Source organism: Streptomyces naganishii JCM 4654 (genome assembly GCF_014650575.1).
Classification (GTDB): Bacteria; Actinomycetota; Actinomycetes; order Streptomycetales; family Streptomycetaceae; genus Streptomyces; species Streptomyces naganishii.
The window spans coordinates 57,672-114,410 of sequence record NZ_BMVF01000014.1; the positions used below are offsets into that span (position 1 = coordinate 57,672).

The following is a 56,739-nucleotide window of genomic DNA, read 5'->3' on the forward strand; positions in this document are numbered from 1 at the left end:
GGCACTGAGCGCTCAGAGCGCAACCACTGGGGCGAATCCCCATCAGGCCCTCGGCCCGTGCCGCGTACAACGCCGCACGGGCCGCGGCACATTGCTGCCGTGGGCACTGTGTGCCACCGGGTTCTCCTTCCGCCGGGCGGGGGCGGGTCGGCAGTCTCGATGTCTCGACCACCGTGGATCGATTCCGTCCGCATTTCTCCGGGAGAGACCGATGGACATCCGGCAACTGAGGACCTTTCACCGTGTGGCCGCGCTGGGGAGTTTCACCCGGGCGGCCGCCGAACTCAACTACGCGCAGTCCAGCGTGACCGCGCAGATCAAGAGCCTCGAAGTGTCCCTGGGCAGCGAGCTGTTCGAGCGGGTCGCGGGCAAGGTCAAGCTCACTCCCGCGGGTACGCGGCTGCTGCCGTACGCCGGGCAGATGCTGTCGCTCGCGGACGAGGCGCGGGGGGTGGCGTCGCCGCACGCGCACCCCGAGGGCGTGCTGACGGTCGGCACGATGGAGAGCATCACCTCCTACCGCATGCCGGCCGTCCTGGAGTACTTCCACCACCGCTACCCGCGGCTTCAGATCGCGCTGCGGCCCAGCCTGTGCGCCGAGACCCTGCACTCGCTGCGGCAGGGCGTGTTCGACGCGGGCTTCCTGATGGAGGCCGAGACGCAGCACTCCGGTGTGCACAGCGAGGTGCTGGGCGTCGAGCCACTGGTCCTCGTCGCGCCGCCCGGCCACCGGCTCGCGGACGAGACCAAGGTGCCCACCGACGAGCTGCGCCAGGAGTCGGTGCTCGCGCCGGAGGCGGGGTGCGCCTACCGGGAGCTGCTGGAGGCGGAGCTGAACGACGGCTCGGGCGAGCCGGTGCCGTTCCTGGAGTTCGGCAACATCGAGGCGATCAAGCGCGGGGTCGGCGCCGGACTCGGGATCAGCCTGTTGCCGCGGATGACGGTCGCCGACGAACTGGGCGCCGGTTCGCTGGCGCCGCTGGCGTGGGAGCCGCCGTTCGAGCTGTTCACCCAGCTGGCGTGGCGCAAGGGGTCGCAGCTGTCGCGTGAGCGGCAGGTGTTCGTGGAGCAGGTCATCGAATTCCTCGGGCAGGAATACCGTAACGCCTGAATATCGACCTGATCGATAAGCCCCATCTGCAATGCCGAACAATTCTCCTGGACTCCGCGATGATCCGGCACGGACAATTCAGGAGTCACAGTAACAGCGGCAAGGAGAACTCCTCATGTCTCAGGTCATGCTCCCGGCGAAAAGGTTTGTCGTGTCGAGCGTGTCTTCCGATGCCCATATGTGGAACCTCGTCTTTCTTCAGCTGCTGCTCGAGGAGCAGGGCGCCGAGGTCACCAATCTGGGCGCCTGCGTGCCGGACGAGCTCATCGTCGAAGAGTGCCGCCGCACCCGCCCCGACGTGCTCGTCATCAGCACGGTGAACGGGCACGGGCACCTCGACGGGCTGCGGCTCATCCGCCGTATACGCAGCGAGCCGGATCTCGCCGACCTGCGGGTGGTCATCGGCGGAAAACTCGGTGTGCGCGGCGCGGAGAACATCGTGTACGCCGAGGAACTGGCGCTCAGCGGATTCGACGCGGTATTCGAGGCGGACGGCGGGATCGACGGTTTCCAGGAATTCCTGGCGACACTCGAGAACGCGGACCGGCCGGCGCTCGCCTCGGGGGCCGCCGCGTGAACACGGCCGTACGGACATCCGCCTTTCCCGTGGCCGGGGTCGCGCCGCGTGGACGCTTTTCCCGCCGGGTGCGCGAAGCGAGCCGGCAGGGCAGTCTCGTCGTGCAGCCGCGGATGGGCTTCGGGGATCTGGTGACGATGCGGGAGGGGCTGCTCGGCGTACGGGCCGCCGACGCCGCGGCGGTCGGCACGATCACCCTGGACAGCTACACCCGCGTCAACGACCACGACTCCGCGCGCCAGGCCCTGCGCACCGGCGCCGAGCTCAACGGCTTCCCGCTCGTCGCGCACGGGCCGGCGGCGACCCGGCGGCTGCTCGGCGAGGTGTCGGGGGACGGCTTCCCCGTCCAGGTCAGACACGGCTCGGCGCTGCCGTACCCGCTGTTCGAGGCGATGGTGGCGGCCGGTGTCGACGCCACCGAGGGCGGCCCGGTCTCGTACTGCCTGCCCTACAGCCGGGCGCCGATCAGCGAGGCGGTCAAGGCGTGGGCGCGCTGCTGCGAACTGATCGCGGCGCAGCCCGAGCCGATGCACCTGGAGAGCTTCGGCGGCTGCATGCTGGGGCAGTTGTGCCCGCCCTCGCTGCTCGTCGCGCTCAGCGTGCTGGAGGCGCTGTTCTTCCGTGAGCACGGCCTGAGCGACATCTCCCTGAGCTACGCGCAGCAGACGCACCCCGGGCAGGATCTGGAGGCGATCGCGGCGCTGCGCCGGCTCGCGGGAGAGCGCCTGGCGGGGGCCGACTGGCACGTCGTCCTCTACACGTTCATGGGGGTGTTCCCGCGCACCCTGGTGGGGTCGTTCCGGATCCTGGAGGAGAGCGTCCGCCTCGCGGTGCGCAGCGGCAGCGAGCGGCTGATCGTGAAGACCCCGGCGGAGGCGCACCGCATCCCGACGATCGCCGAGAACGTGGACGCGCTGGAGTTCGCCGACGCCATCGCGCGCGACGAGGCCGCTCGAGCGGCGCTGCCTTCCACGCCTCCGGTCGAGCCGGGAAACCGGACCGAGTCCGGGGCCCAGGTCCGCGCGACCGACTCGGGTGTCTACGAGGAGGCCAGGATGCTGGTCGACAGCACCCTGGAGCTCGCGCCGACCGTCGGCGAGGCGCTGATCCGCGCCTTCTCGCGGGGCCACCTGGACGTGCCGTACTGCCTGCACCAGGACAACGCCAACAGGTCGCGGGCGTACGTCGATCCGGGCGGCATGCTGCGCTGGGCGGAGGCCGGCCGGATGCCCCTGCGGGTGGACCGGGGCGGCACCGGGCGCCGGCCGGTCAGCGCCAAGGGGCTGCTCGGCATGCTCGGCTTCAACGAGCGCCGCTTCGACCGCGAGCAGCTGACCCACGGCCACTTCACGAGCCGTCCCTCCATCTCGGCGAGGAGCGCGTCATGAGCACACCCACCCTGGACGCCGTGCGCGGGCGCGGGGCGCTGCGGGCCGCGGTCAGCCGCGGCATCCGCGGGCTGTCCCTGCGCGGCGAGGACGGCCGGTGGAGCGGCCTCGACACCGATGTCGCGCGGGCCGTGGCCGCGGCCGCCCTCGGCAGCCCGGACGCGGTCGAGTGGGTGCCCACCGACCCGGCCGACCGGCTCGGCCGGCTGGCCTGGGGCGAGGCCGAACTGACCGTCTGCAACGTCAGCTGGACCCTGGGCCGCGAGGCCGGCTGGCCGGTGCTGTTCGCGGGGGTCACCTGCTACGACGGCGAGGGCTTCCTGGTGCGGGCCGACAGCGGCGTCACCCGCCCCGAGGAGCTGGCCGGGCGGCGCGTGGCCGTGCAGGCGGGCACGACGAGCGCGGCCAACCTGGCGTCCTGGTACGGCGGCCGGGGCCTCGCGGTCGAACCGGTCGCCTTCGCCACCCCGGGCGAGACGCTCGCCGCCTACGCCGCCGGCGAGTGCGCCGCCTACGTACTGGACCGGGTCGCGCTCGCCGGTGAGCGGGCCGCGCTGGCGGACCCGTCGGCGCACCGCATCCTCGATGCGGCCATCTCGCGCGAGCCGATGGCGGCCGCGGTGCGCGACGACGACGCGTCCTGGTTCCGGCTGTGCCGGTGGGTGCTGCAACTGCTGCTGTCCGCCGAGTACGAGGCGGTCGAGGCAGGCGACGCGGCCGAGCGGGACAAGGCTCTCGCCCGGGCCGCCGAGGCGGCAGGCGCGCACGGGCCCGCCGTGGGCCTCGACACGGACTGGGCCGCACGGGTCCTGGACGCGGTCGGCACCTACGCGGACGTCTACGAGCGCAACCTGGGCCCCGCCGCCGGCTTGGCCGTGCCGCGCGGACTCAACGAGTTGTGGACCAGGGGCGGGCTGCACTACGCAGTGCCACTGCACTGACCCACCGACACCACACCACCTATCCCTGACTTTCCGTCATTCTTTCGTCAAGAAAGGGCACTTCACATGAGTACCGACACTCGAGCGCCGAACCAGGAGACGAGGGGAGCGATCGAGCTGACGCTCGCCATGGTGCTCTCCGGCACCCTGGGCGTCTTCGTCATCGAATCCGGTGCGTCGCCCTTCAACGTGGTGTTCTTCCGCTGCCTGTTCGGCACCGTCACCCTGGGCCTCTACTGCCTGGTGCGCGGCTTCTTCAAGAACCACGGGTTCACCGCCAGGAAGCTCGGCCTGGCCGCGCTGGGCGGCGTGTTCATCGTCTTCAACTGGGCTTTCCTCTTCGAGTCGTACGAGCGCACGTCGATCTCGGTGGCGACGGTCGTGTACCACACGCAGCCGTTCTACGTGATGCTGCTGGGCGCCCTGATCTTCCGCGACCGGCTCACGGCCGCCAAGTTCGGCTGGCTCGGCGTGGCCTTCGTCGGGTTGGTCCTGGTCGCCGGCGTGTCCGCGTCCGACCTGACCGGCGGCGGGGACGGCGCCTACCTCGCGGGCCTCGGATACGCGCTGCTGGCCGCGGTGTTCTACGCCGTGTCCACGCTGATCACCAAGCGGGTCACCGGTGTGCGGCCGCACCTGGTGGCGCTGGTCCAGCTGGTCCTCGGCATCTTCCTGCTGCTGCCGTTCACCACGCTGAGCCAGACGCGGCACCTGGGCGCCGACTGGGGCTGGCTGATCGGCCTCGGGGTGATCCACACCTGCGTGATGTACGTGCTGATGTACTCCTCGTACCAGAAGCTGCCCACCCCGAAGATCGCGGTGCTGGCGTTCGTGTACCCGGCCGTGGCGATGCTCATGGACTGGGCCGTGTACGGGCACCGCGTGAGCCTGCTGCAGGCCCTCGGCATCCCGCTGATCGTGGCCGCCAGCCTCGGCATCAACCTGGGCTGGACCTTCCGCGGCCGGGCCGCCAAGCAGGCGGCGGCCTCCTCCGCGGCCACCACCTCGACCGCCACCGCCACCGCCGGTGCCACCACCGCGGCCGCGGCCGCCGGGGAGACGGCCGAGCCCAAGATCGAGATCAAGTCCGGAGGCACCCGATGACCCGCGTGAGCGACCCCAGCGCACCCCGCATCGCCATAGTCGGCGCCACCGGCGCCGTCGGCAACACGCTCATCGACCTGATCGAGAAGCGGGGCTTTCGCTACCGCGACATCCACCTGGTCGCCTCGGCCCGCTCGGCCGGCACCGAGCTGAACGTCGACGGCGAGTCCCATCCGGTGCGCGCCGTCGACGAGTTCGACTTCTCCACCGTCGATCTCGCCTTCTTCTCCGCGGGCACCGAGGCCAGCCGGCAGTGGGTGCCGAGGGCCACCGCGGCGGGCGCCGTCGTCATCGACAACACCATCGCCTACCGCATGGACCCCGACACCCCGCTGGTCGTGCCGCAGGTCAACGCCCACGAGCTGGACCGGCGTCCCAGGTCCGGGGTGATCGCCAACCCCAACTGCTCGACCATTCCGCTGGTGCGGCTGCTCAAGGGCGTCGAGCAGCGGTGGGGCGTACGGCAGGCCGTGGTCAGCACCTACCAGGCCGCCTCGGGCCTCGGCCACCCCGGCATCGACGAGCTGAAGGACGCCAGCCGCGCGGCCCTCGACCACCCGGACGAGACCTACCCCGCCAAGGAGTTCACCCCGTCCCTCGCCTTCAACGTCATCCCGAAGATCGACCGCTTCCTGGACTCCGGCTTCACGCTGGAGGAGCAGAAGATGCTCCAGGAGTCCCGCAAGATACTCGGCCTGCCCCACCTGGACGTCACCACCACGTGTGTGCGGGTGCCGGTCGTCAACGGCCACTCGGAGGCCGTGTGGATCGAGACCCACGGCGTGGTCGACCGCACGGAACTCGTCGAGGTGCTGGCGGGGCTGCCCGAAGTGACCGTGCACGACCGGGAGTCCCGGCACGCCTTCCCCACCCCGGCCACCGTCGACGACCCCGACCGGGTGCACGTCGGCCGGGTCCGCGTGAACCCGAACAACCCGCGCGCCTTCTGGCTCTGGCTCGTCGCCGACAACCTCACCATCGGCGCCGCGCTCAACGCCATCCAGATCGCCGAGGAGCTCGTGGAACGGAGGACCCTGTGACGGCCACGCCACCGGCCGGGGAGCGCCTGCCGCCGGCGGTCCTGAAGTTCGGCGGCTCCAGCTTCCGCACGCTGACGGCGTACCAGCAGCTGGCCGAGGCGCTCTCGCGGAGGATCGAGGAGGAGGGCACCCGTCTGGTCGTCGTGGTGAGCGGCCAGCCGGGCGAGACCGAGCAGTTCCGTGAGCGGCTCAGCCAGGTCAACCCGCACCCGGAGGACGAGACCGTCGCCGGTCTGCTGACCCTCGCCGACACGGTGGGCGCGCAGCTGCTGGCCACGGCCCTGCACCGGACCGGCCGCACGGCCACCGTGCTCGCCGGGCACCAGCTGGGCCTGACCACGGACTCCTCGTTCATGTGGGCCCGGCTGGAGCACACCGACCCCGAGCCGCTGCGCACGGCGGTCGACGAGCACGAGGTCGTGGTGGTGCCCGGCGGCCAGGCCGCCGACAGGGAAGGCCGGCCGACGTGGCTGGGCAAGAACAGCTCGGACCTGTCGGCGGTGGCGGTCGCGGCGGCGGTCGGCGCCCCCAGCTGCGAGATCCACTCGGACGTCGACGGCATCTACAGCTCCGACCCGCATCTGATCACCGGCGCCCGGCTGCTGAGCGAAGTGTCGTACAACACGGCGGCGTTGATGTCGCTGTACGGCGCGAAGGTGCTGCACCGAAGGGCGGTCCGGCTCGCCCAGCGCAACCGCATCGAGATCGTCTGCCGCTACAACCGGGCACCCTTCCCGGTGGGTTCGGTGATCGGAACCGCGGGCTCGTCGGTCGCGGCCGTGGTGCTGAACCAGCGTTCGGCCGCCCTGCGCTACGCGACCGAGGAACTCGCCGACCGCGCCTACACCGTGTTCCACGCCGCCAACATCGACGTCGTCCGCCTCACCTCGGGTCCGCTGGTCGCCGTCACCGGCGGATTCGTCGACCTGCCGGAGTTCCAGCGGCGGAACGGGCTGACTCCCGGAGAGTACGCGGGCGTTCCGGTGACCGCGGTACGCGGCAGCCAGGTGGTCACGCAACTGGCCGCCGACGAGGAGGACGCGCTGCACCTGACGCAGCGCCTGCACGACCACGTCAACCGTCCCGGCGCGGATCCGGCTCCCGACGCGCCGCTGCTCGAGATGCAAGGAGTGTGAACGTCATGACCGTGACCACCGAACGCACCGTCCCCACCGCCGGACCCGTCACCACGCGGACCCTCGGCGAGATCACCCTGCCCGACGAGATACGGGACGCGCTGGGCGCGCAGCTGAACCGCCTGGCGGACCCGAACGACGACATCGACCACTCGATGGCGCGGCTGCTGCAGATCTTCTCCACGCTGCCCACCGATCTGCTCCAGCAGATCCTGGACTTCGGCCGGCACATCGACACGCCCGGCGTGTGCCTGGTGAGCAACCTGCCGGTGGACGCCGAGCTGCCCGACACGCCGTCCGACGGCGGGCCGAGCCGCGGCAAGAAGTCCTTCGTCGCCGAGGGCGTGCTGCTCGGCCTGAGCGGTCTGCTCGGTGAGCCGATGGGCGTACTGACCGAGAAGGCGGGACAGTTGGTGCACGACGTCATCCCCGTCGAGGGAGGTGCGAGGACCCAGACCAACCAGGGGTCGGAAACCTTCCTCAACTTCCACAGCGACATCATGCACGACGTGATCGGCCGCTACGACGTGGCCAACCCCGACTTCCTGGTCCTCAGCTGCCTGCGCGCCGACCACGAGGGCGTGGCCGGGACCTTCTACGCCGACGCCCGCGACATCTCCGCCGCGCTGGCGCCCGAGGTGCTGGACACCCTGCGCAGCCCGCTGTTCCGGCTCAACGCGCCGGGCAGCTACGTGCGGGACGTCGCCGGCGGCCAGGACGTGCTGTCGGAGCCGGTGCCGATGATCAGCGGGCACCACGACTTCCCGGAGATCGCCATCTCCGCCAACGGCGTGCACGCGCTGACCAGCGGCGCCCGCCAGGCCCTGGACACTCTGCAGGAGGTCTGCCGGCAGGTCGCGCACAGCGTGCACCTGCGGCCCGGCCAGGCCCTGCTGATCAACAACCGGAAGGGCGTGCACGCCAGGTCCACCTTCACCGCCCGCTACGACGGCCGCGACCGCTGGCTCCAGCGCACCTACGTGCGGCGCAGCCTGTGGAACGTGCGCTACCGGGTGACCGAGGAGAACCGCCGCGTGCACTACTGAACCCACCGTACGGCACAAGGCCCCGCGGGCCGACCGGGCGCTGCCCGGCCCCGCGGGGCCTTCCGCCGTACGACGCAGTACGACACGTAGGACACGTAGGAGCCGAACGACGCCGTACGACGGCCTGTTCGGCTCCGGCGTCCGCCGGGTCAGCCCCACATGGCCGGGGCGGGGGCGGGCGGCGCGGCGACGGAGTGCGGGTGCCGGGGGTGCTGTGCGGGGCCGCCCTCGACGCTCAGGGCCGGCGGGACGCACAGCAGGTCCGCGTACGCGGCGGCGTGCAGCGTCGCCGTCCAGGAGCGTGCGGTCGCCGGCGGTGAGTCGAGCAGTACCAGCAGCCCGCGCTGCCCGGCCTCCTCCATCACCGCGAGGGCCGTGGTCAAACCGCCCACGGCGTCCAGGCCGAGGGCGACGCCGTCATAGCGGGCGGCCAGCCGGTCCAGGCCGGCGGCCCCGCCGTGGGCGAGGCCGGCGATGATCGGGAAGGGGCGGCGCAGGGTGACGAGGGCGCCCGACTCGGCCTCGGGAAGCGGCTGCCGCAGTACGCGCACTCCGTGCTCGGCGAGCCGGGGCAGCATCGTGTGCAGCCGGTCCGGGTCCCACGCCCCGTCCGCGTCGGCCATCAGCCAGGCGTCGGGCCGGTGGCGGCGCACCGCGTCGAGCAGGGCCAGGTCGTCCTCGACGGACCCGGCGCCGAGCCTCAGCCTCAGCCCCGGTGAGCCCGGGCCGGCACCGGGGCCACGACCGCCGCCGTCCCGGAGCTCCGCTTCCAGCTCGGCGGTCGGCAGCAGGGGCAGCGTGCGGATGCCCGGCAACGGACGCGGCCGCCGCAGACCGAGCAGTGCCCGGACGGGCAGCCCGCTCCGCTCGGCGAACAGGTCCCACAGGGCGGAGTCGACGGCGCTGCGCGCGGGCCCGGGCGGCAGCAGGCCGGGCAGCTCCAACGGGCTGACGCCGGGCGTCAAACCGGGTTCGGCGGCCGCGAGTTGCGCGCGAACGGCGTCGTGGCCGTGGGCCGCCGCGTACGGCAGCAGTGTGGCCTCCCCTGCTCCGGTGGCGCCGGCGCCGTGCAGGGTCACCCGCAGTACGGCCCACCCCCGCCCGGCCCCGGCGGGCGCGCCCTCGGGCCCGGGCACCCGCGCGGACACCGGAGCGGGCACGGGCAGTACTGCGTACTGGACCCGCAGCGGTGTCGCTGCCAGGGATCGGAGGAGTACCGGGTCGAACACGAGGGCTCCTGACTCACTGCCGCAGTTCCGGAGCACCATCCTGTCCGCCGGACCCGGCGGCGAACAGCCCGGCGCCCCGGCCGATGGCGGCGTGGCCGCAACCGGACACGGGTGTCCAGGCACCCCGCGGACGACCGGCAGACGCTAGTCGAGCAGGCCCATCTTCACCGCGGCCACGCCCGCCTGGAAGCGGCTGTCGACGCCGAGCCGCGTCATCAGGTCCGCCATCACCCGCCGCAAGGTACGCACGGACAGGCCGAGTTCGCGGGCGATCGCCTCGTCCTTGCGGCCGGTGGACATCAGCCGCAGCACCCACTGCTGCTGGGCGCTCAGTCCGGTCTCCCGGCCTGACGGGGTCGTCTCCAGCGGGGCGGCGGACGCCCAGCACATCTCGAACACCTTCACCAGCAGGGCGGTGACGGCCTCGCCCCGCAGCAGCATCATCGCCTCGCCGCAGTCCGTGTGCGGCGCGGGCACCAGGGCCTGCACCCGGTCGACCAGGACGAAGCGGAAGGGAAGGATGCTGGCGATCCGCAACTGCGCACCCGCGTCCCGCAGTTGCTGGAGGTGGGTCATCGCATGGGTGATGCGGGTCATCGGCCGCAGGTGGATGCTGCGCACCGCCACGCCCCGGCCGAGGACGCGCAGGTCCCGCTCCAGGCCCTCGGCGAGGGCCGTGGGCGGCAGGACGGCGCCGGGGTGGGTGCTCAGGATCTCGGAGGTCGCCACGTCGGCGAGGTCGCCGAGCACGCGGGCGATGTTGGCCCGGCCGGTCACCACCTCGCCGCCGGGGCCCGTGCTGCGGGCGGTGTGCAGGGGCAGGAAGACCTCCCGCACCGCGCCGATGCGCTCACGGGTGCGGCGTATCCGCTCGGTGAGTTCGGCGGCGGCCTCCTCCTCGGCGCTGAGCAGCCTGAGCAGGGCGGCCTCGGGCGCGGTCGCCCGGGCGGCGGTGTGCTCGCCGGCGGTCTCAGCCCCTTCGGCGGTCTCCGTCCCGTCGGCGGCACCGGTGCCAGGGGGCGTCTCGACCAGCAGGCCGAGTCCGAGGAGCTGGCGGCGGGCCTGCTCCACCTCCTCGACGCTGGTGGCGAGTTGCTCGCAGGCGCTGCGCACCGTCCAGTCGCCGCGCGCCGACGCGTACTCGAAGAGCCTGAGGGCCTGCGGCCCGATGGTCGGTGCACTCATGCCGTCTGCTGCCTTTCGCACAGCCTCGGTGGGGCGAGGCGGTGAGCGGGTCGCCCGTCAGGCGCCCGGACCGTTCGTACGGTGTCCGGCTCGTGGCAGGTGTCCTGTGACCGCATCCGCTCTGTCTCCCCTGGTTTCCGGAGCACGCGAATAACATACCCGCTCGAAGGTATTTTTTCCAGGAACGGTCGCGCCACCCGGATGCGGACCTCTGTGCGCGGGCAGCGAGCGCCAGCCGGACGCGGCCGCGCGCGCGGCCAGGACCGGGTCGTCGCCCACGACCACGGCGTGCCCCACCAGGGACAGCATCGGCAGGTCGCTGGCGTGGTCGCCGTAGGCGAAGCAGTCCTCGGCCCGCGCTCCCGCGCGTTCGGTCAGCTCGGCCACGGCCTCCTGCTTGGCCGCCCCGAGCATGGAGCGGCGCACCTCACCGGTGAGCGTCCCCTCGGCGTCGGTCAGTTGCTCGGTGGCCAGGACACGATGCACCCCGAGATCCTCGGCCACCGGTTCGACCAGGGCCGCGCCGGAGCCGGTGACGAGCACGACCTCGTGGCCCAGGGCGCGGTGCCGGGCGAGGGCGTCCAGCGGGCGGGCCACGTAGGCGTCAGGCCGGCGGCGGTAGTGCGCGTACCACTGCCGTGCGGCCGTACGGAAGCGTTCGAGCGGGACGCCCGCGAAGTGGGCGAAGTACGCCCGGTTCAGGGTCTCGCGGTCCGCGCCCGTAGTGCGCAGCGCGGGAGGCGTGCGGCCCTCGCGGGCGACGAGTGCCGACCAGTGCTGCCAGAAGCCGAGCATGCTCTTCTCGGCGAGCAGGGTTCCGTCGAGGTCGAAGAAGGCGTACCGCCCGGTCATGCGGCGGCTCCTCGCGGGCGGGCGGAGGTGAGGCGCACCGGGGCGGGCGCGTGTTCGCGCTGCATGCCGATCCCTTCTGGGGACGAGGTGGGGGCGCGGCAGGCCGCCGGGGCCGGGGTGGTGTCCGTCGGCCCCGGCGGCCTGGATGGGGGTGAGCGCGTGGAAGGCCTTGAGGGTTTGGGGAGTTCTACGCTCCGAGCAGGGCCTGCGCGTAGGAGCGCGCCGAGGGTTCGAAGCGGAGCATCGCGTGCGTCGACGCGGTGCGGATGTCCCGCAGGCGGCGCCGGACCGGGCCCTCGGTGGACCCGGAGGGGCACGGGCAGCCGTCCGCGTGCGCGAGCCGGTCCACGGCGGTCCCGCACAACTCCACGGCGGCCACCACGTCCCGCACCGTCTCGGCCACCGTCAGCGGTTCCACGGGTGCCGTGTCGGCGCGTCCCGCGGCACCGCGCAGCAGCAGTTCGGCGGCGCGCAGTTCGGCCGACGACCGGGCAAGCACGGCGTCCAGGGCGGGCGTTGACGCCCTCGACGTACGGACCCAGTCAGCCAGTGCGCCCCGGGCCGCGCCGAGCACCGGTGCCGCGAACATGAGCGCCGCCACGAAGGGATAGGGAACGCTGTGGCAGCGCGCCGCGCCCGGTTCGCGCGGCAGCAACAGCCGGTCGCGCGGCACCGCGCGGTGCCCGGGTACGAAGACGTCCTCGACGCGGACGGTGCTGCTGCCGGTGCCGCGCATGCCGGCCGGGTGCCAGGTGTCGAGCACCGCGCAGTCCGCGATCGGGACGAGGAAGAGGGTGGGCACGGCCTCGCCGCCACCGCCACCGCCGGCCCGGGCCGCCAGCAGCACCCAGTCGGCGAAGTCGGCGCCGCTGACGTTCGGCCACTCGCCGGTGAGCCGCCGGCCGCCGGGCACCTCGGTGGCGTCGAGCCGGGGCGGTGCGATGCCGGCCGCGATCCTGGTGTCGGGGGTGGCGTCCCACAGCTCGCGCCGGGCGCGGCCGGGCAGGTAGGAGGCGATGCGGCCGTGGGCGGCGAAGAGCGTGCCGACCCAGGCGGCCGACGCGCAGCCCTCCCCCACGTGCGCGGCCGCGTCGACCAGGGAGGTGAACGTCCCCTCCGTGCCGCCGTGTTCGGCCGGCACGAAGTGCCTGCTGAATCCGGCCCGGGTCAGCTCGCCGACCACGTCCGGGTCCAGGTGCCGTACGCGGTCGGCCTCTGCGGCGTGCCGGGCCGCGGTCCGGGCCGCGCGGCGCGGCGAGAGGCCGGGGGCGGTGCGGGCGGCATGGGCGGCTTCCTGTTCCGCGTCGCGGTCGCCGGACACCGCGACGGCGGGCGCGCTCACGCGGCGGTCTCTTCGGCGCCGGCGACACCGTTGACACCGGACGCGCCGCTCACACCCGCGACTCCGCCGACACCGGACGCACCGCTCACACCCGCGGCACCGCTGTCACTGGACGCGCCGCGCGCCGGGGCCGCGCTCCAGCGGGCCGTGCCCGACGCCACGCTCCTGCCGTTCTGCACCGCGTCCACGCGGAGCGTGACCTCGTCCGCCGCCTCACCTCCGGGCGAGGTGCGCACGAGGAGCCAGGTGGGCGCGGTCAGTTCGCAGTACGCGTCGAACTCGACGCCGCCCCCGGACATCGTCCACTCGTACAGCGGGGCCGGGGCCGGCCCCAGCGCGGCCCGGGACGCCTGCCGGACGGCCTCCAGGAGCAGCATGCCGGGAACGTGGTCGCTGGGGTGGTCGAAGAAGACGGGGTGCGACTGGTCGACGTGCAGCGCCCACACCTCCCCCGGCTCCAGGCCAGCCACGGCGTCCTGCCCCGGCTCCTCCCCCGCCGTCGCGCCGTCCGGTGACGTCAGTTCGGCGACGACCACGTCCAACTCGTCTTCCCGGCCCACCAGTTCGGGCCGCATCACCCTCGCGCCGGGCGGTGCCACGGTCACCGCGGTGCCGGCGGCGGGCGGCGGGGTGCCGCCGGCGCCGCGGGTGCGCAGAGCCGAGTAGCGCGCGGAATCGACGGCCTGCCAGGTGACGCTTCCGGTGGCGCGTACGCCTCCGGAGGACAGAAGTCGCGCCCGCAGACTCATCGCCGCCCGCTTCGGTGTGCGTTCCTTGGTCTCCCGGCAGTGGACCTCGAGGACCACGGCGTCGTCGTGGATGTCGTCCGGGGCGGGTGGCGGCACGTCGAAGTCGAGGCCGCAGAAGACGAAGGGGTGGTCCAGGGGCACCCCGTAGAAGCGGTGCGAGAGGTAGATGGCCGCTTGCCGCAGCATCTCCACGAAGAGGGTGGGGTCGGTGCGCCCGGCCGCGTCGGGGCCGTACAGCCCGTGCCCGCCGGGCGTGCGCACCGCGAGGTAGAAGTGGCCGGGGCGCACGCGCACCGCGTCGGTCAGCAGCACCTCCCCCGCCGCCGTCTTGTGAACCAGTTCCTGCGGCACGGTGCGCTCGAAGCCCGCGCCGCGCGACTCGTCCCGCGCCCCTGCCCGCGTGTCTGCCGGTATGTCCGCCGGTACGTCCGCCGCCAACACGTCACCACTCATTACTTGCCCCCCAGAGCAGATGGATGATTCAGACGCAGTGCACACACGTAGCCCGCCGAGGCGTTCCGCTCCCTCGCCGACGCCGAAAAAATATACCTCCGCGAAGGTATATTGCAACGGGATTCCACGAGCCCCGCACGGCCCGGTCGGGCACCGCGGCCAAGAATCAAGCGCCCGGGCGGGCAAAACATACCTGTGCGATGGTATTTTCTTGACGATGCGGCGCACCGGACGAAGGAGGTGGCACGGACATGGTCAAGCAGGAACGCGCACGACGGACGTACGAGGCGATCCTGGACGCCGCCGCCGAGGAGTTCGTCTCCCTCGGCTACGCACGCACGACACTCGGCGGCGTCATCGCCCACACCGACCTCACCAAGGGCGCGCTCTACGGGCACTTCTCCTCCAAGGAGGACCTGGCCCGCACCCTCGTACGGCACGGGGCCGCCGTATGGGCCCGGCTGCTGGCCGACATCGAGTCCTCGCGGCCGGCGCCGCTGACGGCACTGCGCACCCTCACGGTGTCGCTGGCGCTGGAGGTCTGGGCCGACGTACGGGTGCGGGCGGCCTTCCGCCTGGCCTCGGAGATGCCCGGCGACAGCCCGGCGGGCGGCCCGTTGCTGAGCGAGGTCTGGTGCTTCCTGGTCCACCACACCCGCCGCGCCCAGGAAGCCGGCGAGATACGGATGCGATGCTCGGCCGAGGCCGTGGCGCAGATCCTGCTGTCGCTGGTCCTCGGGTTCCAGCACGTGCCCCGCGCGCAGCGCGAGGTGCCGGTCAAGGACCGCATCGAGGAGCTCTGGGTGGTCGTGGCCACCGCGTTGCGCTCGCCCGGTCCGTCCACGGGCCCCTCCCCCGGCGCTCGAGCCACGCTCGAGCGATAAAATATACCGTCGCGAAGGTATATCGCCATGCGGATCTTTGAGACCCTTGGTCAAGGAACCAGAAGCACGGCGTCCGCTTCACCCGCCGTGCCGCCCGCCGGAAAGGCCGAATACTCATGACCCCCTCGCCCACCGCCGCCCGTGCCACGGCGGGTCGCGAACCCAAGCAGGAACGCGCCGTCCGCACCCGCGCCCAAGTGCTGGAGACCGCGGCCGAGTTGTTCGCCGAACGCGGCTACGACGCCACGTCCATCGTCGACATCGCCGAGCGCGTGGGCATGACCAAGGGCGCGGTCTACTTCCACTTCAAGAACAAGGAGGCCATGGCCATCGCGGTCGTGGAGAGCAACTACGACCGCTGGCCGGCGCTGCTGCGAGAGGTCCGCACCGAGAACCTGGACCCGCGCTCGACCGTCCTCGCCCTGCTGGACCGCACCGCGCGGGCCTTCCACACCGACCGCACCATCCAGGCCGGCGCGCGCCTGCAGTCCGAGCGGTCGCTGATCGGCACGCCGCTGCCCGAGCCCTACGTCGGCTGGATCGACCTCCTCGCCGGCCTCTTCGAGGAGGCCGAGCGCGCGGGCCAGCTGAAGAAGGGCCTCAACCCGCGCACCGCCGCCCGGGTCGTCGTCTCCTCCTTCTACGGCATGCAGCACATCTCGGACGTCCTGCACCACCGTGCCGACCTGATGGAGCGCTGGCGCGAACTGCGCGACATCACCCTGGAGGCCGTGCTCCCGTCGGACCAGGCACCGGCCTGACGCCTGTCCGGCGCACCCCCTGTCCGGCGCGTCCCCTGTTTCGGCGCGTCCCCGGCGCACGCCTCGCCGGCGCTCCGGGGCGTGCGCCGGGCGCGTTCGGCTCCTGCTGCGAGAGGTGCGGTTCGGACACTTCCGAAGGGCGGGTCCGAGGCGTGGGAGCGCCATGTCCGGAAGCCGGCACGACTGGCTGGACGACCGGCTGAACGACCGGCCGGCCGACCGCGCCGGACGGCGATCGGCGGCCTGCGCGCGAGGAAGGTCAGGCCGCGCGGACCACCGGTGCCAGGCGGCGCGGGGCGGCCAGGGTGCGGGGAGCCTTGCGGACGGCGCGGACCCGGTACGTCGTCCGCGCGGGATCCACGAGGGGTTCGCCGAGGGTGATGCGCCCGGCGGAGTGCAGCGCGTCGCAGGCGGCGGTGGGCAGGGCGACGTAGCAGCCGGTGCGGCCGGTGCCCGGCTCGGGCGGCTGCCAGTAGCAGTATCTGCGGCGGCCGTCCGGGCGCACGGTGAGGAAGACGGCGGTGCCGGGGTCACCGATGACGCGCAGCAGGTCGGCGCTCGCACGCGTGTCGCCGGCGCGTGCCGGGTCGGGAACGGGCTGCATCAGCGGGGGCCTTCCTCGATGGAGCGGCTGGGGGCAAAGATCGCTTACCCCGCACGGAGGATGTCGATCTCGCTTTCGGCGGCATTGTGCAGCACGGCACCGACAACGGCGGTGCGCCGCGGGCTCTCAGCCGCTCCCGCCGCCCTGCCAGCCGTCGCGGTGCAGGACGTCCTCCAGGGGCAGGCGCGGGCCGGGGCGGAAAGTGGCGCGCAGCGGGTAGGCGGTCGGCAGGAGCGCGCCCTGGCGGACGGTGGGCGGCAGGCCGAGCAGGTCGGCGGCCTCCTGCTCGCGGTCGAGGTGGACGGCGGTCCAGGCGGTGACCAGGCCGCGGCTGCGGGCGGCCAGGGCGTAGCTCCAGGCGGCCGGCAGCAGGGACGCCCACAGGCCGGCCTGGTTGCCCTCGGGCAGCCGCTCGGCGGCGAGTTGGAGGCAGGGGATCACGAAGACCGGTACCCGGTGCAGGCGTTCGGCCAGCGAACGCGCGGAGGCGAGCATCGAGCGGGCCCCTGGGGGCAGTTGGTCGAGCCGCGCCAGGCCGGCGGCGTTGCGGTCGTGGAAAGCCGCCCGGTAGACGTCGGCGAGCGCGGCGCGCAGGTCCGGGTCGGTGACCAGGATCCAGCGCCAGTTCTGGCGGTTGTTGCCGTTGGGCGCCTGGAGGGCGATGCGCAGACAGTCCTCCACGAGGGCCGGGTCCACCCTCCGCTCCAGGTCCAATCCGTTGCGCACGGTCCGCGTGGTGGTGAGCAACTCCTCGCACGACAAGGGGCGTTCGAGGGTCATGGCAGCACCGCCGCGCGGACGGTCAGGGCGAGATGGGTGCCCGCCACGAAGCCCGCCGCGGCCGGCATCGGCCAGCAGCCGCGCCGGGCCGCGCTGAACCGCCGCAGACCCCAGGCCGGCAGCGCGGCGATCAGGCAGGGCAGCAGCCCGGCCGGCCCGTACGGCAGGAACAGCACGATCTGGCAGACGACCGCGCCCGCCGCGAACGCCGCGGTGACCGCCGCGCTGCGCCGGGGGCCGAGGACCACCGAGTACAGGCGCTCTCCGGGCGGCGCCTGCCAGGCGGTCTTGCGGGCGAACTCGAAGTGCAGGAACACGCACGCGGACAGGGCGAGCAGCACCGCACCGCGCCAGTCGGCGGTGACGGTCCCGGCGGCGGCCAGGGAGCCGTACACATAGCAGCCGAGCAGCACCTGCACCGGGCAGGCGGCCGCAAGGCCGAGCAGTTGCCGGTCGCGCACGGGCGCGGACAGGCGTTCCACGGCGGCCAGGAGCAGCCCGTAGCCGAGCGCGGCGAGGACCAGCAGGACGGCGGCCGGGGACAGCGCGGCGTTCAGGCAGATGACCACGGCGGTCGACACGGCCATTCCCGCGCGCAGTTCGCCCGCGGTGATGGCGCCGGTGACCAGGGGCCGGTCCGGGTGGTGGACGCGGTCGTACTCGAGGTCCTTCTGCTCGTCCAGCATGCGCAGGAACAGCAGCGCGAGGACGACGCTCGTCACCCGCGCCCAGGTGGCTCCGGACGGCCGCCAGGGCGTGCCGGTCAGGCTCACGGCCGAGGACTCCAGGGACAGGGTCCACAGCAGCCCGTAGGTGACGTAGACGTGGGGGCGGAACATGCGCAGCACGAAGCGGGCGAGCCTCGCGGGCACACGGGAGACGGGGACGGTACTCGCGGACGTCACAGCAGCGGCCGTCCTCCGGTGCCGGCCCGCGGGCCCGCGCCCTCACCGGCACCGGCCACCGCGCCCGCCCCCGCACCCGCCGCGCCGACCAGGCCGGCCTCGGCCGTGTCGCGTCCGGCGAAGCCGATACGGGCCTCGGCCACCGGGGTGCCCAGCTGGAGCAGGGAGCACTCGGCGTCCTCGCCGGGCACGGGCACGGCGGCGAGGCAGAGCAGGGGCAGGTCCATCTCGGCGAAGCGGCGAAAGCGCGCGGACAGGCTCACCGGCAGGGCGGTGGACGTGGGCGTGTCCGTGGCGTCCTCGGTCGCGGCGGCGAGGGCCAGTTGCCGGCAGGCCTCCAACTCCAGCATGCCGGGCACGTGGTCGACCCAGTGGTCGTACATCGTCGGGTGGCTGGTCCCGGCGACCAGGCGGGCCGCGCGGCCGCCGTCGCCGGTGGTGCGCGGCGGCGAGACGACCACGTTGGCGGGGTCGCGGCGGCCCACGAGAGCGGGTTCGGCGCGCGGTCCGCGCAGCGCGGCCGGCGGCTTGAACAGGCCGTACGCGCCGCGCTGCTTGGCGCGCAACCGGGTCCAGTCCGGCGGTGCCATCCAGGAGTAGTCGATGCGCGCGGTCATGGCCCGGCGCGCGCCGACGACGGCGGTGAACGCCAGCCGCAGTCCCGTAGTGCCCGACCGGCACCGGAACCGGCGCTGGACACGCGCGCTGATCACGGCCTCCGTCGGGGTGTCCCCCGGTGTCAGCGCGGCCGGGTCGAGCACCTCGAAGCCGGCCGTGCGGAGCAGGAACCGGTGCCCGAGCGGTACGGCGAAGCAGCGGTGCGCCACCACGAAGATGCCCTGGCGGCAGGCCTCCAGCAGCATGAAGGGGTCGTGGTGGGTGCGCGGGGCGAGGGTGTCGTCGTAGAAGGGGTGGCGGCGGGGAAGCTGTGCGGCGAGCAGGACCTCGTCCTCGCTCCGGCGCTCCGCGTCGGTCAGGAAGACCTCGGCGATCGCGGCCCGGTGCACCAGCTCCCTGGGGAGTGTCCGGGCGAACTGCATGGGGGTGCGCCTCCTTTCAGGGGGTCGAGGAGTTGTGCGGGAGCGCGGCCAGGTGGCGGCGCCATGTCCCGGGGCCGGCGCCGTCGAGCACGGGGACCCGGCCGGGCTGGCGCATGGGGAGCACCGCTGAGCCGACGACGACGGTGTCCCAGCGGTCGATGTCCGCCCCGCCGAAGTCGGCGCCATCAACCTTGAGCCGGTGCCGCAGGGCCGCTTCCGCCACGCCGTACGGGTCGGTGGGCGTGCCGGGGCCGAGGGCGCGGGCCAGGTCCCGGCGCAGCCGGTCGAGGGCGGGTTCGAAGTCCAGGTCGCGCGGCTTGGTGGCGGCGTGGAGCCGGTCGGCGAGCTCCAGGGCGTGCGTGGTGCGGTCCTCGCCGGCCAGCGCGTGGGTGAGGAGGCGGTGGCGTTCGGTCTCGTCGAAGTGCACGGCCAACTCCCGCAGCAGGTCGGCGGGTTCGTCCGGGGTGTGCACGAGGTTGAGCAGGTAGCTGTAGCGGCCGAGGCGGTGGCGCAGTTGGCCGGGCACGCGTGCGTCGGGGTCGGTGGGCCCTTTGAGCCGGGTGAGTTCCACGGTGGCGGGGACGTCGGGGGCGCGTTCGGGCCGGACGATCAGGACCAGGGCGTCGGCGTCCTCCAGGAAGAGCGCGGCGAGCCGCCTGCGGTGGGGCGTGGCGAGGTTCCACTGGAAGTACCACAGGGCGCGGATCATCGTCCGGGTCAGGTGGGTGACGGCGGCGCCGACGATCCGGAAGCGCCGCTCGCCGAGCCACTGGACGGCCGCCTCCAGCCTGCGCGCCACCACGGCGTCCGGCTTCAGCAGCAGCGCCGCGTGACGGTGGGCGAAGCCGGTGATGTCGCCGGTGAGTCCGGCGAGTTGGCCGTGTGCCTCCTGGTAGTAGGTGTCCGCTCCGTAGAGGCACTGCTTGGCGGGGTGGCAGGTGAGCTCGGGCGGGACGGCGATGCCGTGCGTCGCTCCGCGGTGCGCGCGGTCGGGGTCGTACGTCACTGGGGGCTCCCGTGGGCAGGGCGGGCGGCCGGTGTCTTCGGCGGGGGCGTGCCGAGGTAGCCGGTCGCGAGACAGTGGTCGAGGAGGCGGCGCAGGTAGGCGCGTCCGCGTCCGGGCCGCCAGGGGGAGAAGGCGGCGGCGTGGGTGTCGTCGAAGTGGACGCGGCGCCGGAAGTAGGTGTCGTAGTGGGCGATGACACGCTCGTAGTACGAGCGTTCGCGTCCGGGCAGGGCGGCCGCGGAGAACGCGGACGGCGGGACGAACCTCGGCACGCGGAACGACGGGTACTCGGCGAGGACGTCGGAGAAGTCCCGCAGGGTGAGTTCGTGGCCGGCCGCGTGGAGGGTGCGGCCCTCGGCGGCGTCGAAGCGGACGCAGGCCGCGGTCACCAGGCCGGCGACGCGGTCGACGGGGACCAGGTCCAGTACGGCGTCGTAGTGGCCGGGTGCGGTGCTCACCAGGCCCCTGGTGAAGACCTTGAGCACGGGATAGACGGTCTTGAAGTCGCGGACGCGGCCGGTGCGGGCGGCGCCGGTGACGATGCTCGGGCGCACGACCGTCACGGGCAGTCCCTCGGCGGCGGCCTTGCGGACCATGGTCTCCGCGGTGAGCTTGCTGCGCTCGTAGCCGTTGCCGGGGGTCTGGCCGACGTCGAGTTCGTCCTCGTACGCGGTGCCGTCGCGTTCCCCGCACACGTAGGCGGTGCTGAGGTGGACGAGCGGGGTGCGGCCGGCGAGGGCCACGCCGAGGACGTGCCGGGTGCCGCGCACGTTGACGTCGTCGTAGCGCTCGTCGGGCAGTCCGAAGTCGGTGACGGCGGCGCAGTGCACGATGCGGTCGGCCGTCCGGGCCAGGCGCCGGTCGTCGCGGCCCAGTCCGAGGCCGGGGCGGGTGATGTCGCCGGTGAGCGGGGTGAGGGCGCCGGGGGCCGGGCGCAGTCGCCGGCCGTCGTTGCGGACGATGCCGGTGCGGTGGTGCAGCAGGGCGAGCACGGTGTGTCCGGCGGCGGTGAGCCGTGCGGTCACTTCGGCGCCCACGAATCCGCCGGCGCCGGTGACCAGCACCGTCAACGCGTCGGCCATGAGTCGGCCCTCCAGGGGGTGGGGAAGCCTGCGGGTGGTTTCGACACGGGGTCAGCCGCCGTGGTGGGGCTGGGTGGCGCCGTGGGGTTGGGAGTCGCCAGGTGGCTGGGCGGCGGTGTCGTACGGCTGGGGGCGGCCGTCGTACGGCCGGGCACCGCCGTCGTACGGCTGGGCGCCGCGGCCGGCGAGCAGGTCGCGGGCCTCGTCGATGGGCAGTTCCACGTCGAGGTGGGTGCCGATGCGCAGCCAGTCGTAGCCGAGCTCCAGGGTGGCCCGCCAGGCGTCGGCGGAGTCGAAGCAGGAGGGGAAGCCGGCGCTGCCGGTGGCGTCCCGCACCAGGGCGACGAAGGCGCACAGGTCCGCGTGGAGGCTCTCGCCCCGCGCGGCCGATCCGGCGGTGCGGCGCAGGAGTTGGCGGGCGCGGGTGCGGATCGGCCCGGTGGCGCGGGGCAGCAGGTCCATGCGGTGGACGAGGTCGCAGTCGGCGGGCAGCGGGTGGACTCCGTACGCGCTGAACAGGCCGCGCAGCGCCGCGTGCACGGCCCGCCGGGCGGTGAGTTCGGCGACCCGCCACTGGCCGCGCGCCAGGGCGCCGGTGAGGTCCTCGATCGCGTTCTCGACGACCACGTTGGACCACACCAGGTTCATGGCGGCCGCGGCGAAGCGCTCGGCGGGCAGCGGGACCAGTTCCACGGCGTCGGGTCCGCCGACGGCGGCGCCGTGTATGGACAGCAGGGGCCGGGCACGGGAGGGCGGCGGGGTGACCGGGCCGGGCGGCGCGGCCAGCGGCAGGGAGGCGCTGATCGTACCTCCGCCCTTCCACGCCAGCCGGACCAGCCCGTAGCGCCAGAACGCGGCCAGCAACGGGCCGGGGGCGGGGGCGCCGGGGTCCTCGGCCACGGCGATCGCCCGGGGCAGGGACCGGCCGGGGACGAGCGAGCGCCAGACGGCTCCGCTGCGGTCGCCGAGCGCGAACACCTCGCGGCGCCGCCGGACGACATGCGTGGTCCCGCCGGTCTGCCAGGTCGTCACTCCCGGCGCCCGCCGTACGGTGATCCGGCCCGGGCCGCCGCGCACACCGGTCAGGCCGAGGCCGGTGGCGAAGCCGACGCAGTCGCTCAGGTGGTCGCGGGCGGCGTCCAGGTCGCCGGGCGCGGGATGGGCGGACTGGAGCTCCCAGTACCGGTCGCGCACGTCGGCGCGGCCGATGCGATCCAACTGGAGGGAGAGCCACTTGGGTTCGAGGTAGGTCTCGCCCCGGCCGGCCGCCCACGCCTTGACCGTCTGGACGAGTGCGGCGCGGCTCCAGTCGACCGCCTCCTCGCCCGCGCCGAGGCAGAGCAGCGCCTCCGCGTGCCGCAGCGACTGACGGGCGCGGTGGGCCCACCAGTCGGCGGCGATACGGCGGAACCGCTCGGCCGGCATGAGGGCCTTGACCTCGTCGGCCAGGGCGCGGCCGCGCAGCGGATGGCTGTGCAGGAACCGCTGGCAGCGGTTGAGGAGGTCCTCGTCGAGGGTGCCGGGGCGCCTGGCACGGTCCTCCAGCCTGGCGAACTGGTCGGCGAGCTGGCCCGCGGAGCGGGTGCGGACCTCGACGCGGCGGCCGTCGACGAAGAGCAGCGAGGGCATGGTCGGCAGGTCTTCGCCGCCCCGGCCGACGAGCAGGAAGTCGATGTCGGAGGAGGGGTTGCCGAAACCTTCGGCGACGGAGCCTTCGAGCACCACGGCGAAGCGGTCGGTCCCGGGCAGTTCGGCGAGGGACTTGTCGAGCAGGTCACGCAGTTGGTCCTCGGTGAGGATCACGGAAGGTTCTCCGTCCTTCGGCTGTCCTGGGAGGGCGCTCCGGCGTGGGCGGACGGGCCGGCCTCGGCAGGCGGGCCGGCCTCGGCAGGCGGGCCGGCCCCGGCGGACGATCCGGCATCGGCGGACGGGCCGGCGGCGGCTGTCGGACCGTCGTGGGCGGGCGGACCGTCGTGGGCGGGCGGGTCGTCGAGTACGGTGACCGTCCCCGCGGCGCCGTCCACGCGCAGCCGGGCGCCGGTACGGATCTCGGTGGTGGCGTCGCGGACCTGGACGACCGTGGGCACGCCCAGCTCGCGGGCGACGACGGCCACATGGGTGAGCGGGCTGCCGCGCTCGACGACCACGGCGGCGGCCGAGGCCAGCGCGGGCACCCAGCCGGGATCGGTGCGGTAGGCGACGAGGACGGCCCCCCGGGTCTCGCGCGGGCTGTCGGTGACGACGGCCGGCCCCTCGGCGACGCCCGGGCAGCAGGGCGTTCCGCGCAGTTCACGGATCCCGCTGCGGGCGGCGGGGCCCTCGGTCCAGCCGGCGCGTTCCAGATTGCCCGACCAGTAGGGGGCGCCGTGGGTGGTGAAACGGGACGGCGCGTGCAGGGCGGCGTCGGCGGCGAGCCGGCGGCGGCGCAGTGCGACGAGCTCCTTCAGCTCGTTGTGGGCGAGGGAACCCTCGTAGGCCCCGGCCACCTCGGCCAGATTTAACATGAACACGTCAACCCAGCATTCGATCGCGCCGGCCCGGGCCAGGTCGCGGCCCATGGCCCGCAGCATGCGCTTGGCCGCCCCGAAGGCCCGGGTACGGCAGAACCTCAGCCGCTCCCGGTCGGTGAGCGCGGCCCGCGCCTTGCGCCGCACCCGCTCGTACACCCAGCGGCGGGGGCCGCGCAGGTGCGCGTCCAGATGAGCGTCGACCTCGGCGTGGCGACCGCCGGTGCCGCCCCGACCGTCCGCACCGCCGGCACCGCCCGCACCGCCCGCACCGCCGGCACCGGCCGCCGGATCCTCCCCCAGCGCCTCGCGCAGCAGCGCGAACAGTCCCGCGGGGTTCTCCCGCAGATCGGGCACCTCAAGCTTGAGTTCGTCGGGACTGCGGTAGCCGTAGGCGGCGACGTACGCGTCGACGGCGGTCAGGAGCCGGGTGTGGCCGCCCTCGCGCAGCGCGTCGCGGGCTTCGGCGTCGCCGGTGCGCTCCAGCAGGCGCCGCGCCTCGTCGTCGGCGCGGACCAGTTCCGCCAACTCGGCCAGCGCGCGTGCCGGCTCGGCGGACTCCACCGGTCCGGCGGGCGCGGCCGCCGCCCAGGTGAACCAGTCCGGGGCGTCCGGCAGCCACCTGCGGGTCAGCAGCGCCAGTACGCCCACGGAAAGGAGGATCGTCGCGTCCAGCACCTGCATCGGGCCCCATTTTTCGATGAGTTCCCGTTGGAGACGGCGAAAGCGCCGGTATGTCTCATCGCCGGGCAGTGCGTCGTAGTCGACGTCGTTGAATTTCTCATACACCCGATAGAAATCCCGGTGGAAGGCGTCGACGGATTTTCCTGCGGCCAGAAACCTGCGGGCGAAGACGGCCGTACGGATCAGCTGTGAAAACCGGGCGCGCGGCCCGGTCCGGGGCGTGAAGGGATGCAGCGCGTCGGCGCACTCGTCGGAAATGCTCTCCTCGACTCCCAGGGATTTCTCCAGCACACGGCGGCCGAGCGGGTACAGCGGCGCGAGGCGCACCATGCGGTACCAGTGGTACAGGTTGTAGTAGACCCGGCCGTGGAAGTGGCCGAGCAGGTGCGGGGTCCACTCCTGGACCTCGCGCAGTCGTTCGCCGCGCACTCCGAGGGCGCGGGCGTAGCTCTCGTAGACCTTGGCATAGGTGTCGGCGGCGAAGCTGTAGGTCAGGGGGGACACCACGCCGCCGAAGCTCTCGATGATGTTGGAGTTGTCCCACAGCCGGATCTCGCCCGGGGGCTCGGGCCGGGAGCCCGCTGCCGCGGGGCCGAGGGCGGTGACGGGCCTGGTCTGGAGGATCCACAGGGTGCCGTCCGCGATCGCCCACTCGATGTCCTGCGGGGCGCCTTGGAGCCGCGCGATCCGCACTCCGGTCCGGTGCAGCAGGGCCAGGTCGCCTGCGGTCAGCACCTGTTCGCCGTCGCCGGGTTCGCTGCTCGCCGGCTCGCGGATCAGGGGTTCGCCGGTGGTGGCGTCCATGACCACGGTCTCGGCGTCGACCGCGCCGGAGACCAGCCCCTCCCCCGGTCCGTGGACCGCGCCGGCCACATGGCGGTCGGTGCGGCCGGTCGCCGGGTCGGCCGTGAAGAGCACGCCACTGCGCTCGGCGGGCACCATCCGCTGCACGACGACGGCCACGCCGCCGGCGTTCAGCGGCAGTCCGCGGCTCGCGCGGTAGCGCAGGGACCGTTCGGAGAACCCCGAGGCCCAGCAGCGGCGGACATGGGCGGCGACCTCATCAGGGCCGCAGATGTCGAGGAAGGTGTCGAACTGGCCGGCGAAGGAGTGCAGGGTGCTGTCCTCCTGCGCTCCCGAGGAGCGGACGGCGACCGCTCCTCCGCCCGCCTCCTGGTAGGCCAGGGCGATGGCGGCGGCGACCGGCTCGCCCAGGGGCGCCTTCTCGATCAGCGCGGCGATCTCGCCGGCGACCTCCCGCGCCCTGCCATCCCCGGCGTGCCGGTCCTCACTGGCGTGCCGGTCCTCCACGGCCTCCCGGGCGTCCCAGCCGTCGGCGGTCAGTCGCTCCAGATGAGCGTCCAGTCCGCTGCCGCGCGCGAATTCCGCGAACACGTCCAGCCCGAGCACAGACCAGCGCGGTACTTGAAATCCGGACACTGTGAGGGTGTAAAGGTTTCTTCCCTTTCCACCGGCCCATTCGCTGATGTCGGACTCATCGCTCGCGGGGGTGAGGACGCGAAGACGCTGTGGAGCGGATCCGGCGGTGAGCGGCAACTCGATTCCCTCCGAAGGACGCTTCTCGGCTTCCCAGAGAGGTATCACGGCCGCGTCGGTGAAAACCCGCGCATGGACCGTTCCAGGTGTTCCCCTGAACATTTCCGGCCATGGTTCGGATTCGTACCACCTGCGCCGGCAGGTCAGTCGCCGGCTCGGTTCTCCGCCCGGTCCCGCAGCACCGCGATGACGTGTTCGCACCACTCGCGGTTGCCCTCTTCGAAGGCCAGCCCGCGCCGGCACGTCAGATACGGGCCGACATGGGCGCCGTGGCGCAGGAACTCCTCCTCCGTGCACTCGCCCCGCATGGTGCGCAGCAGTTTGGCGAAGAGCCCCGCCTTCTCGCGGGCGATGGCGGCCCGCTCGGTGAGCCGCTCGATCAGGGCCCCGGTGTCCACGTGGCCGGCGGCCTGGACCTGGACGAGCAGGTCGTCGCGGATGAAGGAGGGTTTCGCCGCGACGGCGGTGAAGCTCTGCAACTGCGCGAGACCGGCGTCGGTGACGCGGAACAGCCGCTTGTTGGGCCGGTTCTCCTGGACGACCTCGCGGCCCGCGACGAACCCGTCCTCCTCGAGCCGGGTCAGCTCGGCGTAGACCTGCTGGGGCCGGGCGTGCCAGAAGTTGGCCACACCGAGGTCGAACGCCTTCGCCAGTTCGTAACCGCTGAGCTCCCCGTCGAGCAGTGCCGCGAGCACGGCGTGCCGCAGCGCCATGGGATCTCCGCCTCTCCTGTGCCTACCGCCGGTGACGCGCCCCATGATAGTCATGAAAATGACTAGTCAGGATTCTGACTGCTCCCGCCGCCCCCCGCACACCCTTGGAGAGTGCGCATGACCGCCGCAGACCGCTTCCGCGCCGCCGTCGACAGCCGCGACCTCGCCGCACTGGACGACCTGTTCACCGACGACATCCGCCTCTACAGCCCGGTGAAGTTCACGCCCTTCGAGGGCAAGCCGATGGTGCTGGGCCTCTTCCAGGTCCTGCTGCGCACCTTCGAGGACTTCCGCTACCTCGGCCAGTACGCCGGCACCGCGCAGACCAGCGCGGACGGCACCGTGGCGCCCTCGGCGATCCTGGTCTTCCGCGCGAAGGCGGGCGGCAAGGAGATCCACGGGATCGACCTGCTGCACTTCGCCGACGACGGCCGGATCAAGGAGTTCACGGTCATGGTCCGGCCGCGGTCGGCGGTGCACGCGCTCGGCGAGGCCGTGCTGGCCGGCCTGGTCGAGGACGGACTCGTACCGGCACCGGCCGAACGTTGAGGCGGGCAGGACGCGTCCGCCCCTCCCCGCCCCCGGCCGTGCCGCCGCGCGCGGGCCGTGCCGTGCCGCCGCGCGCGGGCCGTGCCATGCCGCCGCGCGCGGAGGGCCTCCAGTAGCCGCGGCCAGACCTCGCTGACCGTGGGGCGGCTCGGCATGCCGCGCACGCACTGGTGGCCGTCCATGGGGAGGTTGCCGCCGGGGTCAGGCCCACGGTGCCTGGCCGGGTGTCCCGCGTGCCGGGCACGCCCCCCAGTGGCGGCGACCGGCTCGTTCGTCCTCGTTCAGCGACCCGGACGGCGACGGCTGGGCGCTCCGGGGGATCGCGGCACGGCTGCCGGGCCGGTGGGGCCGGCCGCACGCTCGTGACCGGCCAGGTGACCGCGTGGGAGCGGACTCACCGCGCGGTCGGCGGGAACAGCGCGAGCTGGTCCTTGACCCAGGGGTCGAACACCGCCGCCCGCTTGGCCAGGGCCGGCTCGAACTCCTCCAGCTGTCCGGCCACCCAGGGGTCGATGTGCTCGTGCGCGGGGTGCCGTGGGGAGGAATGGTGGCTGGTGGCTGCCGGGACGGTCGTGGCTGGGGCGGTCGTGGCAGGGGTGGTCGCCGCCGTGGCGGAGCCGCCCGAGGCGAGCAGCAATCCGCCCGCGGCCACCGCCGGCAGGCCCACGGTCACCAGGCGTCGCATCAGCATCCTCATCGGTCTCTCCTTCCTTCGCATCCCTCACAGCCACCGCAGTGCGACTGAACGGAATGTCCGGTCCGGGCGCCTACCCCACCCCCATGCGCCTCACTCACCTCACTTGCGGTCCGTGTCCGGTTGCGGATCACCGGGCCGCGCCGTGTACTGGGGGCACGGGCCCCGCCCGGGTCACGTCCCGCCGGCCACCGCGCGGAGGAGCGCACGTGTTCCCACTCGGCCCCGCGCCGGAACCCGACGACCGCCCCTTCCGGTCCTCGCGGTTCGTCCTCGTGCCGTGCTGAGCGTTCTGCTCGCCCTGCTCGCGGCGGTCGCGAACGCGCTGGCCTCGGTGCTTCAGCGCAAGGCGGCGCGGGAGCGCCCGGAGAGCGAGAGCCTGAGCCTGACGCTGATCTGGCACCTGCTGCACCGTCCCGTGTGGCTCGCCGGCATCCTCTCGATCATCGCCGGGTTCCTCCTGCAGGCCACGGCGCTCAGCCACGGAGAGCTCTCGGTGGTGCAGCCGGTGCTGGTCATGGAACTGCCGGCGACACTGCTGCTCGCGTCGCTGGTGTTCAAGAGCAGGCTCGGCCTCCGGGAGTGGGGCGCGTCGGCGCTGATGGCCGCCGGGCTGGCCGGGCTGCTGTTCTTCCTCTCCCCCTCCAGCGGCTCCACCACGGACGTGGGCGGTCTGCTCTGGGCGTTCGCGTGCGGGCTCAACGTGGCGGTGGTCGCCGCCCTGGTGGTGTGGGCGATCTTCGTCGGACCCGGCGCGCGGAAAGCGGCGCTGCTGGGGGTGGCGACCGGGTGCACCTTCGGCTTCACGGCCGCCCTGATCAAGGGCCTGACGGTGCAGTTCACGCACGGGTTCGCGGCGCTGTTCACCAGCTGGCAGCTCTACGCCATGATCGTGGCCGGCGCCGGGGCGATGTTCCTGCTCCAGTCCGCGATGCAGGCCGGGCGGCTGCTGGCCACCCAGCCCGGCCTGACGATGGCCGACCCGGTCGTCGCGATCATGTGGGGTGTCTTCGTCTTCGGTGAGGTGGTGCGCGGCGGCGTCTACATCGTCCTGTCGGTCGTGGCGGCGGCCGTCGTGGCCACCGGCGTCATACTCCTGACCCGCTCCCCGCTCCTGACGGACGACAGCGGACAGACGGAGCACGGGGAGCGGCAGCGGGAACAGACCGGGGACGGGGAACAGACCGGGGACGGGGAACCGCAGCGGGAACAGACCGGGGACAGGGAGCGGCTGCGGGGACGGACCGAGCGCGGGCAGAGCGATCAGTGAGGCGGCCCGGAGCGACAAGGACCCGGACGCCGGCGGGAGCATGCTCGGCGGTACGAGGGCGGCTCGACCGGCGCCTGCCTCACCTGGAGGCGTGAGCCCGGCGAGCGCGGTTCACCGGGGCCGGCGGGAGCGGGTCGCTCCGAAGTGGGTCTCGTGCGTCCAGACGTGCGTGCACGCCGGGCACTGCAGGTGCAGCAGGCTGCCGGTGTTCGACAGCAGGTAGCGCCAGTGCCGCGTGCAGCCGCGTCCCTGCTCGCACCGCGCGCAGCCGCTGCGGGCGGCGCAGTTCGGGCAGGCCACCCAGGCGCGGCGGCCGGCGTCGGCCTGCGGGTCAAGCGGCAGCATCGCCGCCGCCTCTGCGCGGGAGCACACCGGCGGCCACCAGCTCGTCGTGGATCCGCTGCTGCTCCGCGCTCAGACCGGAGTACAGCAGGTCGTACGCCTCTTCCTCACCGCGCATCGCCGCCACGGGGTCCCAGTCGGAGCCCAGGGCGGCGAGGACGTGCGTGCGCCGCAGCATCTCGTGCGCGTCCATGTCGATGCTGAAGTCGGCCGGCTGGACCGGTTCACCGGGAGGGACGGGGCCGTGGGAGGACATGCCGTCGAACGTAGGCAGCCCCTGTCCGCCCGGGCAAGGGCAGGTGGGAGAAGTCACAGGTCACGAGGGTGCGGCGCCCGGGGCGCGTGTCAGTGCGCGGTGGAGCAGTCGCGCCAGGCCGCGCTCAGGGCGCGGGGTATCTGCGGGATGCCGGCGCAGCCGTGCGGGCCGGGCGGGAAGCCGTCGCCGGTGACGTAGACCCAGGTGCCGTCCGCGGCGGTACGGAAGTACTTCCTCGTGCTGCCCTCGTCCTGCATGGCCACGAGTTCGTCATAGCCCGCGTCGGCGGTGGGCCGGAACGGGGTGGCCGCGTAGCGCACGGCGCCGCACTGGCCGTAGAAGAACTCTCCCGGCACCGGAACGATGTGGACGAAACGGGGGAAAGCACGCCGGTATGCCGAAGTGACGGCGGCCTTCACCGCGCTGCCGGCGGCCAGGTTGCGGCATCCGGCGGGGACGGCGGGCGGGGGGCTTGACGGTATCCGCGTCGCGGCCCTGTCCGGCTCGGAGGCGGAGGCTGAGGGCGGGCGGACGGAGGGGCTCGCGGAGGACGTCACGGGTGCGGAAGGGGCGGCCGTCGGGGTGGCGGCGGGCGAGGCTGCGGGTGAGGACGCCGAGGAGGCCGTGGCGGAGGGAGCGGAACCGGAGGCGGCCCTATGCTCGTCCTGGCACCCGGCCAACAGCAGTACGCCACCCATGAGCGCCGCGACCGGCACGCCTCTGACACCGGGCATGCGACCTCTCCTCTTCCGCCGCCAAGGACCCGGCCGGCTTCGGCGCGGCCGGGGCGCACGGCGTCCGTGCACTCCGGCCGCCGCGTCACTGCTATGACACCGGGACCCCCTCGGGGGTTGCGCGCCGGCCGGCAAGGACCGGTAACGGTTTCGCATCCCGCACCAGACGCCCCGCCGCCGGCTGCCCCGCCGCCGGCCGCCACTCACCGGCGGGCATCAGCGATCACCGGCGATCGCCTCCCACCCCGACCGCGGCGAGCCACGCCTCCACGGCGCTGCCTATGTCCGTCACCGCCTCGGATCCGTCCGCGGCGTCCGCCCGACCGGGACCGGCCGCCCGACCGGGACCGGGCGCCCGATCGGGACCGGGCGCCCGGCCGTTTCCGCCCGGCGCCCCGGACCTCGTACCGAACACCTCGAACGCGTTCAGCCCCAGCGGGTGGGGGCTCGACAGCCGCCGCGCCGTCATGCGCACCCAGCGCGCCGGCACCGGCCCGGGCAGCTGAATGTCGACCACGCCACCCGTTCCGGCGGCGGTGCGGTACACGCTCCTCCACCCGGAGAGGTCCAGGGAGGTCTCCACGACGAACTCCGCCGCGTAACTCACCTGCTCCGCGCCCCTGTTGGCCTCGCGCTCCCCGGTCCCCCCAGCCGACGCGAGCACCGGGACGCTGCCGTCGGCCCCGAAGACCAACCGGATCCAGTCGACCCGGCAGGGTGCCCGCAGGTCGAGGCAGAAGCTCCGCGGCCGGTGGCCGTCACTCTCCCCCGCGCCGAAGGCGAAGGCGGCCAGCAGCGCGGAGTCGGTGGCGACGGCGAAGCGCCGGGAGGGGCGATACGCGGGACTCGCCTGGTCGGCCATGAGGGAGTCGTCCAATCACGGATCGGCTGTGACAACGTTGTCACATGCTGGTTCGGTCCGCCGCCCCGTGTCAAGCCTCCCGGCGTCAGGAGGGGTTGGTTTCGCGCAGGGCCTCGTGGATGCCCTGGAGCGAGGCGGTCAGAGGCCGTCAGGCGGGCGTGGCCGCCGGGGTCGAGCGGGGCGAATACAAGGCGGGCGCCCAAGTGATCGCCATGTCCGCACAGATCGCCACCGGCCGTGTCACCTGGGCGGAACTGGTCACCCACCGGCGCCGGACACGCCGCAGTCCTGGCCTTCCCGGCCGCCCAGGGGAGGCGGTGACGGCCGTCACCCGGCCGGGCGGCGCCGGATGGCCGGGTCGTGGGAGTGGACGAAGAGTGGGTGCGAGTCCACAGCCGTGCCCCGACCGCGCGCAGCCGCCCGCCCCGAGGGAAGAGATGAGCACCGAGACCGGCACGACCTCCGTGACCGACGGCCTCTCGTCAAAGACCGGCCGGCCCGTGCCGCGGATCCGCCAGGCCGTCCGGTCCGCGCCGGCCGCGTTCATCCTCCCAAGTGGCCTCCGCCGGTTGGCGGAAGTCGTCGAAGCCCTGCGGCGGGCCGGGCCGGCGGTCACGAACGAGCAGCCGGTCCTCGGCACGCTCTACGGACCGTCACGCAGGAGCGGATACCGCCTCGGGAAGCGGTCGACGGCGTCGCATCTGCCGCCGCGGAGCGCACGATCCGGCTCCCACCGCCCGCCCCCGGTCCGGTGACTGCGAGGCGCGCGACAGCCCCTACCCCCGTTCTCGTGGAGGGACAGCATGGAGAAAGCCGGCACAGACATGGAAACAGACATAGAAAAGGGAGGGTCCGGCGCGGGCCGGCGTGGCGGACAGCGGTCGGTGACGCGCCGCCGTGGCCGGCGGGCCCTGCGCCTAGTGAGCACGCTCGTTCTCGTCTTCGCCGCCTGCGGGGTCGCGCCCCACCCGCGGACCACGGCCGTCGCAGGAGCGCCCGCGACGGCGCACATCGTCCTCGACGGTAACTCTCTGACCCTTGAGCAGATGTTCGCCGTACTCGACGCTCCCACGGTCTCCGTGCACCTGGCGCCGCAGGCCCGGGAGCGGATGCGGCGGAACCGCGCGCAGGCGCTCGGCGCCCTGCGGTCCGGTCAACGCGTCTACGGGTGGAACCAGGCACTGGGCCCCTTGAAGGACCGTGCGCTCACCCCGGACGAGCAACTCCGGTTCCAGCGCAACATCCTGCTGTCCAACGCGGCGGGGGTCGGACCCGTCTTCCCGCCGCAGGTGGCCCGGCTCGCGCTGGTCATCCGCGCGAACCAGATGGCCCGGGCCCGGATGGGCGTGCGTCCTCAACTCGCCGAGAGAATGCTCGACCTGGTGAACGCCGGCGTCACTCCCGAGATGCCGCAGATCGGGTCACTGGGCATCGGCGACCTCCAGCCGATGGCGGAGGCCGGCCTGGTCGCCTTGGGCGAGGCCGCTCCGGCCCGGTTCAAGGGCGAGGTGGCCCCGGCGTCGCGGCTGCTGCCGCGGGCGGGTCTGGCGCCCTCCTTCACGCTCGAACAGGGAGAGGCCCTTCCGGTCATCAGCGGGAGCGCGGTCGTCGCCGCCTCCTTCGCCTACGCGGTCGAGCGCGCGGAGCGGCTGGCGGACCTCTCCGAGGGCGGCGTCGCCCTGTTCATGGACGCCACCCGCGCCGAGAAGCAGGCCCTGGACGCCCGTACCCACGAGGAGCGCCGGATTCCCGGTGAGATCGACGTGGCGGCCCGGCTGCGTGCGCTCGTCGCGGGCAGCGGATGGATGACCGACGCGGGGCGCCGCCGGCTCGGGGAGACCCACGACCGTGTGCAGGACGCCGTCTCCGTGCGCGCCGCGCCGCACATCCTCGGCGCGCTGCGCGAGACGCTCGGCGACGAGCGCCGGATCCTCGAACGCGAGGTGAACTCCTCCACGAGCAATCCCCTGGTGTTCCCGCGGCCCGGTGGCGGCGACGAGTTCGTCACGGGCGGGAACTACGACGCCGACCTGATGGCGCACGAGATCGACAGGGTGAACGGCAACATCGCCGACGTGGGCGTGCTGTTCGAGCAGTTGTCGGCCCGGCTCATGTCGCCGGCGTGGAGCTACGGCCTGCCCGCGAACCTCGCCGGGGGCCGCGTGGGCCTGAACTCCGGCATGGTGCAGGTGCAGACGGTCGCCACCGCGCTCGTACCGGAGATGCAGGTGCGGGCCTACCCGGCGAGTGTGCTGTCGAGGCCGGCGAAGGCCGGTCAGGAGGACCACAACACCATGGCCATGGCCTCCGTCCGCGACCTCCACGACAACCTCGACCGCATGGACACCGTCCTCGCGGTGCAGATGCTGATGTCGGCGCAGGGCATCGACCTGATCCGCGCCCGCATGAACGGACTCCCCCTGGGATCGGGCACGACGGTCATCCGGCGGGAGATCCGCCGTCACATCCCTCCCCTCGGGGACGACCGCTGGATGTCCCCCGACCTGGAGGAAATGATCCGGTTGGTGAAGGGACACGCGCTTCTCGACACCGTCCACGGGGCGGAACCGGCGGCACTGCGTTCGGCGGCGTGAGCATCCGCGGGTCACGGAAGCCGACAGCACCGGACGCCCGTGCACCCGCGGCCCGCCGTCCGCGAAACCGAGGTCAGCCCGCCTTACGACCGGACAGGCCCTCGCCGACATCCTCATGAGTCTGGGCGAGGAAGGGCAGCAGCCGGGCGGTGAGTTCGGCCGGCGCGTCCAGCGCGATGAGGTGCGCGGCGTCGGCGAACTCGACGAGTTCGGCGTCCGGTATGGCGGCGGCGTAACGCCGGGCGATGTCCCGGAAGTCGGGGACGTCGAGCGCGCCCGTGCCGACCAGGGTGGGGACGCGGACGGCGGCGGGGTCGCCGCTCGCCGTGCCCCGGGAGTGCCGGGCCACGACGTCCTGGTTCACCAGCGAGGTGCGCATCGGTTCGCGCACGAGGGCGGCCGACTCGGCGCCGACGTCCTCCCAGTCGCGGGCCGGGCCGCGCAGCCACATGTCCAGGTTCACGCGGACGGCGGCGTCCAGGTCGCCCGCGGCCAGGGCCGCCGTCTCCGCCTCGTCGTAGGCGACCATGTCGGCGGACCAGTCGTAGCCGGGCCACGGCGGGGCGAGCAGTGCCAGGCAGCGCACCCGTTCCGGATGGGCGAGGGTGAAGTCCAGGGCCACGCGGCCGCCCCAGGAGGCGCCGACGAGCCCGACCCGGGGGTGGCCGAGGTGGTCCAGGAGGCGGCGCAGGTCGTCGGTATCGCTGAACGGGCCGGACGGCGGGGCGGAGCGGCCGAAGCCGCGCAGGTCGTAGCGGATGACGGTGTGCCGTTCCGCGAGGGCGGGCGCGACGGCGTCCCACATGCGGTGGTCGGCGACTCCCGCGTGCACGAGTACCACGGGTGGGCCGTCGCCGGAGACGACGTAGGAGAGGTGGCCGAGATCGTCGGCGAGTGAGAGCATCCGCGGATCCTCTCAGACCCGCGGCTCACGCGCCTGCCAATAAGCAGCTCAGGCGCCGTGCATCAAGCAGTGCGGCCGGTCAGCCAGCCCCGGCGGGCGCGGTTCCCGCCAGGCGGGAGCCCGCGGGGGTGCGCCGGTAGAGGACCGCTCGTCCGGAGCGGGCGCGGGTGACCAGGCCGGCCCGGTGCAGGACGCCCAGGTGGTAGGAGACCGTGGCCGGGCTGAGGAAGTGGCGCTCGGCGAGCTGGGCGGTGGAGGCGGGGCTGCCGAGCGCGGTGAGCAGCCCGGCGCGCGTGGGGCCGAGCAGCCGGGCCAGTTCGGCGGACGCGGACGCCGGGGCGGTCGCCGGGTGGCGTACGGGATAGGCGACCATGGGCGGCCGCCGTCCGCCGCGCACCGGGTCCACGGCCACGCCGGGCCGGGCCGCCACCAGGGAGGGCACCACGATCACCAGGGGCACGGAACGCTCCATGGTGAACCGGCTGTCGATGCGCAGGGTGCCGTCGGACCACGCGATGCCCGGATGCAGGGTGTTGAAGAGACCGGCCGCGCCGCGCCTGGCCAGCACGCCCGCGCAGCGGTCCACCTCCGACTCCAGCGCGGCCCGGGCCGCCTCCCAGTGCGGCGCGAAGGCCAGGTCCCAGTAGCGCCGTAACTCCTCGGCGGCCTGCCGGGCGACGTACCCACCGCCCCTGTCCATCGACTGCCGTACGTCCGCAGGGAGTTCCGCGCCCGACAGCCCCACGCAGGGATGCCCGGCGCGCAGTGCCTCGAGTTCGCCCAGGACGCGCTCGGGCGGGGTGTCGCGGACCCGCTCCAGTTCCTCCTCGACGGTGGGCGAGGGACCGGACGGGTGCGGGCTGAGGAAGTCGGGGACGTAGCCGCCGTGGTCCAGGGCCAGCGCGGACAGCAGCGGAAGCCGTGCCCGGCGCAGCACCCGACGGGCGCGCGCGACCCACGGATCGGCGTGCGTGGCGGGACGCAGTCCCCAGGGCAGGAGGGTCGCGGCCACCTCGTGCAGGGGCGAGACCGCGAAGCGGGAGCGGGCCAACCCCGTGGCGTCCACGGTGAGTTCGATCATTGCCCTCCCTTTGCCGCCACCCCCGCGTTCCTTCGAACGTGCTCGAATCGTCGCACGGATGCTCGCCCCGGCACGCCTCCTCGGCGCAGCCTGGTGCCGACCAGGAGACGGACGCGGACACAGGGGAAACAGGGGTGCGGGGTATGCCTGAGGTGTGGGGGCTGCGGGGGGTACCGGGGATCCGGCGGCTGCGGGGGGCTCCGGGCACGCCTGGTGCGCCGGCGCGCCGGTGGGGGCGCGGGCGGCGGACACCCGCGGTGCTGGGCGCGGTCGCGGTGACCGCCGCCGGCGCGCTGGCGGTGGCGGGGACGACCCCGTCCGTGGCGCAGGGCCGGGCGGCCGCCGCGCCGGCGGTGGCGAGCGGGGGGCTTGCCGGCGCCGCGGCCTGCCCCGGCCTGGACGGCTTCACCTGCGCGACCCTGAACGTCCCGCTGGACCACTCCGGCCGCACTCCGGGCCGGCTGGGCCTGAAGGTCGCCATGGCGGACAACGTGCGCGCGCCCAAGGGTGTGCTGCTCTTCCTCACGGGCGGACCCGGGCAGCCGGGGGTGCCGTTCGTGGCGCGGCTGAGCCAGAAGCTGGCTCCGGTGCTGAAGGACTACCGCCTGGTCATGGTCGACCAGCGCGGCACCGGCGGCACCGCCCTGCAATGCCCGCGGTTGCAGCAGGAGATGGGCTCCTCCGACCTCACCCCGCCCACCGCGCGGGCGGTCACGGACTGCGCGGCGGCCATCGGCGGCGACCGCCGTTTCTACGGCACCACGGATACGGTCGCCGACCTGGACCTGCTGCGCCGGGCGCTGGGCGTGCGCAGGATGACGCTGGACGGCGTGTCGTACGGCACGTACACCGCCGAGCGGTACGCGCTGGCGCACCCGGGGCACGTGGCGCGGCTCGTGCTGGACTCGGTGGTGCCGCAGACCGGGTACGACCCGATGGACCGGGCCGCGATGCGGGCGGCGCCGCGCGTGCTGACGGCGGCCTGCCGGGCGACCGGCTGCACCACCGACCCGGCGGCGGACCTGGCCGAGGTGGTCGACCGGTACCGCAACGGCGCGGACGTGCTGGACGCGCTGACGACCTGGGAGTTCGTGGACCCGGACTACGCCGCGGTGATCGACGCGCTGCACAAGGCGGCGAACGGCGACCCCGGTCCGCTGCGCGGCCTGATCGCGGGCGTACGGCAGGGCGGCGCGGCCACGGCGGAGGAGCTGAGCCAGGGGCTGCACGCCTCCACGCTGTGCCTGGACGGGCGCTACCCGTGGGGCCGGGCCGACGCCCCGGTGGCCGGGCGGCGTACCGCGCTGGAGAAGGCGGGCGCGCGGCTGACGCCGGCCGACTACGGCCCCTTCGACGCGGCCACGGCGACGGGCCTCGGCTCGATGCTCAGCTGCCTGTACTGGCCGCGCACCCCGGTACAGCCGCTGCCGTCGACGCACCGCGGGCTGCCGGGCGTACCGGTGCTGCTGCTCGGCGGGGACCGGGACCTGTCGACACCGCTGGAATGGCTCTACGACCAGAAGAGGCTGACCCCCCGGGCCAAGGTCGTCATCGTGCCGGGGGCCGCGCACTCGGTGCAGAACAGGGCGGCCGACGACAAGGGCCGCCGGGCGGTGTTCGACTTCCTGCTCGGGCGCTGAGAAGGTGCACGACTTCCTGCTCGGACGTTGAGAACCGGACACTCCTGCCGAGGCGGCTCAGAAACCGCTCAAGTCCCTTGTTCCGTAAGCTCGCCGAGTCCGAACATGGCCGTATGTTCGGACTCGGCAAGCGCACGGAACTCAACGTCCTGGTCCTGCGGGACGCGGACGTCATCGCCGCCGGGGTGCGGTCGGCACTCGCCGAGGCCGTCCCCGGGGAGCGGCCCGGCCTCGAGCGGGCGGCCGCACTCATCGAGCGGGCGTTCACCGTCCCCGACGCGGACCTGCGCGCCCGGTGGGTCCACGAGCGTCTCGCCCGGGCCGGTCACGAGGGCCCCGCCGACTCCGTGGAGGCGATCAGGACGCTGCGCCAGGCCGAGCCCGGTCTGAGCCTGCGCGCGGCCGTCCAGCTGTCGAAGGACGCGGCGGCCTACCGGCCCTGAGCCCGTGGATCCCCCGGAGCCCTCACGCCCTCGGCCCCGGTTCGGTTCCGTGACATGCCTCACACGCTCTGTGCGATCTAGGGGTGCCGGATAGTAGACACGGTCCGGGCGGCATATGAGACATGTCCGGCTTGATATGTGCTCGTCCCTCCCCGCGCGCGCCCGCCCCACGGAGGTCCGGCCGTCTCCCCCACTCGGCCAACCTGCGGCGGCCCTGACGAACCGACAGGCGCGCACCCGAGACCCCGGAAGCCGGCCAGCACGCCCATGGACGGCTGACAAGGGCCTGCCCCGTCTACGAAGCAAGGTAGTGGCAGAGCCCTTTGCGCTCCGTGCGGGAGGGTTTCAACAATGGCGGCCCACAGGACATCGCCACGAGCCACAGGCGCGGCCGGCGCCGGCGCGCGGCGGTCACCGAGTGAGGTCACGCATGGGCAAGCACCGTAAGAACCAGCACTACCGGCGGATGGTCGTCGCCGCGTTCTCCGTGAGCGCGGTGGCGATACCCTCCGTCGCCCTGGCCTGCACCGACTGGCAGGACAGCGGCGGCGACCGCACCCGGAGCGCCGCCACGGCGGCCGAGGTGACGACGGCGGGGTGGAAGAACGCCGGCCCCGGCGTGCGGCAGCAGCACACCTGGCGCAAGGGCCACCGGCACCATCCCCGGCACCACGACGGCACCGGGCACGCCGGGGCGGCCGCGTCCGCCGCGCCCACCACACCCGCCGCGCCCGCCGCCACGGCGACCGCGTCCCAGCCGGCCGGCGCCGCCTCGAGCGCCCCCCAGCCGGGCACGCACAAGCCCGGCGCGCCGAGGACGAGCACCGGCGCCACGGCGCCCGCCACGCACAAGCCGGCCACGCCCGGGCCCGTCACCACCCGACCTGGCACTCCGGCCACCGGTACGCCGGCGCCCACCGTCACCGCGTCCGCCCCGGCGAGCACCCCGCCCGCCGCCACCACCGCGTCGGGTGTCGTGGCCCGCATCGTCCAGCTCGTCAACGCCGAGCGCGCCAAGGTGGGTTGCTCGCCCCTGACCCTGAACGCGGACCTGGGCAAGACCGCCCAGGCGCACAGCGACGACATGGCCGCCCACCAGAACATGTCGCACACCGGCTCCGACGGCTCCTCGCCGGGCGACCGCATCACGAGCGCCGGCTACTCCTGGAGCAGCTACGGCGAGAACGTCGCCTACGGCTACTCGACCCCCGAGCAGGTCATGGCGGCCTGGATGGCGAGCCCGGGCCACAAGGCCAACATCCTCAATTGCGGTTTCCAGGAGATCGGCGTCGGACTCGCGGAGCCCGGCGACTACTGGACGCAGGATTTCGGGACGGCCCGCTGAAACGGAATAATTGATTGTTCTTTGGCAGCGCGTGAAGTGCGCTGTCGGCCAATACGCGGTGGGCTCGCAGCCCTGTCATGACGACAGGGCTGCGAGCCCGTTCCGCCTCGCCGTCCGGGACACCGCCGGTCAGGACGTCACGCACGCGTCACAGGCCTCCGTACGTCTGCACAGTTCCTCATCCGTCACCAGTCGGCTGTCGGCCATATGCCCTTGTGTCGACCGGCAATCGAGCGCTGTCCGGCTCTTGTCGCCGCCAATTCCCGCTGGCTAGGCTCCGGCTCACTTTCACGCTTCACACACAGTTTCGGCACATTCGTTCGTTCGCCGTGATCCTTTGCCTGTGATCCGTTGCTTGTGGTCCGTTGCTTGTGGTCCGTTGCTTGTGATCGACGACCTGTGATCCATGACCTGTGATCCGTGATCCGTCGCCCGGGGGGGGTGGGGAAGATCGACACGTCTGCGATGCGACAGCGCGCCGAGGATCCGGAAATCCCCTCCCCGGCCGTCGCCGGCCCCTCCCGTGGGCGGACCGATCTGGCGATCCTCTGGGGGGTCAACGCGGTCGACGGGCTCGGCAGCCAGGCCTCCGGGGTGGTGTTCCCGCTGCTCCTCCTCGGGCTCGGCCACTCCCCCGGCACGGCCGGCACGCTCGCCGCGTCGGTCGCGCTCGCCGGGGTGGTCCTCGGGCCGCTCGTCGCCGTGCCGGCCGACCGGGGGCGGCGGCGCCGCATCATGACGGGCTCGGCGGCGCTGGCGGCCCTGGGCACGGGGCTGCTCGCGCTGGCCTGCCTCGGCCGCCCCGCGTTGTGGGTAGTGGTGTCCCTGGCCCTGCTGGAGCGGCTGTGCTCCGTCGCGTACGAGGCGGCTTCGCGCGGGGCCCTGGTCCACCTGGCCGACGTGGACGAACTGCCCCGCGCCGCAGCCGGACTCCAGGCCGGGGACCAGGCGGCGCTCGTCCTGGGCCCCGCGCTGGGCGGCGCGCTCTTCCAACTCGCCCGGCCGCTGCCCTTCCTGGCCGACGCGATCTCGTACACTGCGGCGGCCGTGGGCGTACGGGCCATCCGTACGCCTCTCGACACGCCCCGCGAGGACGGGCCGGGGGCGGGGCACGGCGCCACCCGGCGCTCGCGGGCCGGCGCCGCGCTGCATGCCCAGCCCGCCGCCGTCCGGGCCGGGCTGGGCGTGGTCGCCGGCTCGCCGGTGCTGCGCCTGGTCCTGGTGTGGACGTCGGCCGCCGGTGGCACGCTGACTCTGCTGTTCTACACCGCCCTGTTCGAACTGGGCGGGGGCGGGCGAACAGCCGCGACGGGCCTCGTGCTCGCGGCCTCGGGGGCGGCCGGGCTGGTGGGCGCGCTGGGGGCGCCCACCGTGGTCCGGCGGCTGGGCGCCGCGCGTGTGCTGACGTCGGCCGCCTGGGCGCTGCCGGTGCCGTGCGGTGCGCTGTGGTGGGCGGGCGGCGCCTGGGGCTGGGGGGCGGCTTTCGCCGGGCTGTCACTGGTCCTGCCGCTGGTCACCGTCGTCCTGTCGAGCGTCGCCGTCGCCTGCACACCCCCCTCCCTGCAGTCGCGCGTCGGCTCCGTGCTCGGCTCGGTCGCCGCGCTCACCGCGGCCGGCGCCCCGGCGGCGGCCGGGCTGCTCGTCACGGTGTGGAGCGCCCGGGCGCCCGTGCTGCTGTGCACCGCGCTCTTCGCCGTACTGGCCCTCTACACGCAGGTCCGGGCCCGCCGAGTGGTGCGTGCCGCCGGGGGCGCTCCGGGGACGGGAGACGGCGATGAGTAGTGAGTCCTTCCGGGTCTTCCTCGGTGTGCTGCCGGACGTGTGCCCGGGCGACGAGCGGCGGATGGTGTTCACCGCGGACGCCGGGGGCCGGTGCGAGGTCTTCGCGTGGGACGCGCGGGCGCGCACGGCCCGGCAGGTCACCGACCGGCCCGGCGGCACGGCGCACTGCGCGATCGACGCGGACGCGTACGTGTGGTGGTTCGAGGAGGACGCGCGGGGGCGGGGGCTGTGGTGGTACCAGCCCTTCGACGGCGGGCCGGGCGGGCCGGGCCTGCCGGGTGCGCCGGAGGGGCTGCCGCGCGGGCTGGCGGTCACGGCCGGCGGCACGGTAGCCGCGGCCGTCGCGCCCGCGCCGGGGACGACGCGCGTCCTCGTGGGGCGACGCGGCCACGCCCCGCGTACGGTGCTCACCGCCTCGAGGGACCTCCACCTGGCCGGAGTCACCCCGGAGGGCGACCTGCTGGCGCTGGCCGCCTCACCCGCCGACGACGCGGCCGTCACCGTGCTCACCGCCGCCGGGGCCGTCGCCGCGACCCTGCGGCCACCGGCCGGGGCGCCGGGCCGAGGGGGCGGGGGCGCCGGCGGGATGTGGTGCCGTGGCTTCTCCCCGCTGCCCGGGCGGCGCGAACTGCTGCTGGTCCAGGAACTGGAGGACGGCTACGCCCTCGCCACCTGGACCCCGGGCGGCGGACTGGTCACCCACCGCTGGTGCCCGTTCGACACCGAGATCACCGCGCGCTGGTACCCCGGCTCACGCGAGGTGCTGGTGCGCCAGGACCGGCACGGGCGCTCGCTGCTCCACCGGGTCGCCCCGGACACCCGTACCCGCCGGATCGTCCCCACGCCCCCGGGCACCCTGCTCGACGCCGCGCCCCGTCCCGGCGGCGGCCTGCACTATCTCTGGACGGACACCGTCCACCCACCCGTCCCGCGCTCCACGGACGGCACCGACTTGCCCTCGCCCGGCCCATTGCCCCAAGTGCCCGGACGAAAGGCCGAGTTGTGGACACCGACGCCCGAGGGTCCCGTGCACACCCTCCTCACCCTGCCGCGCACCGGCACGCCCGCGTCCGGCTCCGCACACGCACGCGGCTCCGCCCCGCCACCGGCCGTCTTCCTGGTGCACGGCGGCCCCGCCGATCAGGACCGGGACGCCTACGACGCCACCGTGCACTCGCTCGTGGCCTCGGGCTACGCGGTGGCGCGCGTCAACTACCGCGGTTCCACGGGCTACGGCCCCCGCTGGCGGCGCGCCCTGGGCAGCGGCGTCGGGCACACCCAGGTGGACGACCTCGCCGCCGTGCGCGCCGACCTCGTACGCCGGCGCCTCATCGACGGGCGGGCCGTCGCGCTGTGGGGGGTGTCCTGGGGCGGATACCTGGTGCTGCTCGCCCTCGGTACGCGGCCCGGGCTGTGGCGGGCGGGCGTCGCGGTCAAGCCGGTCGCCGACTGGGTCACCGCGCACCGGACGACCACCCCGGCACTGCGCGCCCTGGACGTCAGGTGGTTCGGCGGCACGCCCGAACAGGTGCCGGAACGTTACGCCTCGAGCTCGCCGCTGACCTACGCGGCCCACGTGAGCGCACCCCTGCTGGTGGTCGGCGCCGACCAGGACGTCAAATGCCCGCCGGAGCAGATCCGCCGCTATGCCGACGCTCTGCGCCGGGCGGGCGTGCCGCACGAGGAGATGTGGCTCGACACCGGGCACGACGGATACGACGGCGCCGCGCACGTGGCCGTGCTGCGCCGCGCCCTGGCCTTCCTCGGCGGGCACCTGCCCGCGCCGGCACCGGCCGGCCCCACGCGTCCCCCGGCACGACCGGGTGGACCCCGGCCCCGCTGAAGCGGTGCGAGCGCGCAGCGGGACCGGGACACGCACAGCACCACCCCGCTCGACCTACACAGGGAAACGAGAAGGAGGACACCGTGCAGAAGGACATCATCCACAACGACCCGCTCGCGGGCGACGAGGAGAACCGCAAGCCGGGCATCGGCATCACCATCACCATCCCGTTCCGCAACGCCGACGAGGGCGCCGACGAGGAGGAGTGAGCCACGGCCCGGCCGGCCCGCCGAGTGCGGGCCGGCCGGGCCCCGTTCACACGTCCTCTCCCACCCGTCCCCCACCGCCCGCCCGTGCGCAAGGAGACCACCGTGCGCGTTCTTCTGGTCAACATGCCCTGGTCGCCGATCGATCTGCCCTCCCTCGCCCTCGGCATCCTCAAACGCAGCGTCGACGAACGCGTGCCGGACGCGACGTGCGACGTGCTGCACGCCAACCTGGAGTTCACCGACTGGATCACCGGCCGCACCGGGTTCACCGCCGAGGACTACGACTACTACGCCCTGTCGTCCTACTTCCTCGGCTGCGGCGACTGGGTGTTCTCCTCCGCCCTCTACGACGATCCCGCGTGGAAGGACGCCGAGTTCACCGAGGCGATGAGCGGCAGGCTGCGCCGCTCGCGGATGCGCATGACCCGTGAACTGCACGGTGTCGTGCCGGACTTCGTGGCCGAGGTGGCCCGCCGGGTGGTGGAACTCGGGCCCGACGTCGTCGGGTTCACCTCGACCTTCCAGCAGAACACGGCCGCGCTCGCCGCCGCGCGGCACGTCAAGCGGCTCGCCCCGCACATCGTGACCGTCATGGGCGGGGCCAACTGCGACGCCGAGCAGGGCGCCGCCGTCCACCGCAACTTCGGCTTCGTCGACTACGTGGTGCGCGGCGAGGGCGAGGCCGCCTTCCCCCAGCTGCTCAACGCGCTGCGGGAGGGCGATCGGACCGCGGTGGCCTCGGTGCCGGGCCTGTGCCACCGGGCGGCGGACGGCACGCACACCGCCAACCCGATGCCCAGCGGTCCGCTGCCGCCGGCCGCGATCCTGCCCCCGGACTACAGCGGCTACTTCGAGCGGCTGGCCGCCTCGGTGGCCCGCAACTGGGTGGAGCCGAAACTGGTCGTCGAGGGGGCGCGCGGCTGCTGGTGGGGCGAGAAGCACCACTGCACCTTCTGCGGGCTGAACGGCTCGTTCATGGAGTTCCGCAGCAAGAGCCCGGACACCTTCTACCGGGAGATCATGGACCTGGCCGAGCGGCACCGGGTGCTGGACATGTACGTCGTGGACAACATCCTCGACATGCGCTACCTGTCCACGGTGCTGCCCCGCATCATCGACAGCGGCCACGACCTGCGCATGCACATCGAGATCAAGGCCAACATGCGCCGCCCGCAGCTGAAGGTCCTCGCGGACGCGGGACTCATCTACGTCCAGCCCGGTATCGAGAGCCTCAACAGCCGTGTCCTGGACCTGATGGACAAGGGGGTGAGCGGCTGCCAGAACGTCCGCATGCTCCGCGACGCGGCGGAGACGGGCCTGTCGGTGTCCTGGAACTACCTGCACGGCTTCCCCGGCGAGAGCGCGGAGGACTACGAGCCCGTGATCCGCCAGCTCCCGGCCCTGGAGCACCTCAACCCGCCCGTCGACCTGTCGGCCCGCATCGCCATCGAGCGGTTCAGCCCCTACTTCAACCGCCCCGAACTGGGCTTCACCGGGCTGCGGCCCGAGGAGCACTACCTGTTCACCTACGACCTGCCCGAGGCCGAACTCCACGACCTGGCCTACGTGTTCCAGGCCCCCGAGCGCGGCATCACCGAAGAGACGGTGACCCGGCTCAACGACGGCATCGCGGCCTGGAAGAAGCACCACACCGACGCCCGTCTCACCCACACCGACCTCGGCGACCGGATCGTACTGGTCAGCAGGCGGCGCTCCTTCGAGTGGCGGACGCTGGAACTGACCGGGCCGCTGCGGACGGCGCTCTTCCGGCTGCTGGACCAGCCGCACACCGCCGCCGCGCTGCACCGCAAGATCGCCGGGGGCACGCCGCCCGCGGAGCCGGCACCCGAACTGCGCGACGTCGAGGACCTGTTGGAGCGGTGGGTCGCCCTGGGCGTGGTGTTCACGGACGCGGGCCAGTACGTGCACATCGCGCCGGCCGCCGTGAACCAGGACCTGCTGCGCCTGGACCACATGCGCCACGCGCACGCCCGCCCCGAGTCCGGCCGGGCGAGCGCCGGTTCCGTCCCCGGCGCCCCGGCCGAGCCGGCGCCCGCCCTGTCCTGAACCACCGCCACCCCGGAAAGGACCGCGCATGACAGCCACCGCACCGGACCTCGCACCGCGCCCGGCACCACGCCTCGTCCTGCGCGCCTGGCGCGACCACGACCCCGAGGCCCGCCGGCTGCCGGGCATGTCCCTGGGCACCCTCCCCGTGACTGCCGAGAACGGCGGCGTCGCCGGCCTGTGGGCGATGGGGATGCGCCACGCCGAACTGGACGCGCCCGTCGACCTGGGCGCCGCCGGGAGCGCCGCGCAGCGGGCCGCGCTCGACCGGCTGCGCCTGGTGCGCGACCTGACCGCGCACGCCGTCTGGGCCGACTGGGACCTCCGGCTGCCGCCCGAGCGGGCCGAACACCAGTGGAAGGTGCTCTCCCACCTGCATCCGCCGCGCACGCTCACCGGCCCCGAGGACGCCGAGGAGGCCCTGCACGCCTGGCGGACCCGCCACTACCTGTGCAAGCTCGTGTGGCGCCAGGGGCCGGGCTTCGTGCAGATCCGCGACCGCCGCTGGGGCGACCTGCGCCGCTTCACCGCGGACGAGCCCCGCTTCCTCGACGCCATCGCCCGCCTGGACACCGGCGCCCACCACGCCGACGTACCCGAAGAGGTGCTGCGGGAGTTCACCGACGAGCACCTCGTGCTGCGTCTGGGCGACCTGGCCTGGTGGCTGCCCTACCGGGTCTCCCGCTGGCTCCAGGAGGCCATGGCCGTGTGACCGCGGGCACCCCCGCACCACAGCGGCGTCGCGGACACCCGTGCCCCGCCCGGGCAGCCACCGGATGACGCAGGTGCGCGCCGTCTCGCGTCCTTCGAGCGGGTCTCCTCGTTCTAGGCCATGCGTTGCGAGGCCGCCGCGTCGGGGTGGAGGTCGTCCAGAGTCAGCGGGCGGGTGGGGGCGTCGGGGAGCACGACCCGGTGGGTGGTGTGCAACTCGGCGTCGACGTGCAGGAGTTCGCCGGGTTCCATGAGGCGCCAGTCCGGGTTGTCGTCCATCCGCTCGCTGGCGACCACCACCGAGGGCAGGTTCGCGAGGTGGGCGGAGTGGACGCGCAGGTGCCCGTGGCTGCCGCTGTGGTCGAGGTGCCGGTCGCCGTGGCGGCCGCCCGCCGGCCGCGACAGGACGTACAGCTCGTGGGTGGCGGGGTAGCGCAGGGCCCACAGTTCGCCGGGCGTGGTGAGGACGACGTTGAGGGCGTAGAGGGGCAGGTTCCGCGCGGTCCAGCGGGCCGCGCTCTCGAGGCCGGCCGCCACGTCGCCGCCGTTTCGCCGGATCTCCCGGGTGACGAGGGCGAAGAACCGCTCGGAGTCGGTGTCGCCCTTCACCAGGGAGAGGTCGGCGCCGAGGTGGGCCTCGAGCCGGGCGAGGTCCTCGATGACGCCGTTGTGGGCGAGGAGACGGCCGTCCTGCTCGAAGGGGTGGGTGTTGCGGCTGGACAGCCCGCCGGTGGAGGCGAAGCGGATGTGCGCGAGGAAGGTCTCCGACTCGACCTCCCGGGCCGTCTCGGCGAACGCCCGGTCCTCGTACGCGGCGATCGGTGCCTTGTGCACCCGCGCCGTGCCGTCCTCGTCGAAGTAGCCGAGGCCGGTGCCGTCGGGGTTGCGGTGGCTCTGCCGGCTGAGGCTGTCGGGGGCGTCCAGCAGCCAGACGGTGGCGTGGGTGCGCCGGGGGGCGCTGCTCAGGCCGAACAGGCGGCACATGGTTTCCTCCGGGAGCTTCGCGGGGTGGGACGCTGTCTCCGGGCCGGGACACCGGTCAGGGTACGAGGTGCGGGCCCGGCTCGGGGTCGCGGCGGGCGCCGCGCCTACGGGGCCGCGTGCGCCGTGCCGGCCGCGGGTGGCGTGGGTGGGCGGCCGTACCGTCGCGCGGCGGCCCGCAGCAGGAAGGACCTCCCCTCGTCGGGCACGGTCCACAGTCGCCGGCCGCGCACACCCCACCGCTCCAGCAGGGCGTTGGCCGCGAGGAGGCCGGAGGTGGCGGCGCGTTCCATGAGGGCCACGGGCAGGCCGGTGCGGACCAGGTCGCCGGCGACGACGATCCGGGGGTCGGGGGTGCGGACGGTGGGGCGGTGGGCGTATCCGCCGACCGCGAAGAGCGGGCAGTCGGCCCGCCACTCGTGGTGCGCGGACACGGTCCGGGCGGTGCGGGTCTCCGGGTAGACCTGGTGGAGGTGGTCCAGCAGGCGCTTCTCCTCGACGTCGTGGGCCGCGTCGCCGGTCAGGGCGTAGGCGTGGAGTTCGACGACCTCGCCGCCGGTGCGGGCGGCCCAGCGGGCCGCCTCGCCCTCCCAGCGGGAGACCACGCTGACGTTGTCGAGGGAGCCGTAGCCGCTGGTGCCGAGGAAGCCGGGGCGGTGGGCGGCGACCGGGCGGTCCAGCCACAGCCGGGACACCAGGAACGGCGGCGCGGTCTCCAGCCGGGCGACCTGCGCGCGCCACGCGCTGTCGCACAGGCGCGGGGAGGCCTGCGCCAGGGCGCGCAGTCCGCCGGTGTCCAGGGCGAGCACGGCCGCGTCGTGGCGCCGCGCGCCCTCGCCCGTCACGACGCGGCAGCCGCCGGACGGATCGGGGTGCACCGCCTCGACGGGGGTCGACGTGCACAGTTCCGCCCGAAGGCCCGTCAGGTACCGGGCGAGGGGGTCCCACAGCGCCTGCGGGTACGGCTCGTCCGGGACGTCGAAGAGCAGGCCCTCGCTGGAGCCGAGGAAGTAGATGTGGAACATCAGCGCCATCTCGGCCGCCGACAGCCGGCGCGGGTCGGCGAAGAAGCTGCGGGAGAACACCTCGAAGGCGAGGTGGCGGGCGGCGGCCGGGAATCCGATGGCAGCGAGGAAGTCGTGGGCGCTGACGTGGTCCAGGCGCGCGTGGACCTCCCGCGTGGAGACGTCGAGCAGGGGCAGGGCCGCCACGGGGTCCATCGCCCACAGGTCGCGCAGGCGGAAGGTGGGGCTCAGGGCGGCGAAGGCCAGGGCGCTCCAGGGCGGCGTGCGCGGCACGTGCCGGAAGCTGTCGCACAGGCCGCTGCTGTGCCGCAGGGGGTAGTCGGGCAGCGGGGTGAGCCGTTCCAGGCCGGGGTCGGTGCGGCGCAGCAGGCCGCGCAGGTTGTAGTACTGGCGGAAGAAGGCGTGGAAGCCCCGGCTCATGGTGGCGGGCGTGCCGTCGGCCAGCGTGACGGGCCGGCCGGCGACCCGGCCGCCGAGGTGCGGCTCACGCTCGTACAGCGTCACGCCCACTCCCCGTTCGGCCAGTGCGGTGGCGGCCGAGAGTCCGGCGATGCCGCCGCCGATCACCGCGACGGTGGGCGGCTCGCCCTCGATCCGGGGGCGGCCGGGCAGGGGGTGGATGACGCGGGCGCGCCGGTCGCGCCCGTGCCGCCGTGCGGCGCGTGTGCGGGCGTCGCCTGTCCGGGGCCGGTTCATCGCGTGCCTCCGGGCTCGTACGGGGGGCGGCGGGCGAGGAAGGTGTGGGTGACACCGGTCTGCCAGCCGGGCAGGGGCAGGACGCGGACCCGGTCGAACCCGGCGCGGCGCAGCCGCCCGGCGAAGGCCCGCGCGGTGTCGAACTCCGTGACGCTGCGCCGCAGATGGCGGTAGAGGTCCCGGTCGCCGGTGAGGGTGCCCAGCGGCAGGACGACGCCCGCGCACACGGCGTTCCACACCGCGCGGTCGCGGCGGCGGCCGCCGAGGCAGTAGTCGTGCACCGCGAGCCGCCCGCCCGGTACGAGCAGCGGGCGCACCGCGCGCAGGACGGCGTCGGGGTCGGTGACGTTGCGGACCAGGTAGGCGGCGAACACGGCGTCGTAGGGGCCGGCGGCCTCTTCGGGGACGTCCCGTGCGGTGGTGAGGTCCTCGGCGGTGGCGTGGACGAACGAAACGCCGGGCGGCCAGCGTTTGGCGCGGGCCCGCTCCAGCATGCCCGGCGAGGCGTCGACGCCGACGACACGCGCCTTGGGCAGTACGGAGACGAGCGCGGCCGTGGAGGCGCCCGTGCCGCAGCCGAGGTCGAGCACGCGCAGGCCCGCACCCCCGTCCGGAAGGCCGAGGCGGCGGGCGGAGCGGCGCAGGTGGGCGTGGTATCCGGGGTTGAGGGCGACCAGGCGGTCGTAGGCGCGGGCGCCGTGGTCGAAGGCGGCGGCGAGTTCCGCGTCGCGCAGCAGGGTCGTCATCGGCGGGCTCCTGGGATGGTTCCGGTGTGCGGGAGGGGCAGGTCCGGGCGGCGCGGGCGGTGTTCAGGCCCGGGTGTGCGGGCGGCGGGGCAGCCAGGGGAGTTCGGCCGCCGTCCGCAGCATGGGCAGCACGGGGGTGCGCAGGCCGACGGCGACGTCCTCGTGCAGTCGGGTGCGGCCGTCGAGGAAGCGCAGCAGACGCGGCGGCGGTACGCGCGTGAACAGACGGTGGAAGAAGTCGGCGCCGTCGATCCGCCCGGTGGCCAGGGCGCGCAGCAGCACCGCGTCCATCGCGCGGGCCCGGGCGGGGTGCGCGGGCGGTGGCAGCGGGCGGCGGCCCGTGCGCACGAGGCGGGTGATCGCGTCGGCCTGGCGCTGGATGGCGGCGAAGGTGTAGCCGGTGGCGGGCCGGGTCGCCCCGCCGGCGGCGCCGATGCGGAACACCGCCGGGGAGCTCAGCCGGGCGAAGCGGCCGTCGGTCATGGGGATCACCCCGCACTCCGACGCCAGCACCCGCACCGGGCCGAGGCCGAGAACGCGCCGCGTGTAGTGGTCGAGGGCCGCGTCGTAGGCGTCCTGGGTCAAGGGCGCGGGACCGAACTCGGTGTACTCGACCAGGGCGGTGTGCCGGCTGGTCGGCAGGACGTACCCGAAGGAGAGTCCGCGGGCGGGCCGCGGGGTGCGGAAGTCCATGAGGTCGACGACGGCGGGGTCGAACGCGGGCCGCTCCGTGCGCAGGAACCAGCCCTTGAAGTGCTGCGACAGGTGGGTGCGGGCGCGGGGCAGCGCGCGCGGCGGGCGGGAGTCGAAGACCCAGCGGGCCCGCACCTGGAGCGGTGCCCCGTGCACGTCGGCCGCGCGGACCCGCGCGGTGCCGTCCGGGAGGGTGACGATGTCGTCGACGGTGGCCTCCGCCCGGCGCACGTTCGGACGGTCGGTCAGATCGCGGCCGACCAGCGCCTCGAAGTCGTCCGAGCGGATCATCTTGTAGCGCATCGGGGCGATGTGCCGCCGGGCGCTCGCGCCGTGCCGGTCCGTGGTCCGCAGCCACGTCCAGGAGGCGCTCACGGCGGCGTCGTAGGGGCCGGTGCCCGCCTCCCAGTAGCACCAGGTGCGGCGGGGCGGGCGCAGGGGGCCGGGCGGCGGCTCGATCAGCAGGACGGAGGGGGCGGGGCGCGCCGGGGAGCCGGCGGCCGACAGGCGGTGCGCCAGCGACAGCCCGGCCGCCCCGGCGCCGACGATCACGACGTCCGCTGCGCTCATGGCCCTCCTGTCCGGCTCGTCGGGAGTGTCGGCGCGTCGCCCGCCCGGCGCCGGTGCGCGGCCCGCGCCGGGCGGTTTCCGGGAAGCATTCCGCACCCTCGCCCCACGCGGACGCACGCCGCGCTGGGGACGGGTGCCGCGCCGGGGCGGGTGCCCTGCGGTGGGGTGGCCGACACGTCCCTTCGGGTGAGGGGGCCGGTGCGCGGGGGGCGGCGGTGGAAGGGTGTCAGGGAGCCGGACCGCGGTGGCCCGGCTCGGCGGGCGTATCCGCGTCCCGCGGGGCGGCGGGCATTCCCGCCGTGCTGCGGGGCACTCAGTCCGCCGGGACCGGCGGGGAAGGGGTGGCGGTATGAGGACGGTGACCGGCCGGACCGATCACGTCGTGGTCGTGGGCGCGGGACTCTCCGGCCTGTCGGCCGCGCTGCACCTGCTGGGGGCCGGCCGCCGCGTCACGCTGGTCGAACGCGAGGACCGGCCCGGCGGCCGCGCCGGCCTGCTGGAGCGCGGCGGCTACCGGATGGACACCGGGCCCACGGTCCTGACCATGCCTCACCTGGCCGACGAGGCGTTCGCGGCGGTCGGCGAGCGCCTCGCCGACCACGTCGAGCTGCTGCCCGTGCACCCGGCCTACCGCGCGCGCTTCGCCGACGGCAGCGTGCTGGACGTGCACTCGGACGCCGCCGCGATGGAGGCCGAGGTGGAGCGCTTCGCCGGGGCGGGCCAGGCGGCGGGCTACCGGCGGCTGCGGGCCTGGCTGACCGAGTTGTACGCGGTGCAGCACCGCCGGTTCATCGACGCCAACTTCGACTCGCCGCTCGGTCTGCTGACCCCCGACCTCGCCCGCCTGGCCGCCCTCGGCGGGTTCGGGCGGCTCGACGCGCGCATCGGGCGGTTCCTGGGCGACGAGCGGCTGCGGCGGGTCTTCACCTTCCAGGCACTGTACGCGGGCGTGGCGCCGGCCCGGGCGCTGGCGGCGTACGCGGTCATCGCGTACATGGACACCGTGGCGGGCGTGTACTTCCCGCGCGGCGGCATGCACGCCCTGCCCCGGGCCATGGCGGCCGCGGCCACCGGCGCGGGCGCCGAACTGCTCCTGGGCCGCGAGGTCACGCGTCTCGAACGGTCCGGAAGCCGGGTCACGGCGGTGGTGACCGACCACGAACGCGTCCCGTGCGACGCGGTGGTCCTGACCACCGAACTCCCCACCGCCCACCGGCTGCTGGGCCGCCGCCCGCGCCGCCCGCTCGCGCTGCGGCACGCGCCCTCGGCCGTCGTCCTGCACCTCGGCACCGACCGGACCTGGCCCGGCCTCGCGCACCACACGCTCTCCTTCGGCGCCGCCTGGGACCGGACCTTCGACGAGCTGACGCGCACGGGCACCCTCATGACCGACCCGTCCCTGCTCATCACCCGTCCCACGGCGGGCGATCCCTCGCTCGCGCCGCCGGGCAGGCACCTGCACTACGTCCTCGCGCCCTGCCCCAACACCGGCATCGGGCCGTCGGCCGCCGACTGGCACGACCTGGCGCCCCGTTACCGCGACGGACTCCTCGCCGTTCTGGAGGCGCGCGGGCTGCGCGGCCTCGCCGCGCACATCGAGCAGGAGTGCCTGGTGACGCCCGCCGACTGGACCGCGCTGGGCCATGCGGCGGGCACCCCGTTCTCCGTGGCCCACACCTTCGCCCAGACCGGCCCGTTCCGGACGCGCAACCTCGTGCGGGGCACGGACAACGCGGTCCTCGCCGGCTGCGGGACCACGCCCGGCGTCGGGGTGCCGCCCGTGCTGATCTCGGGCAGGCTGGCCGCCGCCCGGATCACGGGGACCCCGAAGGCACGCGGCAGGGCGTACGGTGGCGCCCGCGCCCGGCAGGCCGAGGGCGCGGCCCGGTGACCGCGCGCGAACTGGACGCCGCCGGCATCACCGACCCGGTGCTGCGCGCCGCGTACACGCACTGTCGGCGGCTCAACGCCCGGCACGGGCGCACCTACTTCCTGGCGACCCGCCTGCTGCCCGCCGACCGCAGGCCGGCCGTGCACGCCCTGTACGGGTTCGCGCGGTGGGCCGACGACATCGTCGACAGCCTGCACAGCGGCGCCGGCCCGGACGAGCGCGCGGCCGCCCTGACCCGCCTCGAGGAGCGGCTGCGCCGGGCACTGGCCGGACATCGCCACGGCGCCGGCGTACGGCGGGGGCGAGCGGACGAGTGGCGTGCGCGGGCCGGACGGGGCGCACCCGCCGCGGGTGACGAGCCGGTGGTGCTCGCCGTGGCCGACACCGCCGCCCGTTACGCCATCGCGCCCGCGCACTTCGGCGACTTCATGGCCTCGATGCGCAGCGACCTGACGGTGACCGGCTACGCCACCTACGACGACCTGCGCGCGTACATGCACGGCTCGGCCGCCGTCATCGGGCTGCAGATGCTGCCGGTCCTCGGCACGGTGACCCCCCGCGCGCAGGCAGCCCCGCACGCGGCGGCCCTCGGGGTGGCGTTCCAGCTGACCAACTTCCTGCGGGACGTGGGCGAGGACCTGGACCGGGGGCGGGTGTACCTGCCCGCCGACCTGCTGGCCGCGCACGGCGTCGACCGGGACCTGCTGCGCTGGAGCCGCGCCACCGGGCGGACCGACGCGCGGATCACGGCGGCGCTGCGGGCCGCCGAGGCGCTCACCCGCGCGGTCTACCGGGAAGCCCGCCCCGGACTCGCGATGCTCGACCCGGTGGCCCGGCCCTGCATCCGTACCGCCTACGTCCTCTACCGGGGCATCCTCGACGCCATCGCCGACGACGGGTACGCGGTCGTGCACCGGCGTGCCGTGGTGCCCCGGCGGCGCCGCGCGGCCGTGGCCGCGGGAGGGCTGGCGCGGATCGCCGCCGCGCGCCTCGGTGCCCGGTACGGCGCCTGGCCGCTTCCCGCCGGGTACGGCTCGCGACGGGCCCCTGCCCGGGACGCGGAGATGACGGCCGCGCCGGCCGGACGGCCGCCGGGAAGGACGTGGCCCGACGTGAAGGAACCCGGATGAACCACGACACCGGTGCCGGGCCCGCCAGGGGCCGCCTGCCGCTGCGGGTGCGGCGGCGTCCGCTCCCGTGGGAGCGGCAGCGGCCCACGTGGCGCGAGGCGCGGCCCTCCGTCGTCGCGGCCGCCCTGAAACGGGCCACCGCCCGCCCGTCCGGCAACTGGTTCGCCGTGGGCGCCGTCGCGGACCTGACTCCGGCACGCCCGCTGTCCCGAACCGTCGCGGGCACGGAGGTGGTCCTCTGGCGGGACGCCGAAGGCCGGCTGGTGGGCGGGCCCGGAGCCTGCCCGCATCTCGGGGCGCCGCTGGCCGGCAGTCCGGTGCGCTGCGGCACCCTGGTCTGCCACTGGCACGGACTGGCCCTCGACGGCTCGCCGTTCGCCGGGTGGGAGCCGTTCCCGGTGTACGACGACGGGGTGCTGGCGTGGGTGCGGCTGGACGCGGCCGGCGGCGAACGGCCGACGCCGGCGCCGGTGGTGACGGCGCGGCCGCCGCTGGTGACGTCGGTGGCGGCCGTGTGGCGGGGTGTCGGGGTCTGCGAGCCGCGGGACGTGATCGCCAACCGCCTCGACCCCTGGCACGGGGCCTGGTTCCACCCGCACTCCTTCACCGACCTCACGATCGTCGAGACCCCCGGGGACACCGGGGACGCGGGCGACCGGTTCGTCGTGGACGTCTCCTTCCGCCTCACCCGCCGGCTCGTCGTCCCCGTGCGCGCCGAGTTCACCGCGCCCGGGCCCCGCACCGTCGTCATGCGCATCACCGGCGGCGAGGGCAGGGGATCCGTGGTCGAGACCCACGCCACTCCCCTGACGCCGGACGGCCGCGGCAGGGCGCGCACGATGGTCCTCGAAGCCGTGCTGGCCACCTCCGGCCGCCCCGGTTTCGCCGTCGCCCGCCGCTGCGCACCCCTCCTGCGGCCCCTGATGCGCGCCGCGGCGGGCCGCCTGTGGCGCGACGACCTGGCCTACGCCGAACGCCTCCGGCACCTGCGCGAGACCGGCCGGTCATCCAACTGAGCCTATCCACCGGGGCGTTGACGGGCCATCGCGCCCGCTGACTCAGCGGCTCGTCCTCGACGCGGGCCTGAACCGCCGGCGGCTCGCGCCCGCGTCATGGCCGCCGCCTCCGCCGTGGCGCACGCTCGTCCGGCGCGGTGGCCGGGGCGGTTCGGGCCGCTGCGCGCTGTGAGGTGCCTCACCCGCCCCTCGTGGCCCGTGCGTTCGAATCCCCTGGCCGGAGGCCCGGCGGGGGGTGAGGCGGCGGTGGGCTGGCCGGATCCGTCAGTAATCTGTCATTGCAGCCAGTGCGACGCCCGATACAGGCTGTGACCGTGTTGGAGCGACGTGTTGTTGTGGTGGTGTACGCCGGGGCGCTGGCCCTGGACATCACCGGTCCCATCGAGGTGTTCGACACCGCCAACCGGCTGCTCGCCCCCTCGGGCGTCCGGTACCGGGTCGACTTCGTGTCGGCCGACGCGCCGTTGGTGCGGACGAGTTCGGGCGTGATCGTGGAGGCCTCGCCGCTGGCGGCGGGGCAGGGTCCCATCGACACGCTCCTGGTGCCCGGCGGCTGGAGTCTGCGCAGCGCGCTGGAGGACCGGGAGCTGGTCGCGTGGATCGGCCGGGCCGCCGCCCGTTCCCGCCGGGTGGCCTCGGTGTGCGGCGGGTCCTTCCTGCTGGCCGAGGCCGGCCTGCTCGACGGCAGACGCGCGACCACGCACTGGGCGTACTGCGAGGCGATGGCGGGCCGTTATCCGGGAGTCACGGTGGACGCCGACCCGATCTTCGTGTGGGACGGCCCCTACGTGACGTCGGCGGGCGTCTCGACCGGTATCGACATGGCGCTGGCCCTGGTGGAGGCCGACCACGGGTCCGAACTCGCGCTCAGCACCGCCCGGTTCCTGGTGCTGTTCCTCAAACGGCACGGCGGGCAGGCCCAGTTCAGCGCCGTCCTCGACGCGCAGCTCGCCGACCATCCGCCGGTCAGGGCCGCCCAGGAGTGGGTGCTCGGCAATCTGCACCGCCCGCTGCCCGTGGCCGAACTCGCCGAGCGGGCCAGCATGAGCGTGCGCAACTTCGCCCGGGTGTTCCGCCGCGAGGTGGGCACGACGCCGGGCCAGTACGTGGAGCGCAGCCGTATCGCGCGGGCCCGCGAGCTGCTGGAGACCACCGACCTGCCGATCGGCCAGATAGCGCGCCGCTGCGGTTTCGCCGCCCCGGAGACCTTCTTCCGCTCCTTCGGGCGGTCCCTGGGCCTGACGCCCAAGGAGTACCGGCACCGCTTCCAGATGCTCTCGCCGGCCGGTCTCGTCGACCGGCACCACGAGACGGAAAGGACCCTCTTATGACGAGCCCCTCGGACGGATCCGCGGCGGGCGCCGTGCGCCTCGTCGACCACCTGGCCGCCGAACTGGCCGGGGCCGGCGTCACCCATGTGTTCGGGGTGGGCGGCGCGAACATCGAGGACCTCTACGACGCCCTGCACCGCGGTGGCGCGGTGCGCGCGGTGGTCGCCAAGCACGAGTTCTCCGCGGTCACCATGGCCGACGGCTACGCCCGCACCACCCGCCGCACGGGCGTCGTCGCCGCCACCTCGGGCGGCGGTGCGATGAACCTCGTACCGGGACTGGCCGAGGCGTACGCCTCACAGGTGCCGCTGCTGGCCCTGGTGGGCCAGCCGCCGACCGGTCAGGAGGGGCGGGGCGCGTTCCAGGACTCCAGCGGCAGGGCGGGCTCGCTGGACGCGCGGGAGGTGTTCGCGCCCGTCTCGCGGTTCTGCGCCCGGGTGGACGACGCGGAGGCGCTGCCCGGCCTGCTGCACCGGGCGCTGACGGCGGCCCGTACGCATCCGCGGGGGCCGGCGGTGCTGCTGCTGCCCAAGGACGTGCAGCAGACGCGATTACGGGTCCCCCGCCGCCCGCCCGGCCGGCCCGCGCCGCCCGTGGCCGGTCCGCCGCTCGACGGCGCGGTACCGCCCGCGGCGGACCCCCCGTTCGACGGCGCCGC

General features: G+C 74.2%; 51 protein-coding genes (1 of these 51 cut by a window edge). 26 read left to right on the forward strand and 25 right to left on the reverse strand.

Annotation, left to right across the window (positions count from 1 at the left end; genetic code table 11):
* Nucleotides 1–211: 211 nt before the first annotated feature.
* From IE217_RS24070 to IE217_RS24105, 8 genes are all read left to right on the forward strand, one after another.
* The gene (locus IE217_RS24070) at nt 212–1,111 is read left to right on the forward strand and encodes a LysR family transcriptional regulator (RefSeq protein ID WP_190180010.1); all 900 of its coding nucleotides are present in this window, start codon (nt 212–214) and stop codon (nt 1,109–1,111) included.
* A 115-nt stretch (nt 1,112–1,226) separates the two neighbouring features.
* Nucleotides 1,227–1,688: a cobalamin B12-binding domain-containing protein gene (locus IE217_RS24075; RefSeq protein WP_229865563.1), complete on the forward strand. Its 462-nt coding sequence runs from the start codon at nt 1,227–1,229 to the stop codon at nt 1,686–1,688.
* A 68-nt stretch (nt 1,689–1,756) separates the two neighbouring features.
* Nucleotides 1,757–3,076: a methylaspartate mutase gene (locus tag IE217_RS24080; RefSeq protein ID WP_229865565.1), complete on the forward strand. Its 1,320-nt coding sequence runs from the start codon at nt 1,757–1,759 to the stop codon at nt 3,074–3,076.
* Nucleotides 3,073–4,017, forward strand: a complete 945-nt coding sequence (locus tag IE217_RS24085) for a transporter substrate-binding domain-containing protein (protein ID WP_190180012.1) — start codon at nt 3,073–3,075, stop codon at nt 4,015–4,017. The genes IE217_RS24080 and IE217_RS24085 overlap by 4 nt, the downstream gene beginning before the upstream one ends.
* A 66-nt stretch (nt 4,018–4,083) precedes the next feature.
* On the forward strand, nt 4,084–5,121 hold the full coding sequence (locus tag IE217_RS24090; RefSeq protein WP_190180013.1) for a DMT family transporter: 1,038 nt from the start codon (nt 4,084–4,086) through the stop codon (nt 5,119–5,121).
* Complete coding sequence (locus tag IE217_RS24095; protein WP_190180014.1) at nt 5,118–6,161, forward strand: aspartate-semialdehyde dehydrogenase; 1,044 nt, start codon at nt 5,118–5,120, stop codon at nt 6,159–6,161. Before IE217_RS24090 ends, IE217_RS24095 begins: the two co-directional genes overlap by 4 nt.
* Nucleotides 6,158–7,297, forward strand: a complete 1,140-nt coding sequence (locus IE217_RS24100; protein ID WP_229865566.1) for an amino acid kinase family protein — start codon at nt 6,158–6,160, stop codon at nt 7,295–7,297. The genes IE217_RS24095 and IE217_RS24100 overlap by 4 nt, the downstream gene beginning before the upstream one ends.
* A gap of 5 nt (nt 7,298–7,302) precedes the next feature.
* Nucleotides 7,303–8,343 (forward strand): TauD/TfdA family dioxygenase, encoded by a 1,041-nt coding sequence (locus tag IE217_RS24105; protein WP_190180015.1) that lies wholly within the window; start codon nt 7,303–7,305, stop codon nt 8,341–8,343.
* A gap of 149 nt (nt 8,344–8,492) precedes the next feature.
* Here IE217_RS24105 and IE217_RS24110 read toward each other — a convergent pair whose 3' ends face one another.
* The 5 genes from IE217_RS24110 to IE217_RS24130 all read right to left on the reverse strand — a co-directional run bounded on the left by IE217_RS24110 (nt 8,493) and on the right by IE217_RS24130 (nt 14,153).
* Nucleotides 8,493–9,572, reverse strand: a complete 1,080-nt coding sequence (locus IE217_RS24110) for an enolase C-terminal domain-like protein (protein ID WP_190180016.1) — start codon at nt 9,570–9,572, stop codon at nt 8,493–8,495.
* Between the two features lie 144 nt (nt 9,573–9,716).
* On the reverse strand, nt 9,717–10,757 hold the full coding sequence (locus tag IE217_RS24115; protein ID WP_190180017.1) for a helix-turn-helix transcriptional regulator: 1,041 nt from the start codon (nt 10,755–10,757) through the stop codon (nt 9,717–9,719).
* Nucleotides 10,758–10,814: 57 nt separating this feature from the next.
* Entirely contained in the window at nt 10,815–11,609 is a 795-nt protein-coding gene (locus tag IE217_RS24120; protein WP_190180018.1) for an HAD family hydrolase, read from the reverse strand.
* A gap of 187 nt (nt 11,610–11,796) precedes the next feature.
* Nucleotides 11,797–12,951: an acyl-CoA dehydrogenase family protein gene (locus IE217_RS24125; protein WP_190180019.1), complete on the reverse strand. Its 1,155-nt coding sequence runs from the start codon at nt 12,949–12,951 to the stop codon at nt 11,797–11,799.
* Entirely contained in the window at nt 12,948–14,153 is a 1,206-nt protein-coding gene (locus tag IE217_RS24130) for a ScbA/BarX family gamma-butyrolactone biosynthesis protein (protein WP_190180020.1), read from the reverse strand. Before IE217_RS24130 ends, IE217_RS24125 begins: the two co-directional genes overlap by 4 nt.
* Nucleotides 14,154–14,404: 251 nt before the next feature.
* On the opposite strand from IE217_RS24130, the gene IE217_RS24135 reads away from it, so the two are divergent.
* Nucleotides 14,405–15,037 carry a TetR family transcriptional regulator gene (locus IE217_RS24135; RefSeq protein ID WP_190180021.1) on the forward strand — a complete coding sequence of 211 codons (633 nt, stop codon included), beginning with the start codon at nt 14,405–14,407 and terminating at the stop codon, nt 15,035–15,037.
* 116 nt (nt 15,038–15,153) lie between these two features.
* Nucleotides 15,154–15,798, forward strand: a complete 645-nt coding sequence (locus tag IE217_RS24140; RefSeq protein WP_190180022.1) for a ScbR family autoregulator-binding transcription factor — start codon at nt 15,154–15,156, stop codon at nt 15,796–15,798.
* Nucleotides 15,799–16,057: 259 nt separating this feature from the next.
* On the opposite strand, the gene IE217_RS24145 is transcribed toward IE217_RS24140, so the two are convergent.
* The 9 genes from IE217_RS24145 to IE217_RS24185 form a co-directional block, all read right to left on the reverse strand.
* Entirely contained in the window at nt 16,058–16,402 is a 345-nt protein-coding gene (locus IE217_RS24145; RefSeq protein ID WP_190180023.1) for a hypothetical protein, read from the reverse strand.
* Between the two features lie 126 nt (nt 16,403–16,528).
* Nucleotides 16,529–17,182, reverse strand: coding sequence for a nitroreductase family protein (locus tag IE217_RS24150; protein ID WP_190180024.1), 654 nt, complete (start codon nt 17,180–17,182; stop codon nt 16,529–16,531).
* Nucleotides 17,179–18,087: a hypothetical protein gene (locus IE217_RS24155; RefSeq protein ID WP_190180025.1), complete on the reverse strand. Its 909-nt coding sequence runs from the start codon at nt 18,085–18,087 to the stop codon at nt 17,179–17,181. The genes IE217_RS24150 and IE217_RS24155 overlap by 4 nt, the downstream gene beginning before the upstream one ends.
* Nucleotides 18,084–19,127: a ScbA/BarX family gamma-butyrolactone biosynthesis protein gene (locus tag IE217_RS24160; RefSeq protein WP_190180026.1), complete on the reverse strand. Its 1,044-nt coding sequence runs from the start codon at nt 19,125–19,127 to the stop codon at nt 18,084–18,086. Before IE217_RS24160 ends, IE217_RS24155 begins: the two co-directional genes overlap by 4 nt.
* A 16-nt stretch (nt 19,128–19,143) precedes the next feature.
* Nucleotides 19,144–20,133: a nucleoside-diphosphate kinase gene (locus IE217_RS24165; protein WP_229865567.1), complete on the reverse strand. Its 990-nt coding sequence runs from the start codon at nt 20,131–20,133 to the stop codon at nt 19,144–19,146.
* Entirely contained in the window at nt 20,130–21,215 is a 1,086-nt protein-coding gene (locus IE217_RS24170; protein WP_190180027.1) for an SDR family oxidoreductase, read from the reverse strand. The genes IE217_RS24165 and IE217_RS24170 overlap by 4 nt, the downstream gene beginning before the upstream one ends.
* A 51-nt stretch (nt 21,216–21,266) precedes the next feature.
* Nucleotides 21,267–23,018 carry a nucleotidyltransferase domain-containing protein gene (locus IE217_RS24175; protein WP_190180028.1) on the reverse strand — a complete coding sequence of 584 codons (1,752 nt, stop codon included), beginning with the start codon at nt 23,016–23,018 and terminating at the stop codon, nt 21,267–21,269.
* Nucleotides 23,015–26,065 (reverse strand): phosphoenolpyruvate synthase, encoded by a 3,051-nt coding sequence (locus IE217_RS24180; RefSeq protein WP_190180029.1) that lies wholly within the window; start codon nt 26,063–26,065, stop codon nt 23,015–23,017. Before IE217_RS24180 ends, IE217_RS24175 begins: the two co-directional genes overlap by 4 nt.
* A gap of 41 nt (nt 26,066–26,106) precedes the next feature.
* Nucleotides 26,107–26,676, reverse strand: a complete 570-nt coding sequence (locus IE217_RS24185; protein WP_190180030.1) for a PadR family transcriptional regulator — start codon at nt 26,674–26,676, stop codon at nt 26,107–26,109.
* Between the two features lie 117 nt (nt 26,677–26,793).
* Here IE217_RS24185 and IE217_RS24190 point away from each other — a divergent pair, with 117 nt between their 5' ends.
* Nucleotides 26,794–27,225: a nuclear transport factor 2 family protein gene (locus IE217_RS24190; RefSeq protein WP_190180031.1), complete on the forward strand. Its 432-nt coding sequence runs from the start codon at nt 26,794–26,796 to the stop codon at nt 27,223–27,225.
* Between the two features lie 394 nt (nt 27,226–27,619).
* Here the strand turns inward: IE217_RS24190 and IE217_RS24195 are convergent, their stop codons facing one another.
* A complete protein-coding gene (locus IE217_RS24195) occupies nt 27,620–27,922 on the reverse strand; it encodes a hypothetical protein (RefSeq protein ID WP_190180032.1) in 303 nt (100 codons plus the stop codon).
* A 277-nt stretch (nt 27,923–28,199) separates the two neighbouring features.
* Here IE217_RS24195 and IE217_RS24200 point away from each other — a divergent pair, with 277 nt between their 5' ends.
* The gene (locus tag IE217_RS24200) at nt 28,200–29,189 is read left to right on the forward strand and encodes a DMT family transporter (RefSeq protein WP_190180033.1); all 990 of its coding nucleotides are present in this window, start codon (nt 28,200–28,202) and stop codon (nt 29,187–29,189) included.
* Nucleotides 29,190–29,300: 111 nt separating this feature from the next.
* Here the strand turns inward: IE217_RS24200 and IE217_RS24205 are convergent, their stop codons facing one another.
* From IE217_RS24205 to IE217_RS24220, 4 genes are all read right to left on the reverse strand, one after another.
* Nucleotides 29,301–29,534: a hypothetical protein gene (locus IE217_RS24205; protein WP_190180034.1), complete on the reverse strand. Its 234-nt coding sequence runs from the start codon at nt 29,532–29,534 to the stop codon at nt 29,301–29,303.
* On the reverse strand, nt 29,521–29,787 hold the full coding sequence (locus IE217_RS24210) for a DUF6400 family protein (RefSeq protein WP_190180035.1): 267 nt from the start codon (nt 29,785–29,787) through the stop codon (nt 29,521–29,523). Before IE217_RS24210 ends, IE217_RS24205 begins: the two co-directional genes overlap by 14 nt.
* An 89-nt stretch (nt 29,788–29,876) precedes the next feature.
* Nucleotides 29,877–30,143, reverse strand: coding sequence for a hypothetical protein (locus tag IE217_RS24215; RefSeq protein ID WP_190180036.1), 267 nt, complete (start codon nt 30,141–30,143; stop codon nt 29,877–29,879).
* A 601-nt stretch (nt 30,144–30,744) separates the two neighbouring features.
* The gene (locus tag IE217_RS24220; protein WP_190180037.1) at nt 30,745–31,398 is read right to left on the reverse strand and encodes a discoidin/SUN/FTP domain-containing protein; all 654 of its coding nucleotides are present in this window, start codon (nt 31,396–31,398) and stop codon (nt 30,745–30,747) included.
* A 905-nt stretch (nt 31,399–32,303) separates the two neighbouring features.
* On the opposite strand from IE217_RS24220, the gene IE217_RS24225 reads away from it, so the two are divergent.
* Nucleotides 32,304–33,977, forward strand: a complete 1,674-nt coding sequence (locus tag IE217_RS24225) for an HAL/PAL/TAL family ammonia-lyase (protein ID WP_229865568.1) — start codon at nt 32,304–32,306, stop codon at nt 33,975–33,977.
* A 73-nt stretch (nt 33,978–34,050) separates the two neighbouring features.
* Here the strand turns inward: IE217_RS24225 and IE217_RS24230 are convergent, their stop codons facing one another.
* Complete coding sequence (locus tag IE217_RS24230; RefSeq protein WP_190180039.1) at nt 34,051–34,881, reverse strand: alpha/beta fold hydrolase; 831 nt, start codon at nt 34,879–34,881, stop codon at nt 34,051–34,053.
* A gap of 79 nt (nt 34,882–34,960) precedes the next feature.
* On the reverse strand, nt 34,961–35,962 hold the full coding sequence (locus IE217_RS24235; RefSeq protein WP_190180040.1) for an ArsR/SmtB family transcription factor: 1,002 nt from the start codon (nt 35,960–35,962) through the stop codon (nt 34,961–34,963).
* 257 nt (nt 35,963–36,219) lie between these two features.
* Here IE217_RS24235 and IE217_RS24240 point away from each other — a divergent pair, with 257 nt between their 5' ends.
* From IE217_RS24240 to IE217_RS24270, 8 genes are all read left to right on the forward strand, one after another.
* On the forward strand, nt 36,220–37,602 hold the full coding sequence (locus IE217_RS24240; protein WP_229865569.1) for an alpha/beta fold hydrolase: 1,383 nt from the start codon (nt 36,220–36,222) through the stop codon (nt 37,600–37,602).
* Between the two features lie 113 nt (nt 37,603–37,715).
* Nucleotides 37,716–38,045 (forward strand): hypothetical protein, encoded by a 330-nt coding sequence (locus IE217_RS24245; RefSeq protein WP_190180042.1) that lies wholly within the window; start codon nt 37,716–37,718, stop codon nt 38,043–38,045.
* A gap of 430 nt (nt 38,046–38,475) precedes the next feature.
* Complete coding sequence (locus IE217_RS24250; RefSeq protein WP_190180043.1) at nt 38,476–39,390, forward strand: CAP domain-containing protein; 915 nt, start codon at nt 38,476–38,478, stop codon at nt 39,388–39,390.
* Between the two features lie 465 nt (nt 39,391–39,855).
* Nucleotides 39,856–41,172, forward strand: coding sequence for an MFS transporter (locus IE217_RS24255; RefSeq protein WP_229865570.1), 1,317 nt, complete (start codon nt 39,856–39,858; stop codon nt 41,170–41,172).
* Nucleotides 41,165–43,015: an alpha/beta hydrolase family protein gene (locus IE217_RS24260; protein WP_190180044.1), complete on the forward strand. Its 1,851-nt coding sequence runs from the start codon at nt 41,165–41,167 to the stop codon at nt 43,013–43,015. Before IE217_RS24255 ends, IE217_RS24260 begins: the two co-directional genes overlap by 8 nt.
* Nucleotides 43,016–43,098: 83 nt before the next feature.
* Nucleotides 43,099–43,224, forward strand: a complete 126-nt coding sequence (locus tag IE217_RS35120) for a hypothetical protein (RefSeq protein ID WP_268249170.1) — start codon at nt 43,099–43,101, stop codon at nt 43,222–43,224.
* A gap of 102 nt (nt 43,225–43,326) precedes the next feature.
* The gene (locus IE217_RS24265) at nt 43,327–45,291 is read left to right on the forward strand and encodes a RiPP maturation radical SAM C-methyltransferase (protein ID WP_190180045.1); all 1,965 of its coding nucleotides are present in this window, start codon (nt 43,327–43,329) and stop codon (nt 45,289–45,291) included.
* Nucleotides 45,292–45,319: 28 nt separating this feature from the next.
* The gene (locus tag IE217_RS24270; RefSeq protein WP_190180046.1) at nt 45,320–46,003 is read left to right on the forward strand and encodes a DUF5825 family protein; all 684 of its coding nucleotides are present in this window, start codon (nt 45,320–45,322) and stop codon (nt 46,001–46,003) included.
* A 113-nt stretch (nt 46,004–46,116) separates the two neighbouring features.
* On the opposite strand, the gene IE217_RS24275 is transcribed toward IE217_RS24270, so the two are convergent.
* The 4 genes from IE217_RS24275 to IE217_RS24290 form a co-directional block, all read right to left on the reverse strand.
* Nucleotides 46,117–46,986 (reverse strand): class II glutamine amidotransferase, encoded by an 870-nt coding sequence (locus IE217_RS24275; protein ID WP_190180047.1) that lies wholly within the window; start codon nt 46,984–46,986, stop codon nt 46,117–46,119.
* A gap of 104 nt (nt 46,987–47,090) precedes the next feature.
* On the reverse strand, nt 47,091–48,704 hold the full coding sequence (locus tag IE217_RS24280; protein ID WP_190180048.1) for an FAD-dependent oxidoreductase: 1,614 nt from the start codon (nt 48,702–48,704) through the stop codon (nt 47,091–47,093).
* Nucleotides 48,701–49,450 carry a class I SAM-dependent methyltransferase gene (locus tag IE217_RS24285; RefSeq protein WP_190180049.1) on the reverse strand — a complete coding sequence of 250 codons (750 nt, stop codon included), beginning with the start codon at nt 49,448–49,450 and terminating at the stop codon, nt 48,701–48,703. Before IE217_RS24285 ends, IE217_RS24280 begins: the two co-directional genes overlap by 4 nt.
* 63 nt (nt 49,451–49,513) lie before the next feature.
* Nucleotides 49,514–50,713 (reverse strand): lycopene cyclase family protein, encoded by a 1,200-nt coding sequence (locus IE217_RS24290; RefSeq protein WP_190180050.1) that lies wholly within the window; start codon nt 50,711–50,713, stop codon nt 49,514–49,516.
* Between the two features lie 349 nt (nt 50,714–51,062).
* Between IE217_RS24290 and crtI the strand changes: the two genes are divergently transcribed.
* The 5 genes from crtI to IE217_RS24315 all read left to right on the forward strand — a co-directional run.
* Nucleotides 51,063–52,604: a phytoene desaturase family protein gene (gene crtI, locus IE217_RS24295; protein ID WP_190180051.1), complete on the forward strand. Its 1,542-nt coding sequence runs from the start codon at nt 51,063–51,065 to the stop codon at nt 52,602–52,604.
* Nucleotides 52,601–53,734 (forward strand): phytoene/squalene synthase family protein, encoded by a 1,134-nt coding sequence (locus tag IE217_RS24300; RefSeq protein WP_190180052.1) that lies wholly within the window; start codon nt 52,601–52,603, stop codon nt 53,732–53,734. Before crtI ends, IE217_RS24300 begins: the two co-directional genes overlap by 4 nt.
* Nucleotides 53,731–54,750, forward strand: coding sequence for a Rieske (2Fe-2S) protein (locus tag IE217_RS24305; protein ID WP_190180053.1), 1,020 nt, complete (start codon nt 53,731–53,733; stop codon nt 54,748–54,750). The genes IE217_RS24300 and IE217_RS24305 overlap by 4 nt, the downstream gene beginning before the upstream one ends.
* A gap of 314 nt (nt 54,751–55,064) precedes the next feature.
* Nucleotides 55,065–56,081, forward strand: coding sequence for a GlxA family transcriptional regulator (locus tag IE217_RS24310; protein WP_229865571.1), 1,017 nt, complete (start codon nt 55,065–55,067; stop codon nt 56,079–56,081).
* Nucleotides 56,078–56,739: the 5' portion of a thiamine pyrophosphate-binding protein gene (locus tag IE217_RS24315; protein ID WP_190180054.1), read on the forward strand. 1,138 nt of this gene lie beyond the right edge of the window; 662 of the gene's 1,800 nt are visible here — the first part of the coding sequence; its start codon is at nt 56,078–56,080; its stop codon lies off the right edge, out of view. Before IE217_RS24310 ends, IE217_RS24315 begins: the two co-directional genes overlap by 4 nt.

Bases quoted from the DNA above. Each gene is read 5' to 3' on its own strand.
- IE217_RS24275 (WP_190180047.1), bottom strand. From the start codon at position 46,986: ATGTGCCGCCTGTTCGGCCTGAGCAGCGCCCCCCGGCGCACCCACGCC.
- IE217_RS24160 (WP_190180026.1), bottom strand. From the start codon at position 19,127: ATGCAGTTCGCCCGGACACTCCCCAGGGAGCTGGTGCACCGGGCCGCG.
- IE217_RS24235 (WP_190180040.1), bottom strand. From the start codon at position 35,962: ATGATCGAACTCACCGTGGACGCCACGGGGTTGGCCCGCTCCCGCTTC.
- IE217_RS24230 (WP_190180039.1), bottom strand. From the start codon at position 34,881: ATGCTCTCACTCGCCGACGATCTCGGCCACCTCTCCTACGTCGTCTCC.
- IE217_RS24150 (WP_190180024.1), bottom strand. From the start codon at position 17,182: ATGACCCTCGAACGCCCCTTGTCGTGCGAGGAGTTGCTCACCACCACG.
- IE217_RS24075 (WP_229865563.1), top strand. From the start codon at position 1,227: ATGTCTCAGGTCATGCTCCCGGCGAAAAGGTTTGTCGTGTCGAGCGTG.
- IE217_RS24210 (WP_190180035.1), bottom strand. From the start codon at position 29,787: ATGTCCTCCCACGGCCCCGTCCCTCCCGGTGAACCGGTCCAGCCGGCC.
- IE217_RS24070 (WP_190180010.1), top strand. From the start codon at position 212: ATGGACATCCGGCAACTGAGGACCTTTCACCGTGTGGCCGCGCTGGGG.
- IE217_RS24285 (WP_190180049.1), bottom strand. From the start codon at position 49,450: ATGACGACCCTGCTGCGCGACGCGGAACTCGCCGCCGCCTTCGACCAC.
- IE217_RS24190 (WP_190180031.1), top strand. From the start codon at position 26,794: ATGACCGCCGCAGACCGCTTCCGCGCCGCCGTCGACAGCCGCGACCTC.
- IE217_RS24180 (WP_190180029.1), bottom strand. From the start codon at position 26,065: ATGTTCAGGGGAACACCTGGAACGGTCCATGCGCGGGTTTTCACCGAC.
- IE217_RS24085 (WP_190180012.1), top strand. From the start codon at position 3,073: ATGAGCACACCCACCCTGGACGCCGTGCGCGGGCGCGGGGCGCTGCGG.
- IE217_RS24115 (WP_190180017.1), bottom strand. From the start codon at position 10,757: ATGAGTGCACCGACCATCGGGCCGCAGGCCCTCAGGCTCTTCGAGTAC.
- IE217_RS24290 (WP_190180050.1), bottom strand. From the start codon at position 50,713: ATGAGCGCAGCGGACGTCGTGATCGTCGGCGCCGGGGCGGCCGGGCTG.
- IE217_RS24305 (WP_190180053.1), top strand. From the start codon at position 53,731: ATGAACCACGACACCGGTGCCGGGCCCGCCAGGGGCCGCCTGCCGCTG.
- IE217_RS24195 (WP_190180032.1), bottom strand. From the start codon at position 27,922: ATGAGGATGCTGATGCGACGCCTGGTGACCGTGGGCCTGCCGGCGGTG.
- crtI (WP_190180051.1), top strand. From the start codon at position 51,063: ATGAGGACGGTGACCGGCCGGACCGATCACGTCGTGGTCGTGGGCGCG.
- IE217_RS24260 (WP_190180044.1), top strand. From the start codon at position 41,165: ATGAGTAGTGAGTCCTTCCGGGTCTTCCTCGGTGTGCTGCCGGACGTG.
- IE217_RS24250 (WP_190180043.1), top strand. From the start codon at position 38,476: ATGGGCAAGCACCGTAAGAACCAGCACTACCGGCGGATGGTCGTCGCC.
- IE217_RS24205 (WP_190180034.1), bottom strand. From the start codon at position 29,534: ATGCTGCCGCTTGACCCGCAGGCCGACGCCGGCCGCCGCGCCTGGGTG.
- IE217_RS24140 (WP_190180022.1), top strand. From the start codon at position 15,154: ATGACCCCCTCGCCCACCGCCGCCCGTGCCACGGCGGGTCGCGAACCC.
- IE217_RS24105 (WP_190180015.1), top strand. From the start codon at position 7,303: ATGACCGTGACCACCGAACGCACCGTCCCCACCGCCGGACCCGTCACC.
- IE217_RS24120 (WP_190180018.1), bottom strand. From the start codon at position 11,609: ATGACCGGGCGGTACGCCTTCTTCGACCTCGACGGAACCCTGCTCGCC.
- IE217_RS24255 (WP_229865570.1), top strand. From the start codon at position 39,856: ATGCGACAGCGCGCCGAGGATCCGGAAATCCCCTCCCCGGCCGTCGCC.
- IE217_RS24170 (WP_190180027.1), bottom strand. From the start codon at position 21,215: ATGGCCGACGCGTTGACGGTGCTGGTCACCGGCGCCGGCGGATTCGTG.
- IE217_RS24095 (WP_190180014.1), top strand. From the start codon at position 5,118: ATGACCCGCGTGAGCGACCCCAGCGCACCCCGCATCGCCATAGTCGGC.
- IE217_RS24280 (WP_190180048.1), bottom strand. From the start codon at position 48,704: ATGAACCGGCCCCGGACAGGCGACGCCCGCACACGCGCCGCACGGCGG.
- IE217_RS24270 (WP_190180046.1), top strand. From the start codon at position 45,320: ATGACAGCCACCGCACCGGACCTCGCACCGCGCCCGGCACCACGCCTC.
- IE217_RS24130 (WP_190180020.1), bottom strand. From the start codon at position 14,153: ATGAGTGGTGACGTGTTGGCGGCGGACGTACCGGCGGACATACCGGCA.
- IE217_RS24245 (WP_190180042.1), top strand. From the start codon at position 37,716: ATGTTCGGACTCGGCAAGCGCACGGAACTCAACGTCCTGGTCCTGCGG.
- IE217_RS24135 (WP_190180021.1), top strand. From the start codon at position 14,405: ATGGTCAAGCAGGAACGCGCACGACGGACGTACGAGGCGATCCTGGAC.
- IE217_RS24185 (WP_190180030.1), bottom strand. From the start codon at position 26,676: ATGGCGCTGCGGCACGCCGTGCTCGCGGCACTGCTCGACGGGGAGCTC.
- IE217_RS24145 (WP_190180023.1), bottom strand. From the start codon at position 16,402: ATGCAGCCCGTTCCCGACCCGGCACGCGCCGGCGACACGCGTGCGAGC.
- IE217_RS24090 (WP_190180013.1), top strand. From the start codon at position 4,084: ATGAGTACCGACACTCGAGCGCCGAACCAGGAGACGAGGGGAGCGATC.